The sequence below is a fragment of the Acrocarpospora phusangensis genome (genome assembly GCF_016862995.1).
In the GTDB taxonomy this organism is placed as follows: Bacteria; Actinomycetota; Actinomycetes; order Streptosporangiales; family Streptosporangiaceae; genus Acrocarpospora; species Acrocarpospora phusangensis.
This window is the reverse complement of sequence record NZ_BOOA01000064.1, coordinates 1-45,306: the sequence shown is the minus strand read 5'-3', so window position 1 is coordinate 45,306 and position 45,306 is coordinate 1. Positions and strand designations below refer to the sequence as shown.

At 71.5% G+C, this 45,306-nt stretch carries 32 protein-coding genes and 1 riboswitch; of the genes, 20 read left to right on the top strand and 12 right to left on the bottom strand.

Annotated features, from left to right (window positions below):
* Positions 1 to 93: 93 nt before the first annotated feature.
* From Aph01nite_RS30455 to Aph01nite_RS30430, 6 genes are all read left to right on the top strand, one after another.
* Positions 94 to 4,098: a hypothetical protein gene (locus Aph01nite_RS30455; protein WP_204044477.1), complete on the top strand. Its 4,005-nt coding sequence runs from the start codon at positions 94 to 96 to the stop codon at positions 4,096 to 4,098.
* A 316-nt stretch (positions 4,099 to 4,414) separates the two neighbouring features.
* Positions 4,415 to 6,178: a hypothetical protein gene (locus tag Aph01nite_RS30450; protein ID WP_204044476.1), complete on the top strand. Its 1,764-nt coding sequence runs from the start codon at positions 4,415 to 4,417 to the stop codon at positions 6,176 to 6,178.
* A 186-nt stretch (positions 6,179 to 6,364) separates the two neighbouring features.
* Complete coding sequence (locus Aph01nite_RS30445) at positions 6,365 to 6,874, top strand: SigE family RNA polymerase sigma factor (RefSeq protein WP_204044475.1); 510 nt, start codon at positions 6,365 to 6,367, stop codon at positions 6,872 to 6,874.
* On the top strand, positions 6,871 to 7,869 hold the full coding sequence (locus tag Aph01nite_RS30440; RefSeq protein ID WP_204044474.1) for a hypothetical protein: 999 nt from the start codon (positions 6,871 to 6,873) through the stop codon (positions 7,867 to 7,869). Before Aph01nite_RS30445 ends, Aph01nite_RS30440 begins: the two co-directional genes overlap by 4 nt.
* Before the next feature lie 77 nt (positions 7,870 to 7,946).
* Positions 7,947 to 8,768 (top strand): class I SAM-dependent methyltransferase, encoded by an 822-nt coding sequence (locus Aph01nite_RS30435; RefSeq protein WP_204044473.1) that lies wholly within the window; start codon positions 7,947 to 7,949, stop codon positions 8,766 to 8,768.
* A gap of 29 nt (positions 8,769 to 8,797) precedes the next feature.
* Positions 8,798 to 9,427: a TetR/AcrR family transcriptional regulator gene (locus Aph01nite_RS30430; protein ID WP_204044472.1), complete on the top strand. Its 630-nt coding sequence runs from the start codon at positions 8,798 to 8,800 to the stop codon at positions 9,425 to 9,427.
* Positions 9,428 to 9,479: 52 nt separating this feature from the next.
* Here Aph01nite_RS30430 and Aph01nite_RS30425 read toward each other — a convergent pair whose 3' ends face one another.
* Positions 9,480 to 9,887: a hypothetical protein gene (locus Aph01nite_RS30425; RefSeq protein WP_204044471.1), complete on the bottom strand. Its 408-nt coding sequence runs from the start codon at positions 9,885 to 9,887 to the stop codon at positions 9,480 to 9,482.
* Positions 9,888 to 10,065: 178 nt separating this feature from the next.
* On the opposite strand from Aph01nite_RS30425, the gene Aph01nite_RS30420 reads away from it, so the two are divergent.
* Positions 10,066 to 10,773 (top strand): hypothetical protein, encoded by a 708-nt coding sequence (locus tag Aph01nite_RS30420; RefSeq protein ID WP_204044470.1) that lies wholly within the window; start codon positions 10,066 to 10,068, stop codon positions 10,771 to 10,773.
* A gap of 10 nt (positions 10,774 to 10,783) precedes the next feature.
* On the opposite strand, the gene Aph01nite_RS30415 is transcribed toward Aph01nite_RS30420, so the two are convergent.
* The 8 genes from Aph01nite_RS30415 to Aph01nite_RS30380 form a co-directional block, all read right to left on the bottom strand.
* Positions 10,784 to 11,803: a DNRLRE domain-containing protein gene (locus tag Aph01nite_RS30415; RefSeq protein ID WP_204044469.1), complete on the bottom strand. Its 1,020-nt coding sequence runs from the start codon at positions 11,801 to 11,803 to the stop codon at positions 10,784 to 10,786.
* A 95-nt stretch (positions 11,804 to 11,898) separates the two neighbouring features.
* Positions 11,899 to 13,719, bottom strand: a complete 1,821-nt coding sequence (locus tag Aph01nite_RS30410) for an FtsX-like permease family protein (protein WP_204044468.1) — start codon at positions 13,717 to 13,719, stop codon at positions 11,899 to 11,901.
* 5 nt (positions 13,720 to 13,724) lie between these two features.
* On the bottom strand, positions 13,725 to 14,465 hold the full coding sequence (locus Aph01nite_RS30405; protein ID WP_204044467.1) for an ABC transporter ATP-binding protein: 741 nt from the start codon (positions 14,463 to 14,465) through the stop codon (positions 13,725 to 13,727).
* The gene (locus Aph01nite_RS30400; RefSeq protein WP_204044466.1) at positions 14,462 to 14,995 is read right to left on the bottom strand and encodes a PadR family transcriptional regulator; all 534 of its coding nucleotides are present in this window, start codon (positions 14,993 to 14,995) and stop codon (positions 14,462 to 14,464) included. The genes Aph01nite_RS30405 and Aph01nite_RS30400 overlap by 4 nt, the downstream gene beginning before the upstream one ends.
* Positions 14,996 to 15,058: 63 nt before the next feature.
* Positions 15,059 to 15,382 (bottom strand): DMT family transporter, encoded by a 324-nt coding sequence (locus tag Aph01nite_RS30395; RefSeq protein WP_204044465.1) that lies wholly within the window; start codon positions 15,380 to 15,382, stop codon positions 15,059 to 15,061.
* Between the two features lie 13 nt (positions 15,383 to 15,395).
* Positions 15,396 to 15,454, bottom strand: a riboswitch (guanidine-III (ykkC-III) riboswitch).
* A 46-nt stretch (positions 15,455 to 15,500) separates the two neighbouring features.
* Positions 15,501 to 16,877, bottom strand: coding sequence for an aldehyde dehydrogenase family protein (locus Aph01nite_RS30390; RefSeq protein WP_239162100.1), 1,377 nt, complete (start codon positions 16,875 to 16,877; stop codon positions 15,501 to 15,503).
* Positions 16,874 to 17,977, bottom strand: coding sequence for a Zn-dependent alcohol dehydrogenase (locus tag Aph01nite_RS30385; protein WP_204044464.1), 1,104 nt, complete (start codon positions 17,975 to 17,977; stop codon positions 16,874 to 16,876). The genes Aph01nite_RS30390 and Aph01nite_RS30385 overlap by 4 nt, the downstream gene beginning before the upstream one ends.
* Entirely contained in the window at positions 17,974 to 18,906 is a 933-nt protein-coding gene (locus tag Aph01nite_RS30380) for a hydroxymethylglutaryl-CoA lyase (RefSeq protein ID WP_204044463.1), read from the bottom strand. Before Aph01nite_RS30380 ends, Aph01nite_RS30385 begins: the two co-directional genes overlap by 4 nt.
* A gap of 120 nt (positions 18,907 to 19,026) precedes the next feature.
* Between Aph01nite_RS30380 and Aph01nite_RS30375 the strand changes: the two genes are divergently transcribed.
* Genes Aph01nite_RS30375 through Aph01nite_RS30340 form a run of 8 tightly spaced genes read left to right on the top strand, consistent with a single transcriptional unit; the run spans position 19,027 to position 29,133 of the window.
* Entirely contained in the window at positions 19,027 to 19,710 is a 684-nt protein-coding gene (locus Aph01nite_RS30375; RefSeq protein ID WP_204044462.1) for a GntR family transcriptional regulator, read from the top strand.
* Positions 19,707 to 20,906, top strand: a complete 1,200-nt coding sequence (locus Aph01nite_RS30370) for a CaiB/BaiF CoA transferase family protein (RefSeq protein WP_204044461.1) — start codon at positions 19,707 to 19,709, stop codon at positions 20,904 to 20,906. Before Aph01nite_RS30375 ends, Aph01nite_RS30370 begins: the two co-directional genes overlap by 4 nt.
* 18 nt (positions 20,907 to 20,924) lie before the next feature.
* Entirely contained in the window at positions 20,925 to 22,979 is a 2,055-nt protein-coding gene (locus Aph01nite_RS30365; protein WP_204044460.1) for a hydantoinase/oxoprolinase family protein, read from the top strand.
* Positions 22,980 to 22,982: 3 nt separating this feature from the next.
* A complete protein-coding gene (locus Aph01nite_RS30360) occupies positions 22,983 to 24,845 on the top strand; it encodes a hydantoinase B/oxoprolinase family protein (protein ID WP_204044459.1) in 1,863 nt (620 codons plus the stop codon).
* Positions 24,842 to 25,483, top strand: coding sequence for an isochorismatase family protein (locus Aph01nite_RS30355; protein ID WP_239162099.1), 642 nt, complete (start codon positions 24,842 to 24,844; stop codon positions 25,481 to 25,483). Before Aph01nite_RS30360 ends, Aph01nite_RS30355 begins: the two co-directional genes overlap by 4 nt.
* Positions 25,480 to 26,424: an ABC transporter permease gene (locus tag Aph01nite_RS30350; protein WP_204044458.1), complete on the top strand. Its 945-nt coding sequence runs from the start codon at positions 25,480 to 25,482 to the stop codon at positions 26,422 to 26,424. Before Aph01nite_RS30355 ends, Aph01nite_RS30350 begins: the two co-directional genes overlap by 4 nt.
* 41 nt (positions 26,425 to 26,465) lie before the next feature.
* Positions 26,466 to 27,614: a sugar ABC transporter substrate-binding protein gene (locus tag Aph01nite_RS30345; protein ID WP_204044457.1), complete on the top strand. Its 1,149-nt coding sequence runs from the start codon at positions 26,466 to 26,468 to the stop codon at positions 27,612 to 27,614.
* Between the two features lies 1 nt (position 27,615).
* Positions 27,616 to 29,133, top strand: a complete 1,518-nt coding sequence (locus Aph01nite_RS30340; protein ID WP_204044456.1) for a sugar ABC transporter ATP-binding protein — start codon at positions 27,616 to 27,618, stop codon at positions 29,131 to 29,133.
* Here the strand turns inward: Aph01nite_RS30340 and Aph01nite_RS30335 are convergent.
* Together Aph01nite_RS30335 and argH are read right to left on the bottom strand one after the other, a co-directional pair.
* Positions 29,114 to 30,292, bottom strand: coding sequence for an argininosuccinate synthase (locus tag Aph01nite_RS30335; RefSeq protein ID WP_204044455.1), 1,179 nt, complete (start codon positions 30,290 to 30,292; stop codon positions 29,114 to 29,116). The two genes, Aph01nite_RS30340 and Aph01nite_RS30335, sit on opposite strands and share 20 nt — an antisense overlap.
* Positions 30,289 to 31,827, bottom strand: coding sequence for an argininosuccinate lyase (gene argH / locus Aph01nite_RS30330; protein WP_204044454.1), 1,539 nt, complete (start codon positions 31,825 to 31,827; stop codon positions 30,289 to 30,291). Before argH ends, Aph01nite_RS30335 begins: the two co-directional genes overlap by 4 nt.
* Before the next feature lie 848 nt (positions 31,828 to 32,675).
* On the opposite strand from argH, the gene Aph01nite_RS30325 reads away from it, so the two are divergent.
* The 5 genes from Aph01nite_RS30325 to Aph01nite_RS30305 are packed head-to-tail and all read left to right on the top strand — an operon-like array spanning position 32,676 to position 44,778.
* Positions 32,676 to 37,664: a non-ribosomal peptide synthetase gene (locus Aph01nite_RS30325; protein ID WP_204044453.1), complete on the top strand. Its 4,989-nt coding sequence runs from the start codon at positions 32,676 to 32,678 to the stop codon at positions 37,662 to 37,664.
* On the top strand, positions 37,661 to 42,256 hold the full coding sequence (locus Aph01nite_RS30320; protein WP_204044452.1) for a non-ribosomal peptide synthetase: 4,596 nt from the start codon (positions 37,661 to 37,663) through the stop codon (positions 42,254 to 42,256). Before Aph01nite_RS30325 ends, Aph01nite_RS30320 begins: the two co-directional genes overlap by 4 nt.
* An 18-nt stretch (positions 42,257 to 42,274) precedes the next feature.
* Complete coding sequence (locus Aph01nite_RS30315; RefSeq protein WP_204044451.1) at positions 42,275 to 42,472, top strand: MbtH family protein; 198 nt, start codon at positions 42,275 to 42,277, stop codon at positions 42,470 to 42,472.
* A gap of 43 nt (positions 42,473 to 42,515) precedes the next feature.
* Entirely contained in the window at positions 42,516 to 43,787 is a 1,272-nt protein-coding gene (locus tag Aph01nite_RS30310) for an MFS transporter (RefSeq protein WP_204044450.1), read from the top strand.
* Between the two features lie 43 nt (positions 43,788 to 43,830).
* A complete protein-coding gene (locus Aph01nite_RS30305; protein ID WP_204044449.1) occupies positions 43,831 to 44,778 on the top strand; it encodes a methionyl-tRNA formyltransferase in 948 nt (315 codons plus the stop codon).
* Positions 44,779 to 44,826: 48 nt separating this feature from the next.
* Here Aph01nite_RS30305 and Aph01nite_RS30300 read toward each other — a convergent pair.
* Positions 44,827 to 45,306: hypothetical protein (locus tag Aph01nite_RS30300; RefSeq protein WP_204044448.1), on the bottom strand; the 480-nt coding region annotated here is incomplete at its 5' end.

Sequence of the window (45,306 nt, the reverse complement as noted above, 5' to 3'; positions counted from 1 at the left end):
GGAGCCGCCGTCCAAGGGACCGCCGTCCGAGGAGCCGGTGTCCGAGAAACCGGTGTCCGAGGAGCTGCCGTTCGAGCGGCCCGGTGGTTCGCGATGAGCGCGCCGCTGCCCGGCCCGCGGCAGTCGGGGCCGGATCCGTTCGCCGGCCTGGACGCGGGGCTGCCGCTGCTGCTTCTGCCGATCCGGCTGGAAACCCGCTTCGTGCGCCGCGCGAGCCCGCCGCAGCTGCGCATCCGGGTGTACCCGGACCAGATCCACATCGACGCTGACCGGCCCGGCGCGAGCACCGGCGAGATCGAGCTGACCATCCGGTTCTGGCGCGGCTGGCACGCCGCCCGGGGGGACAGGGCCCGCCAGAAGGAGTGGCGGGACCACGTGGCCAGGGTCGGCGCCGAACGTGCCGGCCACCTCGCGCGGCTGCTGCGGCCCATGGTCGATCGGGGCGTGCTCCGTTTTCCGGAGGTGGGCGGAAAGGGCGAACGCGGCCCGGCGGGGCCGGTGCTGCTGCCGGACCGGTGGCTGGCGGTCGGCTATTCGGCGGCGGGTGAGCTGTTCCGCGTCACGAGCCGGCCGGTCGCCGCCGGGCTGCGTACCGCCCCGGACCCGGGCGCGCCGCCGTGGCAGGCACCGGGAAGTGGCCTCAAGATCGACGAGGCGCTGGCGTGGATGTTCGACTACGACCGGGCCGTCGAGGTCGGCATGGCGATCACCGTGCCGCTGACCGGCGCGGCGGCCGGCGCGCTCGACGGGATCGAGCGGCTGCTGGTGGTCGGCGTCGCGGCCTCGTACGAACCCGCCGGAGCCGCCGCCGAGCTGGATCGGCTGCTGGCGGCGCACGCGCGTACCGGTGGGCTGGCGTTCGTGCCGCAGGGAACCCCGACCAACAGCACCGAGTCGGCGGGCACCGGCGCCACGCCCGGCGGCCGGGCGGAGGACGAACTGGATTCTGTCACCGCACGCCCCGGGGAGAACGGTCACCGGCTGGCGAACGCGCTCGGGCTGGCGGGCACGGGTACGCTCGCTCGCGCGCCGTACGGGACCGATCGCGAGCGGGACCGGTCCCGGGCGATGGTACGGGTGATGTTCGAGGCGCTGCTCGGCACGTTCACGAGGGACGTGCTACGCGTGCGCGGCACCCCGGCGATCAGCCGTGCGGCGGTGGCCGCGTTGCGGGACTGGTGCGTCACCCACGTGACCGGCGGCGCGCCGTACCCCTGCGTCAGGATCGGCCCGCAACCGTACGGCGTGCTGCCGGTCCGGCGCTCCACCTCACCGGCAGAACCGGACACGACCGCCGAACACGTGCAGCACGTCGTCTCGCTGCTGATCGGCGAATGGCGGCGGGCGGCGGCCGGGTTGCCCAGGCTAGACCCGAACTACGCAGGCGAGGGCGACATCGCGACAGTGCTGGCGACCCAGCCACACCCGGCGCGTCTGTTCAGCCGCCGCCTGCACACCTACTCCAGCCTCAACCCGTTCGAGCGCGCGCTCACCCCGAACGAGTGGTACGCCACGGCCGTCGAACGGCAACTCGACCTCGCCAGCGACACGCCGCTGACCAGCCCGTACAGCGAGATCGCCGTCAGCTACGCGATCATCTCCAACGACGTCGGCATCGATTCCATCGACACCCAGGTGGCCGTGTGGGAGGAGGTGCGGCGGTACCTGCCCGACCAGCTCTCCGGCGAGCCGCTGGCCGAAGGGCTGTCCTTCGTGGACACGGTGCTGGCGCTGCTACGCGGTTACCGTACGCGCCAGGAGCCGGTCCGCAGGCTCGACCTGCTCGCGTTCGAGGGCGTACTCGGCGAACCGGGCACCGAACTGATCGAGGGCCTGCTCGAAGGCTCCGCCCGCGAGTGGGGCGACACCGGCCTGATCCAGGCCCCGAACGCGCCACCCGGCCACACGGCCGCCGACTACCTGACCGACCTGCGGCGACGGTACGCCGAGCGGAACACCGCCGGTATGGCGCCGCCCGCCCTGGACGCCGGATTCCTCGACCGGCAGCCGTTGCTGTACCAGCTCCTCGACCGTACGCTGCCGCTCGCGCCGGACGATCCCGCGCTGCCGGACGCCCTGGACCTGCTCGCCACCCGGACCCCCGAAGAGCTGGACTGGCTGCTGCGGGAGAGCCTCGGCCTGGGCACGCACCGGCTCGACGCGTGGGCGACCTCGCTGGCCACCGAGCGGCTGCGGCGGCTGCGCGCCGCGCGCCCGACCGGCATCCAGATCGGCGCGTACGGCTGGGTCACCGACCTGAGGCCACGCGACCGAGACGTGGAGAGCGCCGGTTTCGTCCACGCGCCGTCGATGGCGCACGCGACGACGGCCGCGCTGCTGCGGGCCGGCTGGCTGGCGCACGGCAGCGACGATCCGCTCTCCCCGGCCGCGGTCGCCTACACCTCGGCTCGCGTGCGAACCGCCTCCTGGCTGCTCGACGGCCTGCGGCAGGGCCAGACGCTCGGGGCGCTGCTCGGCTACCGGTTCGAGCGGGCGCTGCACGACCGGAACGCCGACGCGCACATCCACCCCACCCGCGAGCGGGTCCTGGCCGCGACCGGGCGCGCGCAGACGCCGCCGGACCAGCCGGTCGACGGCATCGAACTGCTGGACCTGCACCGCGCCGGCCGCCTGGGCGAACCCGCGGCCGACGTCGCCGCCGCGCTCGCCGAGATCGAGGACGCCTTCGACGCGACCAACGATGTGGCGCTGGTGGAGGCCGTACACCAGCTCGCCGCCGGCAACACCGAGCGGGCGACGGCCACGCTCGGAGCAATGGCGGGCACGCACGCGCCCCCCGAGTTGCGCGCGCCCCGCAGCCGCCGCGCCGGGACCACCGTGGAACATCGTGTCCTGATCCTGCTCGACCCCGGCGCGGCCCATCCCGGGCGCGGCTGGGTCACCGGTGTCCGCGACCGCGTCGCGCCCGAACTCGACACCTGGGTGGCCGGTCTGCTGCCGCCCGCCGGTCAGGTCGGCTTCACGGTCCCCGGCCAGGCCATGACCCTCGCCGACCTCGGCCTGTCCGCGCTCGACGCGATCTACCTGGCCGGCGATGATCCGGCGGTCGCCGCCGCGCCACTGGCCGCACTCGCCGCCGCCCGCCTCGGCGTGCCGTCAATTCGGGTCGAACCATCCGAAGGAGGTACCGCCCCGATCACGCTGACCGAGTTCGCAGTGCTCGCCATCGAACTCCGCAGAGCGATCGAGTCGCTGCGGGTCGCGGACTCCCGGGACGTACGGCCGGGCCACACCGCCGGCGAACCGGAACTGGACGACTCGGCTGCGCTGGACGCGGTACGGACGCTCGTCGCCGAGTTCGGGACGATCACCCAGAACCCCGCCCAACTGGCGCGGTACGGGCTCGCCGATCCCGACCCCGCCCGGCTGGCCGCCGCGAGTGCCCGTCGGCACGCCACCGTCCTCGCCACCGAGGTCGACGCCGCCGACCCCCGTCCGGGCCTGCGGCAGCGGCTGGCCGCGCTGGTCGGCGGGAGAGTGCCGCTGCTCGGGCGATTCCCCGTCGACCTCCCGTTCCAGCCACCCGTCGCCGGGCCGGACGACGTCGACACCTGGCTGCACGCCGCCGCGAAGGTCAGGCCGGACGTCGGCCGCCTGGTCACCGCCGGCATGCTCAGCGAACTGCTCGCCGACGACGGCGGACTGCACGCCCGCGCGGCACAGCTTCCGGCCGTCTCCGGAGACCCCTGGGCGGCCCTCGGGCCGGTCCCGGCTGGCACGGGCGGCCGACTGTCCATCGTGGCGGTTGGCACGCCGCTCACCGGTGGCGTCGCGTGCGGACTAGCCGTCGACGGCTGGTCCGAACGGGTGCCCGGCACGGAACAGCACACCGGGCTGGCGCTCCAGTTCGACGCACCCGGCAACCGGCCACCACAGGCGTGGCTGCTCGCCGTCACCCCGGACGGGGAACCGTGGAGCCGGCAACTCGTCCTGGACACCCTCACCGAGACCCTGGAATGGGCCGCCCTGCGCCCAGTCGGCACCGAAGACCTACTCGCGTACGGCCGGGCGGTCCCGACCGTGTACGTCCCCGGCGGCATGACGCCGTGGCCGGGGGAGGAGGCGTCGGATGAGTGATTCCTGGGGGCCGCTGGAGGGCACGGTGCAGGTGCTTGGCCTGAGCGACGGTGAGTTTTGGGAGCGGCTGGAGAGTATGGTGCGCGCGGCGGGCCTTAGAGCGCCCAACCGAATGACCCGAGGCGCCAGCGCTTCGCCGTTATCCGGCGCCGTTAACGCAGGTGACGCTTCTCGCCGCACCGGCGCCAAGAGTGACCGGCTTCATTCGGTTAGGGGTTTTTAGTGAGGGTGAGGCGGCGCCGGATGGCTGAATTCGGGGAGCCGTTGGCGAGCATGGTGCATGCTCCTGGCCTGAGCGAGGGTGAGTTGCTGCCGGATGAGTGAGTTCTGGGAACGGCTGGAGAGCATGGTCCACGCGCCCGGCTTGAGCGAGGGTGTGCAGGCGCGGATCGCTGACCCGCTGTGGATGCTCGCCCGGCAGGCGCAGGTGGGCGAGTTCACCGGCGACGACGCGGCGCAGCCGGCGGCGGTCCGGGTGGTCAGCCGCACCACGCGCCTGGGGAGTTACCGCGCGGGCGGCGGAGCCACCGTCCCCTATCCGGAGGATCGTCCGCTGGAGGCGGTGGTCGAGGCGACGGCGGAACCGGACTTCGGCTCGGCCGGCCTGCACGCGGCGGCCCGCGCCGGCCACCGGCTGATCCGGCGGCTGCGCGCACGCGGGCTCGGCGGGGCCGTACCGTTGCTGCGTGCGGCCTTCGGCCACCGTGCCACCGGTGCGATTGTCGATGTCGGCGAGCCCGGTCGGGCCGCCGCCGGTCTGCTCGCCCGGTGGGCCTTCGACGCCGGCCGCCTCGCCGCCGTACCGGTCGGGGAGATCGAGGCCGCGCTCGGCGGACTCGGTAAGGACGACCGGGTCCGTGCCATGGCCGAGATCGAGGACTGGCGCGCGGCCCGCGCGGCCGTCCCGACGGCCGGGTCCAGCTGGGACGAGCAGCGGCTGGAACACTCCTTCAGCGTCGCGGCGTCCACCACGACCGGCGAACTCGTCCTCGCCGCCCCGGAACACGACGGCGGGCGCCTCGACTGGTACACCTTCGACCTCACGCGCGAGAGGAACGAGACCCACGGACTGGCCGCCGCGGACCTACCGCGGCGTACCACCGTGGCTGTGCCCACGCCGATCCGCTACCCGGGCATGCCGGCGTCGCGTTGGTGGGAGTTCGAGGACGGCACCGTGCACTTCGGGGACATCGAGGCCGGCCCGGCCGACCTGGCCCGCCTCCTCGTCGCCGAGTTCGCGACCGTGTACGCCGACGACCACTTCGTGGTCCCCCTGCCGGTGCCGGTCGGCTCGCTCACCGAGATCGAGTCGGTCGAGGTCGTCGACACCTTCGGCCGCCGCACCCGCGTCCAGTCCACCGCGAAGATCGACTTCAACCGTACCGGCACGGCCCGCAACTGGCGCCTCTTCGAACTGACCGGCGACGAGCCGAACGACTCCCACCCGTCGCCGTGGCTGCTGGTCCCCGCGACCGTGACCGGCCTGTCCGGGCCCGCGCTGGAACAGGTCACCCTCACCCGCGACGAAACCGCGAACCTCGCCTGGGGCATCGAAGAACTCATCGAGGGCCCTCTCGGCCGCGGCATGCGCCGCTCGAACACCTGGCCCCGCCACCCCTCCACCGACCCCTCCGAATCCCCGCCGTCCTCGGAGTCCTCGGAGTCCTCGGAGTCCCCGCGGTTCTCGGAGTTTCCGCCGTCCCCGGAGTCCCTGCCGTCCGCGGGGTCCTCTGAGGAAGGGGCCTGGCGTTACCGCCTGGAGGCGACCGCGCCTCCCTGGTGGGTGCCGTTCGTCGCCGAACGGGTCGCGGCCGATTCGGCCCAAATACGACTGCGACGGGCCCGCATGCGCGACTGGACCCCGACCGCCGGACCCGTCGGCCCTCAGGGCACCCTGCTCGACCCCCGCCGGCCGATGTGGCTGTACGAGGAGGAAGTGCCGGCCGGCGGCGTACGCGTACAACGCGCCTGGCAGCTCGCTCGCTGGCACGACGGTTCCCTGCACGTGTGGCTACGCCGCCACAAACGCCCCGGCCGCGGCGACCCATCCAGCGGAATTCGCTGGGACCTCCTGGAATAACCCTGCCCGTCGACTGAGCGGTCCTGGCGACGTCGGGCCCCGACCAGGATGAGCCCGATCTCGGAACGCCGGATACCTCATCAGCGGCCCTGTCTTATTTGATTTCGGCCGTAGGGCCATGCAACCTCCGCCCGTTCCGGCGTATCAGAGGGATGACGAGTACGCGCGGAAGGAGGCAGGTAGCCAATGCCGGCACCTTCCGCGCACGACGCCGAGTTCACCGAGTACGTGTCTGCCAAAGCGTCATGGTTACGCCAGGTCGCGTTCCTGCTGTGCGGTGATTGGCACCGAGCCGACGAAGTGCTGCAGATCGCCATCACCCGGCTCTACGTGAACTGGCCCCGGGTACGCGCGGCCGGCAACGCCGACGGCTACGCCCGTACGGTCCTGGTCAACGTGTATCTGGCCGAGCGCCGCTCCCCATGGACTCGCAGGGTGGTTCCGCTCAACGGGCAGGAGGAGCCGCCCGTCACCGACGGCGATCTCGACAGCGCCCTCGATCTGCGCCGGGCGCTGGCAAGGCTTCCGGCACGCCAGCGGGCCATTCTGGTGCTGCGCTACTACTGCGACCTGTCCGTTGAGGAGACCGCCCGGACGCTGCGGTGCTCGCAGGGCAACGTCAAGAGCCAGACGGCCCGGGGGATCGACCGATTGCGCCGCATGCTCGACACCCCTGCCGAGGAGGTCTGGTCATGACGCCGGCAATCGATGACAAGAACGACGGGCTGGCCGCCGGGCTGCGAGAGCTGGCGCGATCGCCCGCGCCGCCGATGCGGCTGGACATCGCGGCGGCACGAGCGTCGGGGCGGCGCCGATTGACGCGTCGCCGGGGTGCGAAGCTGATCGGCGGTCTCCTCGCCTGCGGGTTGCTGATCGGCGGATCGGTGGCGATCAGCGATCGGGGAGGTCAGACGGTAGCGGTCGCGTCGGTCTCCCAGGGCAGCGATCCGCTGCTGGCTCACGCCTCGTTCGGCTGGTTGCCCGAGTCGGTGCTCGGGACAAGCCATACGGCGGGCGCTCACGGGGACCAGGTGATGGCGCGCGCCGGTGGCGCCTTCGGCATGCGCCTGTGGCTCAGCGTGTATGCGGCCAGTGACGAGCCGCCGCTGGTGAACGGGAGAAATGCGCTGCCTGCTCCCATGGTGAACGGTCGTCGCGCGTACTGGATCAGCGACGATCCGCGCGACCCGCTCAACCGGGGCAGAACGTACTTGACGTGGCAGGTGCCCGGCGGTCAGTGGGCCGAACTGCTCGCGTACTACATGGAAGAAGCCGATCCCCGGTCGACTCTCCTGCGTATCGCGGCGGACGTCAGGATCGGCACCCGGCCGGTGCCCCTGCCGTTGCGCGTCAACGGCCTGCCCGCTGGCCTCGATGTCACGGAAGTGCACTTCTGGCGTCCGCGGTTCGACGACGACGAGGCGTGGGAACTGGTGATGTTCTACACCGCACGCAATGGCGCGCGCGTCACCTTTCACGTCGGTCTGGAGGCCGGCCAATCGGCAGCTCTGCCGGGAAGCTCGTGCGCGTACGCCGCCGGGCTCGCGGTATGCGTACTCGTCGAGCCCGGGGAAGGCGGGATACCGGCGTCGCTGGCCGCCATCGGCGGCGCGGAGGGGTTGGTACGGCGCGTCACCCTGCTGGGCACCGACGAACGCCGGTGGACCACGCACGTCATCGAAAACGCCTGACGGCCATGGACGCGCGGACAGCCGTCGTCTTATTATGAACGTACGTTCATGAACAAGCGTTCATAATGGAGGCGTACATGCTTGAGGTCGTCAACTCTCAGCAGGCAGAAGCGTGGAACGGATACGAGGGGACGCACTGGGCCGACCACCACGACCGGTACGACGCGGTCAACAGCGGCTTCAACGAATACGTCCTCGCCGCCGTCGGAGACGAGGACAGCGTCCTGGACGTGGGCTGCGGCAACGGTCAGCTGACCCGTCTGGCCGCGCGGCGAGCGTCACGCGCGCACGGGATCGACCTGTCCGCCCCGATGCTGCGCCGAGCCCGCCTCAATGCCGAGGGCATCACCAACGTGACCTTCGAGCAGGGCGACGCCCAGATCCATCCCTTCCCGGACGGCGCGTACGACCTCGCGATCAGCCGGTTCGGCATCATGTTCTTCGCCGACCCCGTCGCCGGGTTCGCCAACATCGCCCGCGCGCTACGCCCTGGCGGACGCGTCGCCTTCCTGAGCATGCAACCCCTCGACCGGGGAGACCTGGGCCGCGTCTTCTCCGCCATGGCCGAGCACCTGCCCGCCGCCGGAGGCCCGGGTGACGGTACGGGTCCGCTGTCGTTGTCGGATCCGGCGGTCATCGACGACGTCTTCACCCGGGCGGGCTTCGCCGACTTGACGGCCGTCCCGGTCGAGGCCGCCGGAATATGGGGGAGGGACGCCCCCGACGCCGCCGCGTTCCTCACCGCCTGGGGTCCTGTGCGTTTCGCCCTCAGCCATGCCGAAGCCGGTGCCGAAACGAAGATCCGTACGACGCTGGAGGCGGCACTGAAGCCGCACGAGCACCCCGGCGGGGTACGGCTCCAGGGCGCCGCCTGGCTGATCAGCGCCACCAGGCCATGAAGAATCGGGCCCGCATATGATCCTTGGTGATGTCACCCAGAAAAGCGGCCGCGCTCCGTGACGGCGGCGACCAGAGCTTGCGCGACCATCTCATCGCCACCTGCGAAGAGTTGATGGCCGAACGCGGCGCCGCCGGACTCACCGTGCGTGACATCGCCAGGAGGGCCAGAGTCGCCGACGGCGTCCTCTACAACCATTTCACCGACAAAGAGGAACTCCTCGCGGTCGCCCTCCACGCGCACGTCCGCAACGCCGAACGCGCCCTCGGGGCCCGCCCCTGCACCCCCGGCCAGGACACTCTGGAAGCCAACCTGCGCGCCTACTTCGGCTACGCCCTCCGCCTCCACATAGCGATCATGCCCGCTTTCGCGGGCCTCGTCTCCCAGCCCAAGGTCCTGGCCCGTTTCGCGACCCTCGCCAACCCCATGGCCGACGGCCGGGGCCTCCAGGCCGACCTGACCGAATACCTCAGAGCCGAACAGCGACTCGGCCGCCTCAGCCCGGCCGCGAACCCCGAAGCCGCCGCGACCATGCTCATCGGCGCCTGCCACGAACTGGTCCTCCCGCGCATGTTCTTCCAGGGCGACCAGACGCCCGCCGACATCCCGTCCGGCTACATCGACGGCATCATCACCACCCTCCTGCACGGGATCACCTGAACCGCCATGCCGTGTCACCGGGGCCCGGCGAAGACCCCGGTGACGACCGGCATCAAGCGGCATCGAGAGCCGCGGTGATCTTGCGGACCATCTCCGCCTGAGTGGGCTTGGGCTGGCTCTGGTGCGTACGCGCGGCTGACTCGACGGCCACGATGACGGTACGGCGGAAGTTGTCGGCCTCCGCCGGATCCTGCTGGTTGAGCAGGCTCATCGCCGCCGTCAGGGCCGGCAGCACCTGGTCGGCGAGTTCGGCCACCGAGTCACCGCTCAGGTTCATGCCCTTCGGATACTTGGCGAGCACGTGCCCGACCACGCCGGTGGCGGAGCCCAGGGCGATCGAGCCGTCGGTGGCGGCCCGGTGCGGCTTGCCGGTGGCATCGGCGGCGGCCATCAGCGAGACGGCACCGTACGCGGCGGTCTGCAGGGTGAGCTTGTCCTGATCGGTAAGGGTGACAGCCATGGTGATGCGCTCCTTCAAACTGGTACGAAATCCCCTGAACGGCCAGACGCTGACCGCTCATGGCATCCACCATCACCGACCCTCCTGACACCGGGCCGTCGCCGCCCTGACGCGGCCGCTGATACGACCTTGAGGGTTCACGCGCAGGAGGTGTCGTCGGCGCTGTAGCCTCGCGCGGGTGGATCATGGAGTTGAACTCGTTGAGCGGGTTGTCGAGTCGGTTGGGGCCAAGCCAGGGCGGCTGTTCGCCGAGCACGACCGGTGGCTGGGGCCGTGGATCGAGGGTGAACCTGAGCCGATGGCGGTTGAGGTGCTGGAGAAGCTGACGTTGCCGAGTGGTCGGCCGCTTCCGCCTAGCCTGCGTACGTGGCTGGCGTTTGATACCAGTCTGTTGCGCCGGTTCGACTGGTTCGCGGACAAGGGCGTCGGGCAGGTCGCCCCGGTTACGCTGACGGACTTCGTTCGTGCGATCGAGATACGGGGGTATGAGGGCGCCGATCTCGATGAGCCCGATGAGGAGGGCGTGTCCTGGAACGACATTTGGGGACGTGAATCGCTTCGGCCTTTGGCGCGGTTCGATGAATGTCTGCCGTTGCCGAGTCCGGGACGGAGCGTGGGGCTTCATCTTGTTCTTGTGGCCGGGGAGCCGGACGCGTACGGCGAGTATCCGGTGTTCTACTACGCCGATCTCGCTCGGGACGTGCCGGAATTCGGTGTCCAGTACCCCGGCTTCGACGTGTATCTCGCGCACATGGCCGGGGTGCTGGACATCGATTTCTCACGTGGGATTACCGCCCTGGAAACGCATCCGGACTACGGCTCCCGAATGCGTCGCCATGCTCAGCACTGTTTCGACGGTGAATTCAGCGGATTGCCGTTCGCGTAACGCGATGTGATCAAGGTACGTCCACGGTGCCATACCGCCATGGATACCAGTCGGAGTGAGTTCCGGCCGCGGGGTTCGTCGCGCGGCAACGCCACCGGATGTCCCAGCCGTTCTGCAGGACGCCCGGGGGGACTGTGACGCTGTATGGGGCGGACGCGCTCCAGATCGGGCCGGTGCCCTGGCCGGTGGCAGCGGGGTCGTGTTCGATCTCGATCTCGCCGATCGCGCCTCCGGCGGGGTCGGTCACGACCGTGCCGGCGGTCGGGGTCAGCGAGAGCACCTTGATGCCGCCGCTCATCGGCAGATCAGCAGGGCCGAGATAGCACTTGAAGATCCTGGGCGCCGACACCACGGCGACGGTGACCGTGAGGACGGGCGGATCGTGCAACGGATGCAGGTCCGGGTTCTCGGAGGACCAGAACCACCGGTAGTTGTCGACGCTGGTGTCCTCGGAGGGGGACTGGAGGACCAGACCATGGTTCTCCGCTCCGTCCACCCAGTCCTGGACGATGCCCGTCACCGGCCACTCGACGCGGTCCGGCCACGTCTCGCACTCCGGGGTGACCGCCTTGGTGGCGATCTGGGCATCCTCGGTCGTCGAGTCGGGCTTGTTGCCCCAGTGCAGGAATTCCTGGCTCCAGGCGCTGGTGACGCGGCGAACCTGGATCCCCTCACCGACCTCCGGGCCACAACTCGGCGCGGCGTTGTTGGAGAGCGACAGGGTGGCTGACGTGACCGTGCCGGGTGGCAGGACGCCCGTGTCGAACCTCAGGAGCGCGCGGATCGCGTACCCGTAGATGGTTCCCGTCGCCAGGTGAGAGTTGTAGTTTCCGGCCGGCGAGTTCTCGTCGTTCCACTCGGACACGTCTACGTCCTCGACCGGGGATAACGAGAAGACACGCTCGATCGTCGTGGAGTGGGCCTCGGCCGGGAGGGCGGTGAGCCCGGCCGCGGACACCATCGAGGTCATCGCCGCGACGACGAGCAGGGGATACGCCCTCCTCGGGCGGAGGGACGGCCACACCATCATCAAACTCCTTGGCATGTCTGTGATCAAGGACACCGCGCAAGGACGCTAACAAAAAAGGACATTTACAAAAAGCCTGACATAGTCCGACAGGCCGATCACGCTGTTTCGGCGCTGAGAGCCTGTGCCACGGGCCGCCGCGCCGCCAGGCGTGCGGGCAGGGCGGTGAGTGCCGCCGTGGCCAGGAGAGTCGCGAGTGCGGCGCCGTACAGCCAGGAATACGGGGGTACGGTCCAGTTCGGGGCAGCGAATATCGAGAGCAGGCCGAGGCCCAGGGGAACGCCGAGGACGGCGCCGGGCAGGCCGGGCAGGAGCTGGGCGATGGACAGCCCCGCGGAGATCTGCCCCGGGGTGGCGCCGAGCGTACGGGCGATGGCCATGTTCGCCTGGGCCTCCATGGCCGTGGTCCAGGTGAGCGTGATGGTGTTCACGACGGCGAGTGCGATCAGCAGGACGGCGACGGCGAGCATCAGCCGGCGGTCGTGCTCGTCCCGCAGGTTGGGCAGGGCCAAGGAGCCGTCCGGACCGTAGCCCCTCTCCGGCTGGACGTACCGGGTCAGCAGGGCGACGATCGCGATCACTGTGGTGGCGGTGGAGCACGCCTGCAGCACGGCGCGGTCCGGCCGGCGGGCGGTCAGCCGCAGCCCGAGCAGGAGCGGCGTCGGCAGCAGCGCCGACAGCGCGGTGAGCCAGGGGCGGTGACGCGGCTGGTACGCGCCGGCGGACAGCGCCGAGACGGTCGCCGTACGCATGGCCCGCAGGGTGGGGCGCAGCGTGGACAGCACCGCCACCACCAGGGCGAGGATGGTCGCCGTGATCACGGTGGCCACGGTCGGCCCGGCGGCCTCGCCGATCCGGCTGGCGGTGGGGCTGGCGATGGCGGGCAGGGCCAGGCGGGCGATCGCCAGCCCCAGCGCGTCACCGGCCAGCGCCAGCGCCAGGTACTCGGCGAGCAGGACGGTCCCGATCAGACCCGGGCCGGCGCCCACGGCCTTGAGCAGCCCCGCCCGGCGCGTCTGCTCGGCGGCGCGTGCCACGGCCAGCGCGGCTACTCCGGTGACGGCCAGGAAGCTGAGCAGCCAGCTCCCGACGACCAGGATCGGCTGGCTGTCCCTGAGGATGACCATGTCCTGGGTGGCCTTGAACTGCCAGGAGTGGAAGTTGATCCGGACGGCGGGGACGCGGTGGGCGTGGCGGAACGCCTCGGTGGCGGCGGGATCGCGCAGCTTGAGGTCCATCGCCAGGGTCACCGGGAGCTCGTGGGACGACGCCAGCGTCCGCGCGTCCGATCGGGTCATCCAGGCCAGGCCGCTGGAGTCGCTCGGGCCGCCGCCCGGGCCGATCTGCGCCGCCCAGGGGTAGATGGAGGTGGCCGCGGTGACGGCGATCCCGACGACCGGGTACGGCCGTCCGGCGATGGTGACGTCATCGCCGACGCGGACGCCCAGCGCGGCGGCGAAGCCGCGTTCGAGGACCGTGCCGCCGGGGCGTACCCAATAACCCGAGGTCACCAGCGGCCGGTTGACCGCGCCGGGCGTCTCGGCGAAGCCGTGCACCACCACGGGAGACGACACCACGGAAGACGACACCACGGAAGACGACGTGGAATCGCGCGTGGTGAGGTCGGCGTAGACGATGCGGTAGGGGCCATGGTGGGCGACCACTTCAGGAGCGTCCGCCAGGGAGGTCAGGGCGGAGGTCACGGCCGGCCCCTTGTCGCCGGAGAGCACCACCACGTCCGGCCCGGCGGTGGCCGCGCGGGTCTGCTCGTACAGTCCGTCGCTCACGTCGCGCAGGGACAGGCCGAGGGCCATCGTGGCGGTGGCCACGGTCACCGCGAGCAGCAGCATCGCGGCCTGGACCTTGTGCCGGCGCACGTCGGCCAGCACCAGGCGCGCGACGAGCGCGAGGGAACCCATGACGTTCAGCCCTCCAGCCCGATCAGACCGCCGAGCCCGCGCGGGTGGGAGCCGGCCAGCCAGGTGTCGTCCACGAACATCCCGTCGCGCATCGAGACCAGCCGGTCCGCCGTGGCCGCCACCCGCTCGTCATGCGTGACGATCACGAAGCTCTGCCCCGGGGAACGCAGCTCCTCGAAGATCTTCAGCACGTCGAGGGTCGCCGCGGTGTCGAGGTTGCCGGTCGGCTCGTCGGCCAGGACGACCAGGGGGTCGTTGACCAGCGCGCGAGCGACGGCGACCCGCTGACGCTGCCCGCCCGACAGTTGCGACGGCAGGTGCCGGGCGCGCGCGGCGAGCCCGACCCGTTCCAGCAGCAGGCTCGCGCGCCGCCTGGCCTGGCGGCGCGAGCGCCCGGCCAGCAGTGCGGGCAGCTCCACGTTCTCGGCCGCCGACAGCTCCTCCACCAGGTGGAACGCCTGGAAGACGAACCCCACCGACCGGCGCCGCATGCGCGCCAGGGCTCGCTCGCTCAGCATGTCGATGCGCCGCCCCGCCACCCACACCTCTCCATCGGTGGGCCGTTCCAGGCCGCCCAGCAGGTGCAGCAGGGTGGATTTCCCGCAGCCGCTGGGCCCCATCACCGCCAGCATCTGTCCCTGCGGCACTTCCAGGTCGACCTCGTCCACCGCGCGGACCCGGCCCTGCCCGCGTCCGTGGTCCTTCACCAGGCCGCGGACCCGGACTGCGGCATTTGACACGTTCATCCACCCTCGACTTCGTCATCGGCCTTCGACCAGGCCCGCTCGCAGGCGTCCAGCCAGCGCAGGTCCGCCTGCAACCGCAGCGTGACCCCTTCCAGCAGCAGGCCGGCGCCCGACCCCGCCGGTTCGGCCAGCGCCGCCCGCTGCGCCTCCCGCAGGCGGCGCAGCAACTCGCGCCGCTGCGCCGCCACCAGCTCCACCGGGTCGGCGAGGCGGGCCGCCGCGGCGGCGGCGAGCTTGAGATGGAACTCCGCCAGGTCCGGTTTCGGCCAGCCCACCTCGGCCAGCCAGGCGGCCACCCGCTGCTGCCCGGCCGGCGTCAGCGCGTAGACCTTGCGCTCCGGCCGCTCGGGCAGGCCGTCCGACCGTTCGCCGACGACGAGTCCCGCCCGCTCCAGCCGGGTCAGCGTCACGTAGATCTGGCCACGGTTCATCGACTCGCCCAGCGGGCCGAGACTGCGCCGCAGCCGAGCGTGTAAGTGGTACCCGTGCGACGGCTCCTTGGCCAGCATCGCCAGCACTGCGTCCTGCACTCCACCCCCCTAACGGTTGGCCAATAGATAGCGGTTACCCGTGGGAGGTGTCAAAACCGCGTTCTAGTGGGTCCCGCCGGCGAGGTTGAGCCCGGCCACCCCGGCCAGGATGAGCCCGATCGATACGATCTTGACGAGGCTCACGTCGTCACCCATGGCGATCATGCCGAGCGAGGCGGTGCCGACGGCGCCGATACCGGTCCAGACGGCGTAGGCCGTACCGACGTCGAGGCTTTTCAGCGCGTACGCCAGCAGGCCGAAACTGAGGATCGCGAACACGACGAAGGCGACGCTGGGGAGGGGGACGGAGAAACCGGTGCTGAGCTTGAGCGAGTAGGCCATGGCGACCTCGAACAGACCAGCGGCGACCAGCAAAAGCCAGGCCATGACGGCTCCTTTCAGAGCGTCGTCTTGGCTGACCGGGTACGGCGCACCTCGTCCGGGCGGATCCTCCAAACAGGCCCGCATCTGGGCCAACGGCCGGAACCGCCAAAGGATTCCACACCTAGTCCAGTTGGATGGCCTTGAGTTCGGTGAACTCGTCGAGGCCGTGGCGGCCGAGTTCGCGGCCGTTGCCGGACTGGCCGTAGCCGCCGAACGGCGCCAGCGGGTTGAACCGGGCTCCGTTGACGTCCACCTGGCCCGTGCGCATGCGTCTGGCGAAGGCGAGCGCGCGGTCCCGGTCGGCCGACCACACGCCGCCGGCGAGCCCGTACGGGGTGCCGTTGGCGATCGCGAGCGCGTCGGGCTCGTCCGCGTACGGGAGGACGGACAGGACCGGGCCGAAGATCTCCTCCTGCGCGATCCTCGCGTCCGGGCGTACCCCGGCGTAGACGGTGGGCCGGCAGAAGTAGCCGCGGTCGCGGCCGGCGAGACGGCCGGGACCGCCGGTGATCGCGGTGGCGTCGGCCTGTTCGAGATATCCCTGGACCCGCTCCCACTGGGCGCGCGACGCGAGCGGGCCGAGACGCCCGGACATCGCCTCGGCGAACTCCCCGGCGAGCGCGGCGACCTCGTCGTGCTGATCCCGGTGCACGAGCAGCCGGGTCCACGCGGTGCAGGTCTGACCCGAGTTGAGGAACGCGTTGGCGACGGTGGCCTTGACCGCTTTGGCGAGGTCGGCGTCGGGCAGCAGCACGCTCGCGGACTTGCCGCCGAGTTCGAGCGCGACCCGTTTGACGGTGTCGGCGGCGGATCGCGCGATCTGCCGGCCGGTGGCGGTGGAGCCGGTGAAGGACACCATGTCCACGCCGGGATGGGCGGAGAGCGTGGCGCCGACGACCGGACCGGTGCCGACGACGAGATTGAACACCCCGGCCGGTACGCCCTCGGCGGCGAGGATCTCGGTGAGCAGGATGGCCGCGGACGGCGCCGTCTCACTCGGCTTGAGCACGACCGTGCACCCGGCGAGCAGGGCCGGCATCACCTTGGCGACCACCTGGTGCAGCGGATAGTTCCACGGCGTGATGGCCGCGACCACGCCGACCGGTTCGCGTACGACGAGGGAGTTGCCGACCTGCTCGGCGACCTCCGCCGCGGTGGACAGATAGCCGTCCAGGACGGCGAGCGGCGTGCCGACCTGGACCGCGGCGGCGATCTTCGGCGGGCAGCCCATGTCCCGGGTGATGTGCGCCGCGAACTCGTCGGCGCGATCCGCGACGGCCGCGCGCACCCGGCGCAGGATCGCCGCGCGGCCGGCCGTCCCGGTGCCGCTCCACCCGTCGAAGGCGGCCCGGGCGGCCTCGATCGCGGCCTCGGCCATCGGCGCCCCGGCGAGGTGGAGGGTCGCGAAGACGTCCTCGGTCGCGGGGTCGACGAGGTCCATCGTCTCGCCGTCGATCTGTACCCACTCGCCGCCGACGAACGCGCGGTCGTATCTCACTTCGTCATCTCCAGAACGGTACGCACGCCCGTGGCCGCCCTCAGGTCGGCGACCGCGGCGTTGATCTCGTCGAGCGGGCGGCGCATGGTGACCATGCCGCCCAGGTCGAGCCGCCCCGCCCGCCACAGGTCCAGGATGCGGGGGAAGTCCCGGTGCGGGTTGGCCGAGCCGAGGTAGCAGCCGATGAGCTTCTTCTCGTAGAAGCCGTGCATCAGCGCCGGCACGACGACCGTGTCCGTCGTGGACGGTATGCCCACCATCACGGTCGTGCCGCCGTTGCGGGTGGCCTTGAGCAGCGTCTGCACGATGTCGCCCTTGCCGACGGCGTCGAAGGCGTAGTCGGCGCCGCGCCCGGCGGTGAGGTCCCGGGCGACCGTGCTGACCTTGTCCGCCGCCGGGTCGAGCACGTGGGTCGCGCCGAAGCGGATCGCGTGCTCGCGACGTGCGGCGGCGGTGTCCACGCCGAGGATCGTGGTGGCGCCCGCGACGACCGCGGCCTGCACGATCGACAGGCCGACCGCGCCGAGCCCGACCACGACGACCGACGCTCCGGCCGGCACCCTGGCCGTGTTGAGCACGGCGCCGACGCCGGTCTGTACGGCACAGCCGACCACCGCCGCGATCTCGGTGGGCACGTCGCCGGGGATCCGTACGGCCGCCTCGGCCGGGACGACCGTCTGCCGCGCGAACGCGGACAGCACCAGACCGCGCCGGACCGGGGCGCCCCGCCAGGACAGCCGGGTGGAACCGTCCGGGTAGGCGCCGCCGACCAGGCCGGCGAAGCGCTGGCAGAGCGTACGCTCCCCGAGCGCGCACCAGTAGCAGCGCCCGCAGGACGGCGCCATGGTGAGCACGACCTTGTCGCCCGGTTCCAGGCCGGTCACGCCGGGGCCGGTCTCGCTGACGACGCCCGCCGCCTCGTGCCCGAGGATCACCGGCAGGCCGGTGCGCAGGGTTCCGTCGAGGTAGTGCAGGTCGGAATGGCAGACGCCGCAGTGGAGGACGTCGACGCGTACCTCGCCGGCGCGGGGCGGGTCGAGTTCGACGTCGTCGGCGACGGTCAGTTCAGCGCCCACCTCGGTCATGATGGCGGCCTTCATGATGGGACGTCCCCCGTCCTCCCGGGCTGCGCGGCCGGGAAGTCGCCCGCCCGCCCGAGCAGCGCGGGCAGCCGGATGCCGAGTTCGCGCTCGATGAGCGCGGCGGCGTCGATGAGCTTGTGGTGGTCCAGGCCGGAGGCCACGCCGGAGCGGCGCAGGGCGTAGGCGAGGTCCTCGGTGGCGATGTTACCGGTAGCGGCCGGCGCGAACGGGCAGCCGCCGATGCCGCCGCCGCTGCTGTCCAGCGCCGCCGCGCCGCGGGCCACCGCGCGCAGGGCGTTGGCGTAGCCGGTGTTGCGGGTGTTGTGGAAGTGGAAACGCAGCGGCAGGCCGGTGACCTCGCGGACCGCGTCGACGAGGCGGTCCACGTCGGCGGGCACGCCCACGCCGATGGTGTCGGCGAGGGCGATTTCGTCGGCGCCGGCGTCGGCGCACCGCCGGGCCAGTTCGGCGACCGTGGCCGGGGCGACCTCGCCCTCGAACGGGCAGCCGAAGCTGGACCCGATGGTCGCGGTGACCCGCAGCCCGCCGTCGTGGGCGCTTCCGCTGATCGCGGCGAACGAGCGCACCGCCTCGGCGATTGACATGCCCTGGTTCCGCTGCGAGAACGTCTCGGTGGCCACCACCACGGCGTTGACCTCGTCGACCCCGGCGTCCAGGGCGCGCTCCAGGCCGCGCCCGTTGACCACCAGGCCGATGTAGCTCAGCCCGGCCCGCCTGGGCACGCCGGCCATGACCGCCTCCGCGTCCGCCATCTGCGGCACCCGTCGCGGATGCACGAAACTGGTCGCCTCGATCCGGCGGACGCCCGCGTCCACCAGAGCGCGGATGTATGCAACTTTGACTTCGGTGGTGACCAGGGTGCTCTCGTTCTGCAGGCCGTCCCGGGGGCCGACCTCGACGATCTCAACGGCGGATTCCCATGCCATGGCTCTGTTTAGCACCCCCGCCGAGATGTGTGCAATCACGAAGAAAAGTAGCGTCCACCCCCTTGTCCTCGGCCTGAGGGTCGATTAAATGTACACAACTAACGAACGGAGACGTCGGAAATGACGGCAGCCAGCGATCGTGTGGTCGACCGACTGCGCGAGCAGATCCTCGGCGGGGAGTACGCCCCCGGCGAGCGGCTCGGCGAGGTCGAGCTGGCCGAGAAGCTCGGCGTGAGCCGTACTCCCGTGCGGGACGCGCTGCGCCGCCTCTCGGCCGAGGGGCTGGTCGACATCACCACGAACAAGGGCGCCCGGGTCGTCGAGTACCTCCGGGCGGATCTGGAACACATCTTCCAGATCCGGGCCCACGTGGAGGGCCTCGCCGCCCGCGCCGCCGCCACGGCCGCCTCCGCCGCCGACATCGACCGGCTGGAGCACATCGCCACCGCGCTCAGGGAGCACTCCGAGGCCGGCCGGCTCAACGAGGTGTACCGGCTCAACGCGGAGTACCACTCCACCCTCAACAACCTGGCCGGCAGCTCGGTCGTCACCGCCACGGTCGGCCAGCTCATCCACGCCTCCGTCCTGCTGCGCACGCTGCACGCGTTCGACGACGCGGCCCGCCGCCGCAGCGTGAACCACCACCTCGAGATCGTGGCCGCCCTGCGCGCCCGGGACGGGGACTGGGCCGAAGCCGTGATGCACGCGCACCTGCTGTCGGCGCGCGCGTCGCTGCTCGGGCCCCGCCGCGTCCAGGCGCCCGCCTACGGAGATCCCGCCGACACCCCGGAGGAACCTGAATGACCCGCCCCCTGCCATTGAGTGACGTCCGCGTCCTCGAGCTCGGCCAACTGCTGGCCGGCCCGTTCTGCGGCCAACTGCTCGGGGACTTCGGCGCGGAGATCATCAAGATCGAGGACCCGAAGCACGGCGACCCGATGCGCCAGTGGGGCCGGGAGAAGCCGTACGGCACGTCGCTGTGGTGGCCGGTCGTGGCGCGCAACAAGAAGTCCGTCACCTGCGACCTGCGTACCGAGGAGGGCCAGGACCTGGTCCGGCGGCTGGTCACCCGGGCCGACGTCCTGCTGGAGAACTTCCGGCCGGGCACGCTCGAACGCTGGGGCCTCGCCCCCGAGCGGCTGTGGGAGCTCAACCCGAAGCTGGTCGTCACCCGGGTCACCGGCTTCGGCCAGACCGGCCCGTACGCGGCGCGCGCCGGGTTCGGCTCGATCGGCGAGGCCATGGGCGGCATCCGGTACGTGACCGGCTCCCCGCAGGAGCCGCCGTCGCGGGCCGGCATCTCGCTCGGCGACTCGCTGGCCGCCATGTACGCCACCCTCGGCACCCTCGTCGCCCTGCACGAACGCGAACGTTCCGGCCGGGGCCAGGTCGTGGACGCGGCCATCTACGAGTCGGTGCTCGCGATGATGGAGTCGATGCTGCCGGAGTGGCAGCAGGCCGGCTACCAGCGGGAACGCACCGGCCCCGTGCTGCCGAACGTCGCGCCGAGCAACGTCTACCCGACCCGCGACGGCGAGGACGTGCTCATCGCCGCCAACCAGGACACCGTGTTCGGCCGGCTCGCCGCCGTGATGGACCGGCCGGACCTGGTCACCGACGAGCGGTACGCGACGCACAGCGCCCGCGGCGAGTACATGGCCGAACTCGACGCCGTCATCGCCGACTGGACCCGCGGCTACGACGCCGAGGAACTCCTGGCGGCGCTGCACCGGGCCGGCGTGCCCGCGGGGCGCATCTACCGGGCCAAGGACATGTTCGGCGACCCGCACTTCGCCGCGCGCGAGGCGATCGTCAGGCTCGCCGACCCGCTGCTCGGCGACATCGCCATGCAGAACGTGTTCCCCAAACTGTCCGAGTCCCCGGGCGCGGTGCGATCCACCGGCCCGGCGCTCGGCACGAGCAACGACGACATCTACCGAGGGCTGCTGGGCCTGCGCGACGAGGAGCTGGAGCGGCTCGCCGCGGCCGGAGTGATCTAGCCGGATACAGGAGGAGTGATGAGTTACAGGTTAGGCGTCGATGTGGGTGGCACCTTCACCGACATTCTTCTCATCGACGAGGACAGCGGCCGATCCTTCCGCGCCAAGACCTCGTCGACCCCGCACGACCAGTCCGTGGGCGTGCTCACCGGGATCGGGAAGGTCTGCGCGGCCGCCTCGACCAGCCTGGAGTCGATCGGCCAGGTCATGCACGGGACCACCGTGGCCACCAACGCCATCCTGGAGGGCAAGGGCGCCAAGGTCGGCCTGGTGACCACGGCCGGGTTCCGGCAGGTCCTGCAGATCGCCCGCTCGTTCGTGCCGGGCGGCCTGGCCGGCTGGATCATCTGGCCCAAACCGGAACCCCTCGCCGCGCTGGAGCACACCGTCGAGGCGATCGAGCGGATCGGCGCCGACGGCGAGATCGTCACCCCGCTCGACGAGGACGACATCCGCGTCAAGCTGCGCGGCCTGCGCGCGGACGGCATCCAGGCGCTCGCCGTGTCGCTCATCAACTCCTACGTGGACGGCGCGCACGAGGCGCGGATCGCCGCGATCGCCGCCGAGGAACTCCCCGGCGTCCCGGTCTCCGTCTCCTCCAAGGTTCTGCCGGAACTGCGCGAGTACGAACGCACCATCACCTCGGTCGCCAACGGGTACGTGCAGCCGCAGGTCGCCCGCTACCTCGACAACATGATGCGGAAGCTGGACAAGCGGCTGTACATCCTGCGCAGCGACGGCGGCCTCGCCAGCGCTCCGGCGGCCGCCGCCAACCCGGTGTCGATGCTGCTGTCCGGCCCGGCCGGCGGGGTCAGCGGCGCGGTCTGGGCCGCCGCCCAGGCCGGGTACACCGACCTGCTCACCTTCGACATGGGCGGCACGTCCACCGACGTCGCGCTGGTGCAGGCGGGGGTGCCCAGGATCGGCAGGGAGACCCGGGTCGGCGATCTCACCGTGCGCTCCTCCTCGGTGGACGTGCGCACCGTCGGAGCCGGCGGCGGCTCCATCGCCCACGTGCCCGCGCTGACCAGGGCGCTGCGCGTCGGGCCGCAGTCCGCCGGCGCCGACCCCGGTCCCGCCGCGTACGGCAAGGGCGGCCGGGAGCCGACGGTCACCGACGCCAACGTGGTCCTCGGCTACCTGCCCGGCGAGCTGGCCGGCGGCGAGATCTCCCTGGACCGGGACGCCTCGCGGACCGCCGTCGCCGGCATCGCCGAGGCGATGGGCCTGCCCAGCGTGGAGGCCGCGGCCGCGGGCATCGTGGACATCGTCAACGAGAACATGTTCGGCGCCCTGCGCCTGGTCTCCGTGCAGCAGGGCTACGACCCGCGCGACTTCGCGCTCGTCGCGTTCGGCGGCGCCGGGCCGCTGCACGCCAACGCCCTCGGCCGCCTCACCGGGGCCTGGCCGGTCATCATCCCGCCCTCGCCCGGCGTGCTCTGCGCGTACGGCGACGCGACCACGAGCCTGCGCGACGAGGCGGCCCGCACGTACATCCGGCGCTTCTCCGAGCTCACCGACGGCGAACTGCGCGCCATCTTCGAGGAGCTGGCCGAGGCGGCGGCGTCCACCGTGGAGGCCGAGGGGGCCGCCCGGGACGAGCAGACCGTCACCTACCAGGTCGACATCCGCTACCACGGCCAGGGCTTCGAGATCTCCGTACCGGCTGGCATCGCCGCGTTCGACGGCGAGGGCGGCGGGCTGAAGGCCCTGGGCGCGGCCTTCGACGCCGAGCACGAACGCCTCTTCTCGTTCCTGCTGAAGAACGAGCACGAACTGGTCAGCGTCCGGGCCGCGGTGTCGGGGCCGCGCCCGCACGTGGCCGCCGTCACGCTGGCCCAGGGGACCGAGGATCCCGCCGCCGCGCTGCGCACGACCACCACCGTCTACGTCGGCGGCGAGCAGACCCGGGCCAACGTGTACGACCGCGGCAAGCTCCTGGCCGGCAACGTCGTCGCCGGCCCGGCCGTGGTCACCGAGATGGACTCCACCACGCTCGTCCTGCCCGGGCACGCGGCGACCGTGCACCCCAGCGGCAGCCTGCTGATCCGCCCCGTCGCAGAGGAGGCCTGACCGATGGCCGAGATCATCCAGACCACGACCGCCCGGCCGCAGCGCGTGCCCGTCGACCCGGTCACCCTCGACATCATCGAGAACGCCCTGCGCAACGCCCGGTACGAGATGGACGAGGTGCTCTTCCGCACCGCCCTGTCGCCCGGCATCCGCGAACAGCACGACGAGTTCCCGCTCATCGGCGACCCCGAGGGGCGCATGGTGGTCGGCCAGTTCGGCCTGTCCATCCCGGCGCTGCTGGACCGGTACGAGGGCACGATCGAGGACGGCGACGTCCTGCTTACCTCCGACCCGTACTCCTGCGACGGCGCGATCAGCCACGCCAACGACTGGCTCGTGGTGATGCCCATCTACGTCGAGGGCCGGATCGTGGGCTGGGCGTCGATGTTCGGGCACATGTCCGACGTCGGTGGCAAGACCGTCTGCTCCATGCCGACCGACGCGCGCACCATTTTCGAGGAGGGCGTCGTCATCCCTCCGTTCAAGCTGTACCACCGCGGGCAGCTCAACGAGGACGCGCTGCGCATCGTGCTGAACCAGGTCCGCCAGCCCGACTGGAACCGGGCCGACCTCAACGGCATCGTCGCCGCCTGCCGTACCGCGGCGCGGCGGATCCAGGAGCTCTGCGCGCGTTTCGGCGCCGACACGTACGTCTCCGCGCTCGACGCGCTGCTGGACCGCAACTACCAGGCCATGAAGGCGTTGCTGACGACGGTGTTCGAGGACGGCGAGACGATCAGTTTCTCCGACTACATCTGCGACGACGGGGTCGGCTTCGGCCCGTACAAGCTGACGCTGTCGCTCACCCGTACGGGGGAGAAGGTGCTGCTGGACTTCACCGGCAGCTCGCCGCAGTCGCCCGGGCCCATCAACTACTACCTCAACGAGAACCTCGCCCGGATGTTCTTCGGCATCTACATGATCACGGTCGCCGATCCGCAGATCCTGTGGAACGACGGCTTCTATCCGCTGATCGACGTGCACATCCCGGAGAAGTCCTTCTGGAAGCCGGACTTCCCGGCCGCGCTCAACGCCCGCAACCACGGCGTCGGGCGCATCTTCGACCTGTTCGGCGGCCTGCTCGGGCAGAAGAACCCGGACCTGCTCAACGCGGCCGGCTTCTCCTCCTCGCCGCACTTCATGTACTCCGGCACGTACGAGGACGGCGAACGCGCCGGCGAGTGGTTCCAGCTCTACTCGATCGGGTTCGGCGGCATCCCCGGCCGGCCGATCGGCGACGGCCCCGACGGGCACTCGCTGTGGCCGTCGTTCGTGAACATCCCGTGCGAGTACCTGGAGTCGTACTACCCGCTGCGGATCGAACGCTGGGAGACCGTGCCGGACACCGGCGGCGCCGGGCTGCACCGCGGCGGCAACGGCGTCGACGTGGCCTACCGGTTCCTCCAGCCGGGCACCATCGCCATCCACGACGACCGCTGGCTCACCTACCCGTGGGGTGTCAACGGCGGCGAGCCCGGGGCGCGTGGCCGCAAGTGGATCGACCGCGCCGACGGCAGCCGGGAGATCCTCCCGAGCAAGGTGCACGACGTGCACGTGGGCAAGGGCGACGTGCTGCACTTCGTCACCTGGGGCGGGGGCGGCTGGGGCGACCCGCTCGCCCGCGACCCGGAACTGGTCGCCCTGGAGGTCAGGCGCGGCCTGGTGAGCGCCGACGGCGCGCGGCGCTACGGCGTCGTCCTGCGCGAAGGCGCCGTGGACGCCGCCGCCACCGGCGAGCTTCGCGGCAGCCTGCGGGCCGGGCGGCCGGCCAAGCCGCCGGTGTTCAACATGGGGCCGCCGCTGGCCGAGATCCTGGCGAACTGCGAGGCGGAGACCGGTCTGCCCACCCCGCGAGTGCCGGCATGAACTCCGGCATGGACTCCGGCATAGAGGACGACTACGCCGCGGCCGGGTTCGGGCAGTCCCTGGACTGGGGCGCCCGGCCCGCCGTGCTCGTCATCGACATGGTCCGCGCGTACTTCCAGCCGGGCGCCGAGCTCTACATGGGCAGCCGGGACTGCCTCGACGCGGCCGCGCGGGTGGTCTCGGCCGCCCGCGCCGCGGGCGTCCCGGTCGTGCACACCCGGGTCGCGTACGGCCCCGGCGGCGTCGACGGCGGCCTCTTCTTCCGCAAGGTCGGCGCGCTGCGGCACTTCGTCACCGGCTCAGGAAGCGACCTCGGCGACATCATGCCGGAGGTCGCCCCACGTCTGGACGAACTCGTCATCACCAAGCAGTACGCGAGCGCGTTCTTCGGCACCTCGCTGAGCGCCACGCTCGCCTCCCAGGGCATCGACACGCTCGTCCTCTGCGGGGTGAGCACCAGCGGCTGCGTACGCGCCACCGCCGTCGACGCCATCTCGCACGGCTACGTGCCCATCGTGGTACGGCAGGCGGTCGGCGACCGCGATCCGGGCCCGCACGAGGCCAGCCTCTTCGACCTCGCCGCGAAGTACGCGGAGGTCTGGGACGAGGCGGCCGTCACGAAACGACTGACCCCGTGAAAACCGTCGAACGGTACGCGGTGCTCGTCGTCTGGGCCCTGGTCGTCGCGTTCTTCGCGTGGCGGTCCGACACGTTCGCCGCCACGTCCACCGTCCAGCTGATCCTCAGCACCCAGACCGTCATCCTCATCGCCACCCTCGGCGTCACGTTCTCCCTGGCGGTGCAGGAGTTCGACCTGTCCGTCGGCTCCGTCGTCGGCTTCGGCGGCTGCCTGCTCGCGGTGCTGGACGGCCGGGAGGGCTGGGCGCCCGGCCCGGCCATCGCCGTCACCCTGCTGGTCTGCGCGCTGTTCGGCGCGATCAACGCCGCGCTGTCGGTGCTGGCCGGCGTGCCGTCCATCATCGTCACCCTGGGCACCGGGACGCTGCTGGCCGGCATCACCCTCGGCGTCACCGAGTCCAAGGTCGTCACCGGCATCTCGGTCAAGACCGTGCAGTTCATGACCAGCCCGTTCCTGTTCGGCATCCCCGCGCCCTTCTACTGCGGGCTGGTCCTCTGCCTGGTCGCGTGGTTCGTGCTCCAGCACACCCCGCTGGGCCGGCGCATGATCTTCATCGCCGAGAACCGCGAGGTCGCCCGCCTGGCCGGTCTGCGGGTGAACCTCATCAGGGCCGGGGCGCTCGTCGTCACCGCCACCCTCAGCGGCCTGGCCGGGGTCGTGCTGGCCGGCACCAACAGCGCGGCCAACCCCCAGTCCGGCGCCTACTACCTGCTGCCCGCGTTCGCCGCGGCGTTCCTCGGCTCGACCACGATCGTGCCGGGCCGCTTCAACGCGTGGGGAGCCTTCGTCGCCGTCTACTTCCTGACCACCGGCATCACCGGCCTGCAGTACCTGGGCTACGCCGGCTGGCCGGAACAGGTCTTCTACGGCGGGTCGCTGGTCGCCGCCGTGACCCTGAGCCACCTGGCCGGCCATCGCCGGCTGCCCCGATTCGCCTGACCTTCATCTCGCCTGGATCTCAGGAGCCTGTTATGCCCCCCATGAAGAAGGCTGTGGTCGTGCTCGCCGCCGTCGCCCTGCTGGCCGCCGGATGCAGCGACGAGAGCACACCGGAATCCGCCGCCACCCCGAGCGCCGGACCCGTCGCCGCCGACGCGTCGGCCGGCGTCGCCGAAGCACAGAAGGCGGTGGACGAGTACCGCAGGCCACCCACCTGGCAGGGACCGTCGGACCCGGTCGCCATCGGCGGCCTGTCCGGCAAGAAGGTCACCTACATCAGCGTCTCCAACTCCATCCCGGTGCTCAAGTACTGGTCCGACAAGGTCACCGAACTGCTCCAGCAGCACGCCGGCGTGCAGCTCAACGTGGTCGACGCCAAGGGCTCCGTGGACGAGGCGAACAAGGGCTTCGAGCAGGCCATCGCCCAGAAGGCCGACGCGATCGTCTTCCTCGCCCTGCCCCCGTCGCTGTTCCAGCAGCAGATCACCCGGGCCAAGGCGGCCGGGATCAAGGTGATCAGCGCGCAGACCGGCATCCCCGGCAAGCTCGACGCCGGCCAGGACGCCGAGGTCACCTTCGACTACGTCAAGGTCGGCGAGATCATCGGGGACTGGGTGGTCGCCGACTCCCAGGGCACGGCCAAGGGCCTGGTCATCAGCTCCGACGACGTGCCGGCCTCGCAGCCGCAGGCGCAGGGCACGCTCAACGAGGTCAAGCGGCTCTGCCCGGCCTGCGACATGACCATGAAGGACGTGCAGATCCCGCAGTGGGAGACCTCCATCGGGCCGCTGTTCCAGACCACCGTCAACAGCGACCCGACCCGCACCTACCTGCTGCCGCTCTACGACGGCCAGGCGCTGCCCGGCCTCGGCGCCATCCGTACGGCCGGCGCCGGCGCCCGGGTGAAGGTCGGCGCGTTCAACGCCACCCCCGGCATCGTCGAGCAGCTCAAGGACCCGGCCAGCGGCCTGAAGCTGGAGGTCGGCGGGCACAACGAGTGGTGGGCGTACGCCTGCGCCGACCAGATCTTCCGGGTGCTGGCCGGGGCCACGCCGATCGAGAACTACCACGTCGGCCTGCGCATCTTCGACTCCACCAACGTCGCGGAGATCCAGGGCGAGGACGAGTTCGCCTGGTACGGCGCCACCGACTACCGCACCGAGTTCCCGGCGCTCTGGACCAAGAGCTGACATGCCGGCCTTGCTGGAGCTCTCCGGCCTGTCGAAGACCTTCGACGGCATCCGGGTGCTGCACGACGTCACGTTCTCCGTGGGGCCGGGGGAGATCCTCGGCCTCATCGGGGAGAACGGCAGCGGGAAGTCGACCCTGATCAAGATTCTCTCCGGGTACCACCCCGCGGACGGCGGCGCCCGGGTCGTGCTGGGCGGCCGGGACGTCACACACTCCCTCGGCGGTGGCCCGGCCCGCACCGGGATGGCCTTCATCCACCAGGATCTCGCGCTCGTCCCGTCCATGACCGTGCTGGAGAACCTGCGCATCGCGCGCTTCACCGGCTGGCGCGTCCGGTGGCGGCAGGAACGCGACCGCGTACGGAGGCACCTGAGCCAGGTCGGTCTCGACGTGCACCCGGACACCCGCGTCGGCGACCTCTCCGTCACCGAGAAGGCGCTGGTGGCGGTCGCCCGGGGGCTCGCCGACATCGAGGAGGGCGCCGAGCGCGGGCACCGGCTGCTGGTCCTCGACGAGCCGACCGCCTACCTGCCGCACGACGGCGTGCTGCGCCTCTTCGGCGTGCTCCGCGGCCTGGCCGCCGACGGCGCGTCCTGCGTGTTCGTGTCGCACCGCCTCGACGAGGTGCGCGACCTGTGCGACCGGGTCGCCGTCCTGCGCGGCGGCGAACTGGTCGCCGTCGTCGACGCGGCCGGCTCGACCGAGCGGGGCCTGCTGGAACTGATGCTCGGACGGTCGGCCGAGTCGCTCTACCCGGCCGTGGAGGAGCCGGCCGGCGCCGCGCTGCTGACGGTCGAAGGGCTGCGCGGCGGCGCGGTGGACGACCTGTCCTTCACCGCCAGGCCCGGCGAGATCATCGGCTTCGCCGGGCTCCCCGGCTCCGGCTACGACGAGGTGCCCTACCTCGTCACCGGGGCCGTCCCGTCCGGCGGCCGGATCGTCCTGGACGGCGCGGAGCTCCCGCCGCTCACCCCGCGCTCGGCCATCGCCCGCGGCCTGGCCCTGCTCCCGGCCGACCGGGCCCGATCCGGCGCCGCCCCGAACCTGACGGTACGGGAGAACCTGACACTGCCCACCCTGTCCCGATTCACCCGGCTGCGCTGGATCGTACGGCGCGGCCGGGAACGCCGGGTCGCGGCGGAACAGTCCGAACGCTTCGACATCTCACCCCGCCGGCCGGAGTCGGCGCTGCGCTACCTGTCCGGCGGCAACCAGCAGAAGGTCATGCTGGCCAAGTGGCTGCTCGGCGCCCCCAAGGTCCTGGCCCTGCACGAGCCGACCCAGGGCGTCGACGTCGGCGCCAAGCGGGAGATCTTCGCGCAGCTGTCCGCGGCGGCCGCGTCCGGGGCGGTGGTCCTGATGTCCACGGTGGAACACGAGGACCTCGCCCACCTCTGCGCCCGGGTCCACGTCCTCCGCGCCGGTCGCTGCGTCCGCATCATCGAGAAGCCCGAACTCACCCCCAGACGCCTCGCCGAGGCGGTGTACGCAATTGCGGTCAGCGGGCCGAGCCCCTGAGGGGGAGGGACCACACGTAGGCGAAGCCCGCGCCTGCCTGGTGGTCGAAGGTGTCGCCGGCTTCGTAGGTGGCGAGGGAGTCGCTGTAGCGGGAGTTGGGGGAGCGGCGGCTGACCACGCTCAGGGTTCCCTTGTAGAGCTCCAGGGTGACCTCGCCGGTGACCTGCGGCTGCAACGTCGAGATGAAGCCGTCCAGGGCGCGGCGCAGGTCGGAGAACCAGTAGCCGTAGTAGGCGAGTTCGGCGTAGCGGTGGGCCAGGCCCTGCTTGTAGTGGAGGGTCTCGCGGTCGAGGATGATCGCTTCCAGTTCCTCGTGGGCGGCCATCAGCACGGTCGCGGCGGGCGCCTCGTAGATGCCCCGGGTCTTGAAGCCCACGACGCGGCTCTCCACGATGTCGACGCGGCCCACGCCGTGGCGGGCGGCGATCCCGGTCAGGGCGCTCACCAGCTCGGCCAGGTCCAGTTTGTCGCCGTTGAGGGAGACCGGCGCGCCGCCCTCGAAGCCCACCGTGACCTGTTCGGCCTGGTCGGGGGCGGCCTTGGGGTCGGCGGTCAGCTGCCAGGCGTGGCCGGGCGGCGGCTGGTGGATGTCGTCCAGCTCACCGCACTCGATGCTGGTGCCCCAGATGTTGGTGTCGATGCTGTACGGCTTCTCCTTGCTCACCGACACGTCGATGCCGTGCTCCGTCGCGTACGCGATCTCCGCTTCGCGGCTGGTCAGCTCCCAGTCGATGACCGGCGCGAGCACCCGGAGCCGGGGGTCGAGGGCCGTCACGCTGGTGTAGAAGCGCACCTGGTCGTTGCCCTTGCCGGTGGCGCCGTGGGCGACGGCGTCGGCGCCCTCGGCGTGGGCGATCTCCACCATGCGCTGCGCGATCAACGGCCGGGACAGGGGTGCGGCCAGCAGGTACTTGTTCTCGTAGCGTGCGTGCGCCTGCAGGGCGGGGAGCGCGAAATCGGTCAGGTACCGGTCGGTGAGCGGCTCCAAGTACACGCTGGACGCGCCCGTGCGCAGGGCCCGCTCCTTCACGGTCTCCAGCGACTCCAACTGGCCGATGTCCGCGCAGAACGCGATGATCTCCGCGTCGTACCGCCGCTTGAGCCAGTGCAGGGCCACGGACGTGTCGAGACCGCCCGAGTAAGCCAGAACGATCTTCATGACAGGCCTCCGTTAAGGGTGGGAAGGATACGGTCGAGGGCCTTGCCGAGGTCGGCTCCGCCGGCGACCTCGCGGGCGGCGTCGAAGGCGGCCGCCTGGGCGTCGCCGATCCTCCGCCGGGTCTCGTCGAGCCAGGCGGCGTGCCCGGCCACGGCCTCGTTCAGTTCGTCGCGTACGGCGCCGACGCTCGCCGGTGACGTGCCGCCGGGACTGACGTACCCGGCGACCGCGTTCCGCGGCGCGAAGATCCTGGCGAGCACGGGTTCGGCCACGGGATGCCCGAGCCCGGCGAGGATCTCCGCCCCGGCCGCCGTGTCCCGCAGCGTCGCCCCCCGCTTGAGCAGGGCCGAGACGAGCGCGCCGCTGACGTGGTGCGCCTCGCGGAAGGCCAGGCCCCGCTCGGCGACCAGGTGGTTGGCCAGTTCCGTGGCCGTGGAGAAGTTGTCCCAGCACAGCTCCTCGCCGCGGGCGCTGTCGAACCGCAGCCCCCGGGTCTGCCCGGCCGTGATGCGCAGGGTGGACAGGTAGGCGTCGATGGCGTGCCACAGATACGGCTTGTCCTCCTGGAGGTCGCAGCTGTATCCGAGGGTCACGCCCTTGGCCATGGTGAGCAGCTGGACCAGGGTGCCGGCCGTACGTCCCGCGCGTCCCCTGGCCAGTTCGGCCACGACCGGGTTCTTCTTCTGCGGCATGATCGAACTGCCGGTGGCGTACGCGTCGGACACCTCGACCAGGCTGTACTCGTGCCCGCTCCACATGACGACCTCCTCGGCCATGCGGGAGAGGGTGTTGCCGCCGATCGCGAAGGCCGCGGCGCTCTCGATCAGGTAGTCGCGGGCGCTGGTGGCGTCCAGCGCGTGGCTGAGCACGCGCCCGAAGCCGAGCAGCCGGGCGGTCAGCTCGCGGTCGAGCGGGAAGGACGTCCCGGCGAGCGCGCACGCGCCCAGCGGCGACTCGTCGGTCCGGCCGAACGCGTCGCGCAGCCGCCGTACGTCCCGGAGCAGCATGCTCGCGTGCGCGGTCTTCCAGAACGCGACGGAGATCGGCTGCGCGGCCTGGCTGTGGGTGTAGCCGGGCAGGATCGCCAGCAGCTCCTCCTCGGGGAAGGCCAGCAGCACGCCGATCAGGTCCAGGTTCGCCGCGACCGCGTCGAGCTGGACCCGGCGCAGGTACATGCGGGTGTCGGTGGACACCTGGTCGTTGCGGGAGCGCGCGGTCTGCAGGTGGCCGCCGATCTCGCGCCCGAGCTCCTCGATGACCATCTGCTCGATGTTGAAGTGCACGTCCTCCAGCTCGGGGCGGAGCCGCAGCTCCCCGCGTTCGTTCTGCTCCCACAGCTGGAGCAGCGAGCCGAGCAGGGCCCGCGCGACCTCGCCGGGGACGATCCCGCCGGCGCCCAGCATCAGCACGTGCGCGATGTCCTGCCACAGGTCCGCGAAGACGAGCCGTACGTCCACGTCCACGGTGAGGGTGTAGTCCAGGACATCCTGCGTGATGTCCTCGTCGAAGCGGCCGCCCCATAACTTGTCGGTCAACTGCCCGTCCCCTTTGATCGTAGAATCCCGGGGCCCTGACCAGCGTTATTCACTTCCGGGGACGGTCATTGTCATTCATGTTATTAATTCCCCGAAAATGGCACGACTGATTCAGAAACGCAATGTCGGCTGCAATCCCCGTTTGAATCGGTCCGGTGACGCCTGCATAATCCCCCGGCAATGTGTCCTGGTCAATAGACGATCGGTAAATTCTTGATGTTCGCCGGCGTCCTGCTCCGGGCCGTGCGGCGGTCGGCGGGGATGCGATCTCCCCGGTGAACACGCTCTCTCACCTGGGCGGCAAACCCCTCGCCGGGCCTCCGATCGGAGCTTTCGGAGGCCTCAGGGCTCTGAATCTTTCAGTCAATGCGGTAGTTTTATGGGAAAAACGTATCGTGTGTCCGATTCGGTTGCCATCGCGTCCTCCGAGGCCCGGTCGAGGCTCGCGCGGAATGCATACATGAAATTTTAAAGGTATTCAAGGCCCTATTCCGACCTCTGGCAATAATAACGAAAGGGTATCATGGGCTTGTTAGCCCGCGATCGCTCGTGTTCTGCTGTGGCACGGGAAATGATAGTGCCGGGCGATCACATAGGTGATCCGGACATTATCCTCGGCGCGACCGGAGCGAAGCTCGGACCACAATGGTCCATGTCAATCCGGGTTCTTACGCACAGTTCGGCGAGTGGATGCCACGGAAATCCGTCAAGGCGCGTCCACGCGTTCGGCGTGCGGTTCGCCGATGCCCGGTGAGACGGTTCGACGCCGCGTACGGCTCACGCTGAGCCATGCGTGCCGTCCTCACGACCCGGCGTCATCGAGCACGGTTGACGATCTGGGAGGCTGTGTGCACACCAAGGACGGCGACGCCGAAGTTCCCCCCTACTCTCTGTGCGCCGCGCTGGCCGAGTCGTTACGGGCCGGCGGCGCTCGTGTCGCCGTACGGGCCGGCGTTTCCGAACTGACCTACCGCCAGCTGGAGGAACGGGCCCAGCGGGTCGCCTCGCGGATCGGGCCGGAGGGCCGGACAGAGGGCCGGACAGAGGGCCGGACGGTGGTGGCGGTCATGCTGCCCCGGGGCGAGGAGCTGGTGGTCTCGCTGCTCGGCGTCCTGCTGTCCGGCGCCGCCTTCCTGCCGGTCGATCCGCAGCTGCCCGTCGAGCGGAGGCTGCGCGTGCTCGCCGCCGCCGACCTGTGCCTCACCGACCCGGCGGGCGCCGCCGTGGCCGAGCGGGCCGGGGTGCCGCTGGTCCCCGAAACGGGGGAGGGGGGCTTCACCGTCCCGCACGCCGAACAGCTCGCCTACGTGCTGTTCACCTCCGGCACGACGGGAACGCAGAAGGCCGTCGAGATCCCGCATCGCGCGCTCGGCGCGCACGCCGCCGCCATGCGGGCCGCCTACGCGCTGACCGCCGAGGACCGGGTCCTCCAGTTCGCGGCCATCGGCTTCGACGTGGCCTTCGAGGAGATCTTCCCGGCGCTGCTGGCCGGGGCCACCCTCGTGCTCGCGCCCACGTCGGCGATCACCACCGAGGAACTGACCGGGGTGCTCGACCGGGAGCGGATCACGGTCGCCAACCTCCCCACGCCCTACTGGGAACAGTGGGTACGCGACCTCGATCAGGGCGCCGGCGCGGTGCCGCCGTGGCTGCGGCTGCTGGTCGTCGGCAGCGACATGGGCCGGGCCGCCACGCTGGCCGCCTGGCGGCGGTTCAGCCAGGTCGAGACGGTCAACGCGTACGGGCTGACCGAGACGACGATCACCTCGACGACCCACGCGCTGAGCGCGGCCGACGCGGAGGGGTCGGTCCTGCCGGTCGGCACCGCCATCCGGGGGACCGAGGTGCACGTGCTCGACGAGAACCTGGACCCGGTTCCGGCCGGTACGCCCGGTGAGGTCCACATCGGCGGGCAGGGCGTGGCGCTCGCCTACCGCGGCGACCCCCGGCTCACGGCGGACCGGTTCATTCCCGATGCCCGGTCGGGCAGGCCCGGAGCGCGGCTCTACCGCACCGGCGATCGAGGCGTCCTCGACGCCGGCGGCGTGCTGCGCATCCTCGGCCGGGCCGACGACCTGGTGAAGATCCGCGGGCAGCGCGTGCACCCCCAGGAGGTCGTCCGGCACCTGAGCGCCCACCCCGAGATCTCCGCCGCCCACGTCCGCGCGGAGACCGACGGCGACACCCGTCTGATCGCCTACGTCGTGCCGGTCGACTCGCACAGTGTGCCCACCGCCGGTCAGCTCCGCGACCATCTGGCGGCCTCGCTTCCGGCGGGGCACATCCCCAGCCGTTTCGTCGTCCTCGACGCCCTCCCGCTGCTGCCCAACGGCAAGATCGACGCGGCGGCGCTGCCCAAGTCGCAGCTGTGGCAGCGGGCCGACGACGTGCCGTTCCGCCCGCCGGCGACCGCCACCGAGATCGAGCTGGCCGCGTTGTGGAGCCGGACGTTGCGCGTCGAGCGGATCGGCGTCGACGACTCCTTCTTCGACCTCGGCGGGCACTCCCTGGCGGCCGTGCAGATCGGCAACCGGATCCGGGGACGCTGGGGGGCCGAGATCACGGTGGCCGACCTGATGGCGCATCCGACGATCGCGCTGCTGGCCGCGTTCGTGGATCAGGGCGGCGGGTCCGTCTCGGCGCTGCCGCCGATGGAGCGCGGCGGGGACGACGACCGGGTGCCGCTGACCGCGCAGCAGCAGCAGGTCTGGTTCCTCAACCGGCTGGCCCCCGGCAACATCGCCTACCACGCGCAGACGACGATGCGGGTGGTCGGTGACCTCGACCTCGACGCGTTGCAGCGCGCGGTCGACGTCATCACCGCGCGTCAGTCGATCTTCCGGACCACCTTCCACGACGACGACGGGGTGCCGTTCCAGCGCGTACACGCGGAAGGGCCGATGCCGGTCGAACTCGTCGACCTGTCCCATCTGCCGGAGTCCGAGCACCGCGCCCGGGTGGAAGAGCTGGTCGTCCGTGACATGACCACGCCGTTCGACCTCGCCCGGCTGCCCCTGGTGCGCTGGACGGTGGTCCGGCTCGGCCCCGCCACGCACGAGATCATCCTGGTCGAGCACCACTTCGTGCACGACGGCTGGTCCTTCGGGCTGCTCATGCGGGAACTGCGCGCGGCCTACACCGCCGAGGTCACCGGGCAGCGCTCAGAACTGCCGGAGATCCGGTTCCAGTACGCCGACTACGCGCGCTGGCAGGAGAAGGCCCTGGCCGGAGAGGGCATGCGCCACAAGCGGGACCACTGGGCCGCCACCTTGGACGGAAGCCCCCCGGCGGTGTCCCTGCCCACCACCAAACCCCGTTCCAGGCCACAGCGGTTCGACGGCGGCATGGTACGGCTGGAGGTGCCGGCGCGCACCGTGGGGGCGCTCAGGGAACTCGCCAGAACCCACCACACCACGCTCTTCAGCGCCATGCTCACCGGCTTCTACGCCACCCTGTGGCGCTACACCCGGCAGGACGACCTCGCGGTCGGCTCCGCGTTCGGTAACCGCCAGCCGGCCGAGACCGAGGACGTCATCGGCATGTTCGTCAACGCGGTCGTGCTCCGCTGCGACGCGGGCGGCGACCCCACCTTCGCGGAACTCCTGCGCCGCGGCAGCGAGACCGTACGGGCGGCCACGGCCAACCAGGAGTTCCCCTTCGTGGAGCTCGTCCGCGCCCTCAACCCGGACCGGGACCCGGCCAACAACCCCTACTTCCAGGTCATGTTCAGCGCCAACGACGCCCGCATGCCCGACCTGGAACTGCCGGGCTGCTCGGCGACGGTCTACGAGCGCGACAACGGCTCGGCGAAGGTCGACCTCAACGTGGTCGTCATTCCGCGAGCCGAGGCGGAACCGGGCGCGGACGGCCGTTTCGACGGGCGGGTCACCCTGCTGTGGGAGTACAACAGCGACCTGTTCGCCCGGGAGTTCATCGCCGAGGTGGCCGACTGCTACCTGCACCTGCTCGCCACCATGGCGGCCGACCCGGGGGCGCGGCTCAGCCAGGTGGACCTGGTCAGCCCGCGGAGCCGGGACCGGCTGCTCGCCCTGGGCACGGGACGGCCCGCCGAACCCGCGGCGGCGTTCGCCGACCTGTTCGCCCAGGCGGTCGCCCGCACCCCGGACGCGCCCGCGATCAGCACGATCGACGGGACGCTGAGTTACGCGGAGACCGCCGGGCGGGCGGGGGCGGTCGCCCGGCTGCTCGACGGGGCCGGCTCCGACGCGCCGATCGGCCTCCTGATGCGGCGCACGCCGGCGGCGCTGACCTCGCTGCTGGGCGTGCTGCTGTCCGGGCGGGGGTACCTGCCGCTGGATCCGGCGCATCCGGCGGACCGCATCGCGTACATGCTCGGGGACTCGGGGGCGCGCCAGGTCCTGGTCGAGCCCGAGACGGCCTGCCTGCTGCCGCCGGGGGAGTGGGAGGCGCTGGACGTCAGCGAACTCCAGCCCGCCGACCTCCCGTTCCGGCCCGCGCATCCCGCCTCGACCGCCTGGGTCATGTACACCTCCGGCAGCACCGGCCGCCCCAAGGGCGTCCGCGTGACGCACGCCAACCTCGACTACTTCGTCCGCTGGACGCTCGCGGAGACTCCCGAAGGGCTGATGGCGCGCACGCTCGCCGCCACCGCGCTGACCTTCGACGTCTCCGTCCACGAGATCCTGCCGACGCTGGCGGCCGGCGGCACGATCGTGCTCGTGGACGACCTGTTCGCGCTGCGGTCACTCCCCGAACGCCTGATCCCGACGCAGGCCAACGCCGTCGGCAGCATGCTGGCCGAACTCCTGCGCGACACCGCCGTCCCGGCGGGCGTGCGCTCGGTCAACTTCGTCGGCGAGGCCGGCACCGAACCGCTCGTACGGACCCTCGAGGAAGCCGGCGTGCCGATGGTGCGCAACCTCTACGGCCCGACCGAGACGACCGTGTTCGTCACCGGCGGCCCCGTGACCGCCGACCCCGGCCGCCCCTGGCCGCTCGGCGAGCCCGGACCCGGCGTCGAGGCCCACGTCCTGGACCCGGACGGGCACCTGCTGCCGCGCGGCGTCGAAGGCGAACTCGCCGTCGGCGGCGACTGCGTCACCGACGGCTACCTCGGCCGCGCCCGCCTCACCGCCGAACGATTCGTCCCCGACCCCCACAGCGCACGCCCGGGTGGACGCCTGTATCTGACCGGCGACCGCGCCCGCTGGGCCCTGGACGGCAGGCTCGAATACCTCGGCAGGCGCGACCACCAGGTCAAGATCCGCGGCCTGCGCATCGAACTCGGCGAGATCGAGCAGGTGCTCGGCGCCCACCCGGCCGTCGCCGCCGCCTACGTCGTGGTACGCGGCGAGGCCCCCGCGCAGACCCTCGTCGCGTACGTGCGCCCCGCCACCGCCGAACCCCCCACGCCGCAGGATCTCGCCGCGCACGCCGCGCGCAAACTGCCCTCCGGCCTGGTGCCGCGCGCGTACGTGGTCCTCGACGAGATCCCGCTCACCACATCGGGCAAGATCGACCGCGCCCGCCTGCCGGAACCTTCCCACGATCCCGTACCCGACGACCCCGGCGAGGACACGGGGGACACGGGGGACACGGGGGACACGGGGGACGCGGCCGGGCGGAGTGAGCTGGAGCGGACCATGAGCGGCATCTGGGCGGAGGTCCTCAACGTGCCCGAGGTGAAGCGGCACGACAACCTGTTCCTGCTGGGCGGGCACTCGCTCGCCGTCCTCCGCATCCATCACCGTGTCAAGGAGTCCACCGGCCTGGACCTCCCGGTCGCCGACTTCTTCGCCCACCCCACGGTCGCCGAACTGGTCGGCCGACTCGCCGCCGAAGAGGTCCCGGCATGAGCGGCGGGCGCGCGCCGCTGACCCCGGCGCAGCTCGGCCTCTGGTTCGGCGAACAGTGGGAGCGGGAAGTCCAGCCGGACGGCGGGGCGGCGCTCTACCACATCAACACCTCCCTGCGGATCCGCGGCCCGCTCGACGCCGGCCTCCTGCACCGGGCGCTGACGGCCCTGCTCGACCGGCACACGATCCTGCGCTGCCACGTCGTCCCGGGCGAGCAGGCCGTGCTGGAGGACTCCGGGCCGGTCGTGCTCGCGATGCCGGTGGTGGACTTCTCGCACTCGCCGCACACCGCCCGGGAGATGGCGGAGGCCAGGCTCGCCACCGAGGTGGGCAGGCCGTTCGACCTGTCCCGGGGCCCGCTGCTGCGGGCGGTCCTGGTGCGGCTGTCCGCCGAGGAGCACGTGCTGGTCCTGGTGGTGCACCACCTGGTGTGCGACGGGCTGTCGCTGCGGGTGCTCTACCGCGACCTCGGGCTGCTCTACAACGGGATGGCGGAGGTGCTTCCCGCTCCCGCGTCCTGGTTCGGGCGGGACACCGGCGCGCCGCCCGGCCATGAGGAGGCCCTGCGCTACTGGGAGGACCTGCTGCGGGACGCCCCCGAGGTCCTCGACCTGCCGGCGGACCGGCCGCGGCCGGAAGGCGGCGGCAGCGCGGGCAGCGCGTTGCGCCGGGAGGTCCCGCCGGAGGTGTGGCAGCGGCTGCTCGCCGCGTGCGGGCGGTGGCGGGTCACGCCGTACATGGTGGTGCTGGCCGCGTACGCGGTGCTGCTGGCCCGGCTGACCGGGCAGCGGGACCTGGTGATCGGCTCGCCGTCGTCGGGGCGGGCGTCGATGGACGACGTGGACACCGTCGGCATGTTCGTCACCACGCTCCCGCTGCGGCTGCGCGTCGGCCCGGCCGACACCGTACGGGACCTGCTCGACCAGGTCCGCGGCCGGGTGCTGGAGGCGATGCGGTACGGCGTCGCCGGCTTCGAGGAGCTGGTCGACCGGCTGGGGGTGGCGCGCTCGACCGCGTACGCGCCGATCGTGCAGACGGTGTGCGGCCTCGACCAGCTGGACGTGGTCACCCCCGGGTTCGGGGACGGCGTCACGGCCGAACGCATGCCGACACCCTGCACGAACGCCAAGTTCGAACTCGGCCTCGGGGTGGAGGTCACCGCCCGGGGCGTGATCGCCGACTGGGAGTACCGCACCGACCTGTTCGACGAGAGCACCGTGGCGGCGCTGGCCGGGGCGTACCTGGCCGTGCTGGAGTCGCTGGTGGACGGCGAGGACGACCGGCTGGCGCGCGACCTGGACGCGGGCGGCGGCGGAAGCCTCCTCTACGGACCGGTACGGGCCGACCGGCCGGTGCTCCCGACCCGGGTTCCCGTGACCGTGCAGTTCGCCGCGCGGGCCGCCGAAACCCCGGACGCGGTCGCGGCCCGCACCCACCACGGCGACGAGTACACCTTCCGAGAACTGGACCAGCGGGCCAGGAGGCTGGCCGCGCGCCTCCGCGCCGCGGGCGCGGGACCGGACGACACCGTGCTGCTCGCCCTGCCCCGCGGCATCGGCTGGGTGATCGCCGTCCTCGGCACCTGGTACGCGGGCGCCGCCGTCGTCCCCCTCGATCTGACCCTGCCCGACCAGCGGCTCCGCGCGATGGCGGCCGCCGCCGACGTCCGCCTCGGGCTGGTCGAGTCGCCCGAGGCCGTCAAGGACATCACCGAACGTCTCGACACGGACACCACCGGCCTGGCCTGGCTCGACCTGGGCGGCCCCGACGACGGCCCCGATGGCCCCGACGGCGAGGAACCCACGACGCTGCTCAACTCGCTCGCGTACGTGTTGTTCACCTCGGGTTCGACCGGGCTGCCCAAACCGGTCGCGGTCGCCCACGAGGCGCTCGCCTTCTACGCCAGCATCTTCGCCGAACGGCTGGAGATCACCGCCGACGACGTGTTCCTCCAGTTCTCCGCGCTCACCTTCGACGTCTGCTTCGAGGAGACCGTGCCCGTCTGGTGCTCCGGCGGGGGAGTGCTGCTCCTGGCGGACAACAAGATCGCCCCGGTGGATCTGGAGCGGGTGCTGGCCGACGGCGGCGGCACCCTGGCCGACTTCACCAGCTCCTACTGGGCCGAATGGGCCCGCGACCTGGAACGCCGCCCCCGCGCGCTGCCGCCGAGCCTGCGCCTGGTGGTGATCGGCGCGGAAGCGGGGTACGTGGCCGACCTCAAACGCTGGTCCGACCGCACCCACGTGCCGGTGGTCAACGCGTACGGGCTGACCGAGACGCTCATCACCTCGATCACCCACACCGGCTCGGTGGACGACGGCCGGCTCGGACCCGTCGTCCCCATCGGCCTGCCCATGCGCGGCATGCGCGGCTACGTGCTCGACGCCGAGATGTGGCCGGTCGCGCCGGGCCTGGCGGGCGAACTGTACGTCGCGGGACCGGCCATCGCCCGCGACTACCTGGGCCTGCCCGCCGCCACCGCGCAACGATTCCTGCCCGACCCGTTCTGCGACGTCCCGGGCGCGCGCATGTACCGCACCGGGGACCGGGCCAAGGTCGACACCGACGGCGTGCTGCGCTTCGTCGGCCGGGTCGACGGCCAGATCAAGGTACGCGGCCACCGGGTCGAGCTCCGCGAGGTCGAGGTGGCCATCGCGGCCCACCCCGACGTCGAGGAGGTGGTCGTCCGCGCCGCCCGCACCGACGGCTCCCACGAGCTGATCGCCTACGTGATCGCCCGCCCCGGCGGCACCCTCGACCTCGGCGGCCTCCGCCGGTTCCTGGTCGAACGCATCCCGAGCTACCAGGTGCCCGCCCACCTGATCGAACTACCCGAACTCCCGCGTACGGCCGGCGGCAAACTCGTGCCGAGCGCCCTGCCGCAACCGAACCGGGACCACCGGGGTCAGGGACCGGCCCCTGAGGCCGCGCCCCTGGACGACGGGGAGACCGCGCTGCTGCGCATCTGGCAGGAGGTGCTCGGACGCCGGGACGTCACGGCCGACGACAACTTCTTCACCGCCGGCGGCAACTCCATCTCCAGCATCCGCGTGGTCTCCCTGGCCAGAGCCGCCGGGATGCCCTTCACCGTCCGCGACGTGTTCGCCCACCAGACCGTACGCGAACTGGCCGCCGCGTTCGGCCGTACCTGGACGCCGGAAGTGAGCCGGCCCGAGGCGGCAGCCTCCCGGGGATTCCGCCTGCCCGACACCGCCCATCTCGGCATCGACGGCGTGAACTGGTCGGCGCTGCTGGCCTCCCTGCTCGACGCCGAGCGCATCGAACCGGCCGGGCCGATGCAGCGCTGGGGCCTCAACCGGCTACGGCACCATCCCCGGCCCGGCATGTACCGGGTCTACGAGGCGTTCGACGTCAGCGGCACCGACGTCGACGTGGACCTGCTCATCCTCGCGTGGAACGCCCTGGTCGAACACCATCCGGCGCTGCGCACCTCGCTCCACACCCTCGACGGCAACGACCTCCAGGTCGTGCACCGCAACGCCGCGCTGCGCGTACACCGGCAGAACCTCGGCCCGGCGGACGTGGTCGCGGCCGTCAACCGGCACCTGGCGGCCATCCGGAGCACCCCCATGGACCCCCTGCGCCGCTGCCAGGTCGAACTCACCGTGTTCGACACCGGGCCAGGCTCCGCCTACCTGGTGTGGGACTACTCCTACCTCAACCTGGACGGCTGGTCCTTCTCGGCCCTGCTGCGCGACCTGTTCGACCTGCACGACGGCTTCCGCTCCGGCGAACCGGTCACCCTGGCCGCCCGCCCGGATCCCGGAGTGATCGCCCGCTGGTGGCAGGAACGCGACCTCGCCGCCGCCCGCTCCTACTGGAACCGCAGGCTCGCCGGGGTGACGCCCAGGCTGGTCGCCGGCGGTCTGGGCCCAGGCTCGCACGACGGCGGCGCGACCCATGCCGACCAGCGTGCCTGGCTGCCCGCCGAACGCACCACGCTGCTCAACCGGCGGGCCGCCGAAGCGGGCCTGACCCTGCACACCCTGATGCAGGGCGCGTACGCGATCGCGCTCGGCCACGCCCTCGGCGGCGGCGACCTCGTCTTCGGCACCGTCGTCTCGGGCCGCGCCAGCGCGGTCGGGGGCGCGGTCGGCGGCGCGGAGGACATCGTGGGCTGCGTCAACAACCGCCTGCCCTGCCGGGTCGTGCTCGATCCCGGCGCCACCGGCCTCGACTGGCTGCGCGGACTCCAGCACGAGCACGCCGAGGCGACGCGCTTCGAATACGTCTCCCCGCTCGACGTCCAGCGCTGGTGCGGCGTCGAGGACGCCGACCGGCTCTACGACTCCGAGATCGTCGTCGAGAACTTCCCGTTCGACGGACGGCTCCAGTCCCGCCTCGCCGGCTGGAACCCGATCGCCAACGGCGCGGCCGGGGACGAGACCCTGCGGCTGGTCGTCTGGCCCGACCCCGCCCTGCTGCTGAAGGTCAGCTACTACCGCGAACTGGTGTCCGACGAACGCGCGGTCGAACTGCTGCACCACGTCAGAGACGTGCTCGACGCCTGGGCGGACGGCCTGGACCGGCCGGTCGCCGACCTGTCGCCCGTAACACGCGCACCCCACTGACAGATCGTTAGGAGTGTCATGACCGACGCCACCCACTACCGCGTCGTACGCAACGACGAGGACCAGTACTCGATCTGGCCCGTGGGGCGCGAGCTGCCCCTCGGCTGGAGCGAGGAAGGCACCGTGGGCGACCGCGAGACCTGCCTCGACCGGATCGAGCAGCTGTGGACCGACATGCGCCCGCGCTCTCTGCGGGAGCACCTGGCCGCCGGCTGAGCCGGCACCGACGAGAACCGACGGAGAAAGGGACACCCCCCATATGGACAGCAAGGCCATGCCCGTCGAGGGCAGGCGCAGTCTCTGGCGGCACCGGGACTTCACCCTGCTGTGGGCGGCCCAGACGGTCAGCCAGATCGGCTCGCAGATCACCTTCTTCGCCATCCCGGTGATCGCGCTGACCGTGCTCGACGCGTCCACGACCCAGGTCGGCCTCCTCGTGGCCGCGGAGACCCTGCCGTTCCTGCTGGTCTCGCTGCCCGCCGGGGTGTGGGTCGACCGCTGGGACCGGCGCCGCACCCTCATCTTCACCGACGTCGGGCGCATGGTCGTGCTGGCGGCCCTGCCGCTCGCCTTCCTGTTCGATCTGCTGAGCATTCCGCTGATGCTGGTCGTCGGCCTGCTGGTCGGAATCCAGACGGTGTTCTTCGACATCGCGGATCAGGCGTACCTGCCGTCGGTGGTCGACACCGAGGACATTCCCGCGGGTAACACGCGGCTGGAGGTGTCCAGGTCCATCGCGTACCTGGGCGGGCCGAGTTTCGGCGGCCTGCTCCTCCAGGTGCTGCTCGCGCCGCTCGTGCTGCTGATCAACGTGTTCAGCTACCTGCTGTCGGCCGTGCTGATCAGCCAGATCAGGCATCGTCCCGACCCGACGCCGAAACCCGCCACCCGGCGGAACATGGCCGCCGAGATCGGGGAGGGGCTGCGGTTCGTCTTCGGGAACCGTACGCTGCGGGCGATCGCCATGTGCACCGGGCTGATGAACCTGATCGGGCTCGGGGGAGCGCTGAGCGCGCTGCTGGTCGTGTTCGCGCTCAACGACCTCGACCTGTCGGCCGGCACGCTCGGGCTCATCCTCACCCTGGGCAACGCGGGCGCCCTGCTCGGCGCCTTCGTCAACGCCTGGGTGGTCAGGACGCTGGGTCTCGGCGCGACGCTGATCGGCGCGGCGCTGCTGGCGGTGCTGCCGATCCTGCTCATCGCCTCGGCCGGGCCGGGCCTCGGCTCGCTGCTCATCTCCGTCGCCATCGGGATCCAGCTGGCGGGGATCTCGGTCTACAACATCAACCAGATCAGCCTGCGGCAGGCGATCACCCCGACCGAGCTGCAGGGCCGGATGAACGCGTCCATGAGGTTCGCGGTGTGGGGCACGCTCCCGCTCGGCGCGGCCATCGGCGGCGCGCTCGGCGACGCCTTCGGGGTGCGGCCGATGTTGTGGGCGCTCGGCTTCGTGGCGGTCCTGGTGTGCCTGCCGCTGCTGCTCACCCGCGAGATCAGGACCCTGCGCACGGGCCCGGCGGAGACGGCGTAACCCTCCGGCAGGCCCCGCTTCACCAACGGAAAGGACAGAGGGCGTGCGACTTGTCTTCATGGGGTACCAGACGTGGGGTCACCGGGTCCTGGAGGCCCTGCTGACGTCGGAGCACGAGGTCCCGCTCGTGATCACCCATCCCACCAGCGACCACGCGTACGAGACCATCTGGAACGACTCGGTCGCCGACCTCGCGGCTGAACACGGCATCCCCGTGCTGGAACGCCGGTACGCCAACGACGACGAGGTCGCCGAACGCCTGCGCGAGCTGGAGCCCGACCTGCTGGTCTCCTCCGACTGGCGCACCTGGGTGGCGCCGCGCATCTACGGCCTCGCCAAGCACGGCGCGATCAACATCCATGACGCGCTGCTGCCCCGCTACGGGGGGTTCGCGCCGCTCAACTGGGCTCTGATCAACGGGGAGCGCGAAGTTGGCGTCACCGTGCACTTCATGAACGAGAACTTCGACCTCGGCGACATCGTGCTCCAGCGCCAGGTCCCGGTCGGGGACGACGACACCGTCACCGACCTGTTCCACAAGACGATCAGACTGTTCGCGCCGATGACCCTGGAGGCCATCGACCTCATCGACTCCGGGCGTACGGACTGGGTCAAGCAGGACCCGGCCGGCGCCACGTTCTTCCACAAACGGTCGGCCGAGGACAGCAGGATCCTCTGGACCTGGCCGGCGAAGGACATCGTGAACCTCGTACGGGCGCAGGTGGATCCGTATCCCAACGCGTTCGCGTACTTCAACGGAGAGCGGGTGCGGATCCTGGCCGCGTCGGTGTCGAAACTCCGTCTCGGCGGCACGCCGGGACGGGTGTTCCGCCCGGACGGGGACGGCGTGGCGATCGTCTGTGGTCCGGGGGCGCGCAACGGCACCGAGTTCGGGGTGGTGCTGCGGCGGATCCGCACCGACGACGGGCGGGAGCATCGCGCGGCCGAGTTCTTCCGCACGATGGGCGGCTACCTCACCAGCCATCCGTGATCACGGGCCCGTGCTGGTCCGGGTGCGCGTGTGCGCACCCGGACGTGATCAGTAGCGTTCCGCCAGGTTCGAGTTGATCTCCGTGAGGACCAGGGTCGCGTCGGTGTAGCGGATCAGGTTCCCCAGGGTCGGGGGCTGGGCCAGCGTGGCCTGGACGTAGCGGACGGCGTCGCCCACCGTCCCCAGCCCCAGCCGCTGGATCGTGATCGTCTGCACCTCGGTGCCCGCGTTGATCCTGCGGGTCGCCAGGTTGAGGGTGGTGGCCAGGAGTTCGGCCCGGAGCGTACGAGGCTGGGTGACCGGCAGGAAGAACACGGCCGAGGCCTCGGACTGGGACAGCGCGCCGTTGGCGGCGGAGTTGTCCGCGCCGTCGAAGCGGGTGTCGGTGGCCTGCACCCGGGCCAGCGCCTCCGCCGTGCGCAGGTTCGGGCTCAGCGCCCACACCGTGGAGAGCAGCGGCTGCCGGCTCGGCGCGACCGCGGTGATCGAGGTCTGCGCGTTGCCGGTCACCGGGGCGAAGGTGCAGCC

What these genes read in the sequence shown, in the direction of transcription:
- Aph01nite_RS30440 (WP_204044474.1), top strand. Translation starts at nt 6,871, where the DNA reads ATGACGCCGGCAATCGATGACAAGAACGACGGGCTGGCCGCCGGGCTG.
- Aph01nite_RS30315 (WP_204044451.1), top strand. Translation starts at nt 42,275, where the DNA reads ATGACCGACGCCACCCACTACCGCGTCGTACGCAACGACGAGGACCAG.
- Aph01nite_RS30410 (WP_204044468.1), bottom strand. Translation starts at nt 13,719, where the DNA reads ATGGGTTCCCTCGCGCTCGTCGCGCGCCTGGTGCTGGCCGACGTGCGC.
- Aph01nite_RS30355 (WP_239162099.1), top strand. Translation starts at nt 24,842, where the DNA reads ATGAACTCCGGCATGGACTCCGGCATAGAGGACGACTACGCCGCGGCC.
- Aph01nite_RS30360 (WP_204044459.1), top strand. Translation starts at nt 22,983, where the DNA reads ATGGCCGAGATCATCCAGACCACGACCGCCCGGCCGCAGCGCGTGCCC.
- Aph01nite_RS30435 (WP_204044473.1), top strand. Translation starts at nt 7,947, where the DNA reads ATGCTTGAGGTCGTCAACTCTCAGCAGGCAGAAGCGTGGAACGGATAC.
- Aph01nite_RS30455 (WP_204044477.1), top strand. Translation starts at nt 94, where the DNA reads ATGAGCGCGCCGCTGCCCGGCCCGCGGCAGTCGGGGCCGGATCCGTTC.
- Aph01nite_RS30345 (WP_204044457.1), top strand. Translation starts at nt 26,466, where the DNA reads ATGAAGAAGGCTGTGGTCGTGCTCGCCGCCGTCGCCCTGCTGGCCGCC.
- Aph01nite_RS30415 (WP_204044469.1), bottom strand. Translation starts at nt 11,803, where the DNA reads ATGATGGTGTGGCCGTCCCTCCGCCCGAGGAGGGCGTATCCCCTGCTC.
- Aph01nite_RS30450 (WP_204044476.1), top strand. Translation starts at nt 4,415, where the DNA reads ATGAGTGAGTTCTGGGAACGGCTGGAGAGCATGGTCCACGCGCCCGGC.
- Aph01nite_RS30385 (WP_204044464.1), bottom strand. Translation starts at nt 17,977, where the DNA reads ATGAAGGCCGCCATCATGACCGAGGTGGGCGCTGAACTGACCGTCGCC.
- Aph01nite_RS30320 (WP_204044452.1), top strand. Translation starts at nt 37,661, where the DNA reads ATGAGCGGCGGGCGCGCGCCGCTGACCCCGGCGCAGCTCGGCCTCTGG.
- Aph01nite_RS30375 (WP_204044462.1), top strand. Translation starts at nt 19,027, where the DNA reads ATGACGGCAGCCAGCGATCGTGTGGTCGACCGACTGCGCGAGCAGATC.
- Aph01nite_RS30365 (WP_204044460.1), top strand. Translation starts at nt 20,925, where the DNA reads ATGAGTTACAGGTTAGGCGTCGATGTGGGTGGCACCTTCACCGACATT.
- Aph01nite_RS30395 (WP_204044465.1), bottom strand. Translation starts at nt 15,382, where the DNA reads ATGGCCTGGCTTTTGCTGGTCGCCGCTGGTCTGTTCGAGGTCGCCATG.
- Aph01nite_RS30380 (WP_204044463.1), bottom strand. Translation starts at nt 18,906, where the DNA reads ATGGCATGGGAATCCGCCGTTGAGATCGTCGAGGTCGGCCCCCGGGAC.
- Aph01nite_RS30310 (WP_204044450.1), top strand. Translation starts at nt 42,516, where the DNA reads ATGGACAGCAAGGCCATGCCCGTCGAGGGCAGGCGCAGTCTCTGGCGG.
- Aph01nite_RS30340 (WP_204044456.1), top strand. Translation starts at nt 27,616, where the DNA reads ATGCCGGCCTTGCTGGAGCTCTCCGGCCTGTCGAAGACCTTCGACGGC.
- Aph01nite_RS30405 (WP_204044467.1), bottom strand. Translation starts at nt 14,465, where the DNA reads ATGAACGTGTCAAATGCCGCAGTCCGGGTCCGCGGCCTGGTGAAGGAC.
- Aph01nite_RS30335 (WP_204044455.1), bottom strand. Translation starts at nt 30,292, where the DNA reads ATGAAGATCGTTCTGGCTTACTCGGGCGGTCTCGACACGTCCGTGGCC.
- Aph01nite_RS30370 (WP_204044461.1), top strand. Translation starts at nt 19,707, where the DNA reads ATGACCCGCCCCCTGCCATTGAGTGACGTCCGCGTCCTCGAGCTCGGC.
- Aph01nite_RS30430 (WP_204044472.1), top strand. Translation starts at nt 8,798, where the DNA reads ATGTCACCCAGAAAAGCGGCCGCGCTCCGTGACGGCGGCGACCAGAGC.
- Aph01nite_RS30445 (WP_204044475.1), top strand. Translation starts at nt 6,365, where the DNA reads ATGCCGGCACCTTCCGCGCACGACGCCGAGTTCACCGAGTACGTGTCT.
- Aph01nite_RS30425 (WP_204044471.1), bottom strand. Translation starts at nt 9,887, where the DNA reads ATGGCTGTCACCCTTACCGATCAGGACAAGCTCACCCTGCAGACCGCC.